Annotated in this window: 57 protein-coding genes (2 of these 57 cut by a window edge); 37 read left to right on the forward strand and 20 right to left on the reverse strand. The window is 46.3% G+C overall.

Annotated elements, in window-relative coordinates; translation table 11 throughout:
- From rimP to Q8K48_05350, 12 genes are all read left to right on the forward strand, one after another.
- Positions 1–19, forward strand: partial view of a ribosome maturation factor RimP gene (gene rimP / locus Q8K48_05295; protein MDP1851813.1) — the end only. 452 nt of this gene lie to the left of the window's left edge; 19 of the gene's 471 nt are visible here — the last part of the coding sequence; the start codon falls outside the window, past its left edge; its stop codon occupies positions 17–19.
- Complete coding sequence (nusA, locus tag Q8K48_05300) at positions 20–991, forward strand: transcription termination factor NusA (GenBank protein MDP1851814.1); 972 nt, start codon at positions 20–22, stop codon at positions 989–991.
- A 148-nt stretch (positions 992–1,139) separates the two neighbouring features.
- A complete protein-coding gene (infB, locus tag Q8K48_05305) occupies positions 1,140–3,812 on the forward strand; it encodes a translation initiation factor IF-2 (protein ID MDP1851815.1) in 2,673 nt (890 codons plus the stop codon).
- A 3-nt stretch (positions 3,813–3,815) separates the two neighbouring features.
- Positions 3,816–4,250, forward strand: coding sequence for a 30S ribosome-binding factor RbfA (gene rbfA / locus Q8K48_05310; GenBank protein ID MDP1851816.1), 435 nt, complete (start codon positions 3,816–3,818; stop codon positions 4,248–4,250).
- 17 nt (positions 4,251–4,267) lie between these two features.
- Positions 4,268–5,128 (forward strand): tRNA pseudouridine(55) synthase TruB, encoded by an 861-nt coding sequence (gene truB / locus Q8K48_05315; protein MDP1851817.1) that lies wholly within the window; start codon positions 4,268–4,270, stop codon positions 5,126–5,128.
- 18 nt (positions 5,129–5,146) lie between these two features.
- The gene (locus tag Q8K48_05320) at positions 5,147–6,019 is read left to right on the forward strand and encodes a bifunctional riboflavin kinase/FAD synthetase (protein ID MDP1851818.1); all 873 of its coding nucleotides are present in this window, start codon (positions 5,147–5,149) and stop codon (positions 6,017–6,019) included.
- A gap of 66 nt (positions 6,020–6,085) precedes the next feature.
- Entirely contained in the window at positions 6,086–7,264 is a 1,179-nt protein-coding gene (locus Q8K48_05325) for an acetyl-CoA C-acetyltransferase (protein ID MDP1851819.1), read from the forward strand.
- A gap of 117 nt (positions 7,265–7,381) precedes the next feature.
- Positions 7,382–7,651, forward strand: coding sequence for a 30S ribosomal protein S15 (rpsO, locus tag Q8K48_05330; protein MDP1851820.1), 270 nt, complete (start codon positions 7,382–7,384; stop codon positions 7,649–7,651).
- Positions 7,652–7,825: 174 nt separating this feature from the next.
- Positions 7,826–10,027, forward strand: coding sequence for a polyribonucleotide nucleotidyltransferase (locus tag Q8K48_05335; protein MDP1851821.1), 2,202 nt, complete (start codon positions 7,826–7,828; stop codon positions 10,025–10,027).
- Complete coding sequence (locus Q8K48_05340) at positions 10,028–11,302, forward strand: pitrilysin family protein (GenBank protein MDP1851822.1); 1,275 nt, start codon at positions 10,028–10,030, stop codon at positions 11,300–11,302.
- Positions 11,299–12,036, forward strand: coding sequence for a 4-hydroxy-tetrahydrodipicolinate reductase (gene dapB / locus Q8K48_05345; GenBank protein MDP1851823.1), 738 nt, complete (start codon positions 11,299–11,301; stop codon positions 12,034–12,036). Before Q8K48_05340 ends, dapB begins: the two co-directional genes overlap by 4 nt.
- Positions 12,037–12,050: 14 nt before the next feature.
- Positions 12,051–12,308, forward strand: a complete 258-nt coding sequence (locus tag Q8K48_05350; GenBank protein ID MDP1851824.1) for a glutaredoxin domain-containing protein — start codon at positions 12,051–12,053, stop codon at positions 12,306–12,308.
- On the opposite strand, the gene Q8K48_05355 is transcribed toward Q8K48_05350, so the two are convergent.
- The gene (locus Q8K48_05355) at positions 12,305–12,613 is read right to left on the reverse strand and encodes an AzlD domain-containing protein (protein MDP1851825.1); all 309 of its coding nucleotides are present in this window, start codon (positions 12,611–12,613) and stop codon (positions 12,305–12,307) included. The genes Q8K48_05350 and Q8K48_05355 overlap by 4 nt on opposite strands.
- On the reverse strand, positions 12,610–13,272 hold the full coding sequence (locus Q8K48_05360; GenBank protein MDP1851826.1) for an AzlC family ABC transporter permease: 663 nt from the start codon (positions 13,270–13,272) through the stop codon (positions 12,610–12,612). Before Q8K48_05360 ends, Q8K48_05355 begins: the two co-directional genes overlap by 4 nt.
- 59 nt (positions 13,273–13,331) lie before the next feature.
- Between Q8K48_05360 and thyX the strand changes: the two genes are divergently transcribed.
- The 13 genes from thyX to Q8K48_05425 all read left to right on the forward strand — a co-directional run bounded on the left by thyX (position 13,332) and on the right by Q8K48_05425 (position 26,534).
- Complete coding sequence (gene thyX, locus Q8K48_05365) at positions 13,332–14,051, forward strand: FAD-dependent thymidylate synthase (GenBank protein ID MDP1851827.1); 720 nt, start codon at positions 13,332–13,334, stop codon at positions 14,049–14,051.
- A 19-nt stretch (positions 14,052–14,070) separates the two neighbouring features.
- A complete protein-coding gene (dapA, locus tag Q8K48_05370) occupies positions 14,071–14,961 on the forward strand; it encodes a 4-hydroxy-tetrahydrodipicolinate synthase (protein MDP1851828.1) in 891 nt (296 codons plus the stop codon).
- The gene (locus Q8K48_05375) at positions 14,961–16,643 is read left to right on the forward strand and encodes a ribonuclease J (GenBank protein MDP1851829.1); all 1,683 of its coding nucleotides are present in this window, start codon (positions 14,961–14,963) and stop codon (positions 16,641–16,643) included. The genes dapA and Q8K48_05375 overlap by 1 nt, the downstream gene beginning before the upstream one ends.
- A 51-nt stretch (positions 16,644–16,694) precedes the next feature.
- On the forward strand, positions 16,695–19,007 hold the full coding sequence (locus tag Q8K48_05380) for a DNA translocase FtsK (protein ID MDP1851830.1): 2,313 nt from the start codon (positions 16,695–16,697) through the stop codon (positions 19,005–19,007).
- A 128-nt stretch (positions 19,008–19,135) separates the two neighbouring features.
- Entirely contained in the window at positions 19,136–19,942 is an 807-nt protein-coding gene (locus Q8K48_05385; GenBank protein MDP1851831.1) for a DUF4115 domain-containing protein, read from the forward strand.
- Positions 19,943–19,960: 18 nt separating this feature from the next.
- Positions 19,961–21,316, forward strand: a complete 1,356-nt coding sequence (gene rimO / locus Q8K48_05390; GenBank protein MDP1851832.1) for a 30S ribosomal protein S12 methylthiotransferase RimO — start codon at positions 19,961–19,963, stop codon at positions 21,314–21,316.
- Complete coding sequence (gene pgsA, locus Q8K48_05395; GenBank protein MDP1851833.1) at positions 21,313–21,858, forward strand: CDP-diacylglycerol--glycerol-3-phosphate 3-phosphatidyltransferase; 546 nt, start codon at positions 21,313–21,315, stop codon at positions 21,856–21,858. The genes rimO and pgsA overlap by 4 nt, the downstream gene beginning before the upstream one ends.
- Positions 21,859–21,864: 6 nt before the next feature.
- A complete protein-coding gene (locus tag Q8K48_05400; GenBank protein ID MDP1851834.1) occupies positions 21,865–22,356 on the forward strand; it encodes a CinA family protein in 492 nt (163 codons plus the stop codon).
- Positions 22,357–22,391: 35 nt separating this feature from the next.
- A complete protein-coding gene (locus Q8K48_05405) occupies positions 22,392–22,658 on the forward strand; it encodes a helix-turn-helix transcriptional regulator (GenBank protein ID MDP1851835.1) in 267 nt (88 codons plus the stop codon).
- Entirely contained in the window at positions 22,648–23,172 is a 525-nt protein-coding gene (locus Q8K48_05410) for a helix-turn-helix domain-containing protein (protein MDP1851836.1), read from the forward strand. The genes Q8K48_05405 and Q8K48_05410 overlap by 11 nt, the downstream gene beginning before the upstream one ends.
- A complete protein-coding gene (locus Q8K48_05415) occupies positions 23,159–23,353 on the forward strand; it encodes a DUF3046 domain-containing protein (protein MDP1851837.1) in 195 nt (64 codons plus the stop codon). Before Q8K48_05410 ends, Q8K48_05415 begins: the two co-directional genes overlap by 14 nt.
- Positions 23,354–23,355: 2 nt before the next feature.
- Complete coding sequence (locus Q8K48_05420; protein ID MDP1851838.1) at positions 23,356–24,150, forward strand: alpha/beta hydrolase; 795 nt, start codon at positions 23,356–23,358, stop codon at positions 24,148–24,150.
- An 8-nt stretch (positions 24,151–24,158) separates the two neighbouring features.
- Entirely contained in the window at positions 24,159–26,534 is a 2,376-nt protein-coding gene (locus Q8K48_05425) for a pyruvate dehydrogenase (protein ID MDP1851839.1), read from the forward strand.
- Here Q8K48_05425 and Q8K48_05430 read toward each other — a convergent pair.
- The 12 genes from Q8K48_05430 to Q8K48_05485 all read right to left on the reverse strand — a co-directional run bounded on the left by Q8K48_05430 (position 26,531) and on the right by Q8K48_05485 (position 41,594).
- Positions 26,531–27,784 (reverse strand): AGE family epimerase/isomerase, encoded by a 1,254-nt coding sequence (locus tag Q8K48_05430; GenBank protein MDP1851840.1) that lies wholly within the window; start codon positions 27,782–27,784, stop codon positions 26,531–26,533. The genes Q8K48_05425 and Q8K48_05430 overlap by 4 nt on opposite strands.
- Positions 27,777–28,979 (reverse strand): glycine C-acetyltransferase, encoded by a 1,203-nt coding sequence (locus tag Q8K48_05435; GenBank protein ID MDP1851841.1) that lies wholly within the window; start codon positions 28,977–28,979, stop codon positions 27,777–27,779. Before Q8K48_05435 ends, Q8K48_05430 begins: the two co-directional genes overlap by 8 nt.
- Before the next feature lie 2 nt (positions 28,980–28,981).
- A complete protein-coding gene (tdh, locus tag Q8K48_05440) occupies positions 28,982–30,007 on the reverse strand; it encodes an L-threonine 3-dehydrogenase (GenBank protein MDP1851842.1) in 1,026 nt (341 codons plus the stop codon).
- Positions 30,008–30,087: 80 nt separating this feature from the next.
- Entirely contained in the window at positions 30,088–31,128 is a 1,041-nt protein-coding gene (locus Q8K48_05445; GenBank protein ID MDP1851843.1) for an ABC transporter ATP-binding protein, read from the reverse strand.
- Positions 31,125–32,684 carry an iron ABC transporter permease gene (locus Q8K48_05450; protein ID MDP1851844.1) on the reverse strand — a complete coding sequence of 520 codons (1,560 nt, stop codon included), beginning with the start codon at positions 32,682–32,684 and terminating at the stop codon, positions 31,125–31,127. Before Q8K48_05450 ends, Q8K48_05445 begins: the two co-directional genes overlap by 4 nt.
- A 29-nt stretch (positions 32,685–32,713) precedes the next feature.
- Complete coding sequence (locus tag Q8K48_05455; protein MDP1851845.1) at positions 32,714–33,715, reverse strand: iron ABC transporter substrate-binding protein; 1,002 nt, start codon at positions 33,713–33,715, stop codon at positions 32,714–32,716.
- Between the two features lie 207 nt (positions 33,716–33,922).
- Positions 33,923–36,148 (reverse strand): glycoside hydrolase family 31 protein, encoded by a 2,226-nt coding sequence (locus Q8K48_05460; GenBank protein MDP1851846.1) that lies wholly within the window; start codon positions 36,146–36,148, stop codon positions 33,923–33,925.
- A gap of 4 nt (positions 36,149–36,152) precedes the next feature.
- The gene (locus Q8K48_05465; GenBank protein MDP1851847.1) at positions 36,153–37,232 is read right to left on the reverse strand and encodes a glycoside hydrolase family 15 protein; all 1,080 of its coding nucleotides are present in this window, start codon (positions 37,230–37,232) and stop codon (positions 36,153–36,155) included.
- Positions 37,233–37,384: 152 nt separating this feature from the next.
- The gene (locus Q8K48_05470) at positions 37,385–38,653 is read right to left on the reverse strand and encodes a sugar ABC transporter substrate-binding protein (GenBank protein ID MDP1851848.1); all 1,269 of its coding nucleotides are present in this window, start codon (positions 38,651–38,653) and stop codon (positions 37,385–37,387) included.
- A gap of 76 nt (positions 38,654–38,729) precedes the next feature.
- Positions 38,730–39,545, reverse strand: coding sequence for a carbohydrate ABC transporter permease (locus Q8K48_05475; protein MDP1851849.1), 816 nt, complete (start codon positions 39,543–39,545; stop codon positions 38,730–38,732).
- Positions 39,538–40,326 carry a sugar ABC transporter permease gene (locus Q8K48_05480; protein ID MDP1851850.1) on the reverse strand — a complete coding sequence of 263 codons (789 nt, stop codon included), beginning with the start codon at positions 40,324–40,326 and terminating at the stop codon, positions 39,538–39,540. Before Q8K48_05480 ends, Q8K48_05475 begins: the two co-directional genes overlap by 8 nt.
- A gap of 80 nt (positions 40,327–40,406) precedes the next feature.
- Positions 40,407–41,594, reverse strand: coding sequence for an ROK family transcriptional regulator (locus Q8K48_05485; protein ID MDP1851851.1), 1,188 nt, complete (start codon positions 41,592–41,594; stop codon positions 40,407–40,409).
- A gap of 349 nt (positions 41,595–41,943) precedes the next feature.
- On the opposite strand from Q8K48_05485, the gene recA reads away from it, so the two are divergent.
- Positions 41,944–43,038 carry a recombinase RecA gene (gene recA, locus Q8K48_05490; GenBank protein ID MDP1851852.1) on the forward strand — a complete coding sequence of 365 codons (1,095 nt, stop codon included), beginning with the start codon at positions 41,944–41,946 and terminating at the stop codon, positions 43,036–43,038.
- A gap of 65 nt (positions 43,039–43,103) precedes the next feature.
- Positions 43,104–43,547, forward strand: coding sequence for a regulatory protein RecX (locus tag Q8K48_05495; protein MDP1851853.1), 444 nt, complete (start codon positions 43,104–43,106; stop codon positions 43,545–43,547).
- Here Q8K48_05495 and Q8K48_05500 read toward each other — a convergent pair.
- Positions 43,507–44,223, reverse strand: a complete 717-nt coding sequence (locus Q8K48_05500; GenBank protein MDP1851854.1) for an IclR family transcriptional regulator C-terminal domain-containing protein — start codon at positions 44,221–44,223, stop codon at positions 43,507–43,509. The genes Q8K48_05495 and Q8K48_05500 overlap by 41 nt on opposite strands.
- 63 nt (positions 44,224–44,286) lie before the next feature.
- Here Q8K48_05500 and leuC point away from each other — a divergent pair, with 63 nt between their 5' ends.
- The 6 genes from leuC to Q8K48_05530 all read left to right on the forward strand — a co-directional run bounded on the left by leuC (position 44,287) and on the right by Q8K48_05530 (position 49,840).
- The gene (leuC, locus tag Q8K48_05505) at positions 44,287–45,678 is read left to right on the forward strand and encodes a 3-isopropylmalate dehydratase large subunit (protein MDP1851855.1); all 1,392 of its coding nucleotides are present in this window, start codon (positions 44,287–44,289) and stop codon (positions 45,676–45,678) included.
- Between the two features lie 15 nt (positions 45,679–45,693).
- The gene (gene leuD, locus Q8K48_05510; protein ID MDP1851856.1) at positions 45,694–46,293 is read left to right on the forward strand and encodes a 3-isopropylmalate dehydratase small subunit; all 600 of its coding nucleotides are present in this window, start codon (positions 45,694–45,696) and stop codon (positions 46,291–46,293) included.
- A 237-nt stretch (positions 46,294–46,530) separates the two neighbouring features.
- A complete protein-coding gene (locus tag Q8K48_05515; protein ID MDP1851857.1) occupies positions 46,531–46,950 on the forward strand; it encodes an HU family DNA-binding protein in 420 nt (139 codons plus the stop codon).
- A gap of 69 nt (positions 46,951–47,019) precedes the next feature.
- On the forward strand, positions 47,020–47,796 hold the full coding sequence (locus Q8K48_05520; protein ID MDP1851858.1) for a lysophospholipid acyltransferase family protein: 777 nt from the start codon (positions 47,020–47,022) through the stop codon (positions 47,794–47,796).
- On the forward strand, positions 47,793–48,794 hold the full coding sequence (locus Q8K48_05525; GenBank protein MDP1851859.1) for an NAD(P)H-dependent glycerol-3-phosphate dehydrogenase: 1,002 nt from the start codon (positions 47,793–47,795) through the stop codon (positions 48,792–48,794). The genes Q8K48_05520 and Q8K48_05525 overlap by 4 nt, the downstream gene beginning before the upstream one ends.
- Positions 48,791–49,840: a D-alanine--D-alanine ligase family protein gene (locus tag Q8K48_05530; GenBank protein ID MDP1851860.1), complete on the forward strand. Its 1,050-nt coding sequence runs from the start codon at positions 48,791–48,793 to the stop codon at positions 49,838–49,840. The genes Q8K48_05525 and Q8K48_05530 overlap by 4 nt, the downstream gene beginning before the upstream one ends.
- A 124-nt stretch (positions 49,841–49,964) precedes the next feature.
- On the opposite strand, the gene Q8K48_05535 is transcribed toward Q8K48_05530, so the two are convergent.
- Complete coding sequence (locus Q8K48_05535; protein MDP1851861.1) at positions 49,965–50,129, reverse strand: hypothetical protein; 165 nt, start codon at positions 50,127–50,129, stop codon at positions 49,965–49,967.
- Between the two features lie 34 nt (positions 50,130–50,163).
- Here Q8K48_05535 and Q8K48_05540 point away from each other — a divergent pair, with 34 nt between their 5' ends.
- On the forward strand, positions 50,164–50,796 hold the full coding sequence (locus Q8K48_05540) for a hypothetical protein (GenBank protein ID MDP1851862.1): 633 nt from the start codon (positions 50,164–50,166) through the stop codon (positions 50,794–50,796).
- A 49-nt stretch (positions 50,797–50,845) separates the two neighbouring features.
- Here the strand turns inward: Q8K48_05540 and Q8K48_05545 are convergent, their stop codons facing one another.
- Positions 50,846–51,712: an SPFH domain-containing protein gene (locus tag Q8K48_05545; GenBank protein MDP1851863.1), complete on the reverse strand. Its 867-nt coding sequence runs from the start codon at positions 51,710–51,712 to the stop codon at positions 50,846–50,848.
- Between the two features lie 6 nt (positions 51,713–51,718).
- On the reverse strand, positions 51,719–52,144 hold the full coding sequence (locus tag Q8K48_05550) for an NfeD family protein (protein ID MDP1851864.1): 426 nt from the start codon (positions 52,142–52,144) through the stop codon (positions 51,719–51,721).
- 152 nt (positions 52,145–52,296) lie between these two features.
- On the opposite strand from Q8K48_05550, the gene Q8K48_05555 reads away from it, so the two are divergent.
- Entirely contained in the window at positions 52,297–54,567 is a 2,271-nt protein-coding gene (locus Q8K48_05555; protein ID MDP1851865.1) for a molybdopterin-dependent oxidoreductase, read from the forward strand.
- Positions 54,568–54,697: 130 nt separating this feature from the next.
- Complete coding sequence (locus tag Q8K48_05560) at positions 54,698–55,636, forward strand: alpha/beta hydrolase (GenBank protein MDP1851866.1); 939 nt, start codon at positions 54,698–54,700, stop codon at positions 55,634–55,636.
- 17 nt (positions 55,637–55,653) lie between these two features.
- Here Q8K48_05560 and Q8K48_05565 read toward each other — a convergent pair whose 3' ends face one another.
- Both Q8K48_05565 and Q8K48_05570 read right to left on the reverse strand, forming a co-directional pair.
- Positions 55,654–57,258, reverse strand: coding sequence for an amidohydrolase (locus Q8K48_05565; protein MDP1851867.1), 1,605 nt, complete (start codon positions 57,256–57,258; stop codon positions 55,654–55,656).
- Between the two features lie 14 nt (positions 57,259–57,272).
- Positions 57,273–57,506: an Lrp/AsnC ligand binding domain-containing protein gene (locus tag Q8K48_05570; GenBank protein ID MDP1851868.1), complete on the reverse strand. Its 234-nt coding sequence runs from the start codon at positions 57,504–57,506 to the stop codon at positions 57,273–57,275.
- Positions 57,507–57,581: 75 nt separating this feature from the next.
- On the opposite strand from Q8K48_05570, the gene thiL reads away from it, so the two are divergent.
- Positions 57,582–57,671, forward strand: the 5' portion of a protein-coding gene (gene thiL / locus Q8K48_05575; GenBank protein ID MDP1851869.1) for a thiamine-phosphate kinase. The gene runs 831 nt beyond the window's last position; only the first 90 of its 921 coding nucleotides appear in the window; it begins with the start codon at positions 57,582–57,584; the stop codon falls past the right edge of the window.

A 57,671-nucleotide genomic window follows, 5' to 3' on the forward strand; every position in this document is an offset into this window, starting at 1 on the left:
CCGCAAGGATGATAATTAAATGCATGTCGAGATGAGTGCATTAGTTGCGCTTACAACAGAAAAAGAGATTCCGCTTGAGCAGTTAATTCAAGCTATTGAAATTGGAGTACTCACTGCTTACAACCAGACCGAAGAGGCTAAGCGACATGCACGCGCCCACTTAGATCGTGAAACTGGAGAGATCTCAATATTAATTGCGCAGTTCAATGAGCTTGGGGAGAGAATTGGCGAGGAACCAGATGTTCCGGATGGTTTTTCACGAGTTGCAACTTCGACGGCCCGTCAAATTATTAAGCTAAAAATGCGCGAAACAAATGATGCATCCATTGTTGTGGAGTTCACGGGAAATGTTGGCGATGTAATCTCGGGTGTGGTTCAGCAAGGTCGCGATCCAAAGATGATTAACGTTAATTTAGGTCGCACTGAGGGTCGCATTCCTCCTCAAGAACAAGTTCCGGGGGAGGTTTATAACCATGGTGATCGCATAAAATGTTTTGTAGTTGAGGTTAAACAGGGATTGAAAGGCCCTGAGATTATGTTGTCTCGATCTCACCCGGCGTTAGTGAAACAGCTTTTTGCATTTGAAGTCCCTGAGATTAACGATCGCATCGTTGAGATTATGGCCGTTGCACGCGAGGCAGGGCATCGCACGAAAGTCGCCGTAAAATCTCACCGCGCGGGAGTAAGCCCTAAAGGATCTTTAATCGGACCCATGGGCTCTCGTGCCCGAGCTGTCATGGATGAGCTTCATGGCGAAAAAATAGATATCGTCGACTGGTCAGAGGATCCAGCGGTATTTGTCGCTCACGCTCTTGCCCCGGCAAAGGTGGTTTCAGTTGAAATTACCGACTTGGCTGGACGATGCGCCAGAGTTGTTGTTCCGGACTACCAATTATCCCTGGCAATTGGAAAAGATGGACAGAATGCACGCTTAGCCGCCCGATTAACAGGCTGGCGAATCGATATTCATCCCGATAATCCCATTATGTAAAGAGGGTAATCATTAGATACGATGGCCCCCTGCACTACAAATGAAATGGATATGAAAGATATGAAACTCACATGAGCTCGCTACAACTATGAGGTCGAACAACTAGGGCTTGCATGTGCAGAATATGCGGGCCAAGACAGGGGAAAATGTGTCAAAGGTCCGTGTACACGAGTTAGCAAAACAACTCGGTATGGAGAGCAAGGAAGTTCTTGCAAAACTCCAAGATATGGGAGAGTTTGTAAAATCAGCATCATCGACGGTAGAAGCACCAGTTGTGCGAAAACTTGTCGAAATGTTTCCCGATGCTAAACCACTTGATGAAAAAAAGCCGGTAAAGAAAGCTGCCGCGAAAAAAACTGCAGCTAAACCAAAGGATGAAGTCAGTGCTGAACAGGCAGCTGAGTTAGCCGCTGAACTCGGCGTCGATTTGGCGGCGATAAAAGCTGAAGCAGCGCGTGCCGAACTACATAAGGCCGAACTTCATGCAAAGGCCGAGGCAGTGCGCGCTCTAGAGGATGTCCCGGCAGTTGATCTACCAAAGCCAGCGCCACGTCCAGGAAATAATCCATTCTCATCTGGCATTTCTGCAGTGCCGCGTCCACCGCGTCCAGGTAACAATCCATTTTCAACTGGAGGCGCAGTTCCACGTCCACCACAACGCCCAATGGGAGCGCCCCGTCCAGGCATGGCAGGTGCGCGTCCAGGTTCAGTACGCCCCGGTTTTGCTGCTCGTCCACCAGGTCAACGTCCACCGGCAGGTGCGGGTTTTCCACCACGTACAGGTAGTGCACCATCTACTGGAACTCCTTATAAGAGCAATGGTCCTGCAGGTGCGCCGACAACTGGCGCTCCAACTCGTCCAGGTGGCGGTCGTCCACCTCAACGAGGCGGTGCAGGTGGAGCATTTGGTAAAAATGCAAGCAAGAAATCAGGTCGCAAAACTAAGTCACGAAAGGCGTTGCGCGATGAGTTCGACAATATGCAGGCGCCACAACTCGGTGGCGCTGTTATTCCTCACGGCGATGGAAAAACTCCGATTCGTATGCGACGTGGATCTTCATTGGCCGACTTCGCCGACAAGATTGGTGCAGATCCAGCAGCGCTAGTTTCAGCACTCTTTCACTTAGGTGAAATGGTTACTGCGACGCAATCCGTCGATGCAGATACATTTGAAATTCTCGGCGTACAACTTGGTTATGTAATCCAGATTGTTAGTCCAGAGGATGAGGATCGTGAGCTTCTACAAGGCTTTGATATTGACTTAGCTGACGAGCTCGCAGAACTTGATCCAGAGATGCTTGTTGCGCGTCCACCCGTTGTCACTGTCATGGGTCACGTTGACCATGGTAAAACCTCGCTTCTGGATGCAATTCGAAAGAGTGAAGTTATGAAATCCGAAGCTGGTGGAATCACACAGCACATCGGCGCATATCAAATTCACCATGACCACAACGGCACTAATCGCGCGATTACATTTATCGATACACCAGGTCACGAGGCATTTACTGCGATGCGTGCACGTGGTGCCAAGGTAACTGACATCGCAGTGCTTGTAGTTGCTGCAGATGATGGAATTATGCCGCAGACAATTGAGGCATTAAACCATGCACAAGCCGCCGATGTTCCAATCGTTGTGGCCGTAAACAAGATGGATAAAGAAGGCGCTAACGCCGACAAAGTTCGCCAACAATTAACGGAATACAATTTAATCGCTGAAGAGTATGGTGGAGAGACAATCTTCGTTAACGTCTCGGCAAAATCTGGTCTAGGAGTCGATGCGTTAATAGAGTCAATTCTCTTGACAGCCGATGCAGCCATTGATCTTCGGGCAATTGCCGAAGATAGTGCGCGTGGTGTGGCCATCGAAGCCCACTTAGATCGTGGCCGAGGCCCCGTTACGACAGTGCTGGTTCAGCGCGGAACATTAAAGATTGGTGATGCAATCGTTGCCGGTGGTGCCTTTGGACGCGTGCGTGCAATGCTTGATGAGAACGGCGACAACGTTTTAACTGCCGGTCCGTCTCGCCCAGTTCAAGTCCTTGGATTTACATCAGTGCCAAGTGCAGGAGATACATTCTTAGTAGCCGATGAAGATCGCACTGCGCGACAAATCGCTGAAAAGCGCCAAGCGGCAGAGCGAAATGCTCAACTTGCAAAGGCGCGCAAGAAGGTATCTCTTGAAGACTTCATGGAGCAGTCCAAGGTTTCTACGCTTAACTTAATCCTCAAGGGTGACGTAAGCGGATCTGTTGAAGCTCTCGAAGAGGCGCTTATGGCCCTGGATGTTGGCGACGAAGTCGATCTTCGCGTTATTCACCGCGGTGTAGGTGCGATTACGAAGAGCGATATTACGTTGGCATCGGCATCGACCGCAGTTGTGATTGGCTTTAATGTTAAACCCGAACCTCAGACTGCAATTTTCGCCGATCAAGAGGGCGTTGAAGTTCGCTTCTACTCCGTTATTTATCAAGCAATCGATGATGTCGAACTCTCACTCAAGGGTCTGCTCAAGCCGATCTACGAGGAGTTCGTTGTGGGTAATGCTGAAGTTCGAGAGATCTTCAAATCCTCTAAGGCCGGAAACATTGCTGGATCGATCGTTAAAGATGGAATCATCAGGCGTAATGCCAAAGCGCGCATTCTGCGAGGTGACAAAGTACTTGTTGATGATCTGACTATCGATTCACTCAAGCGATTTAAAGATGATGCAACTGAAGTTAAAGAGGGCTTCGAGTGCGGAATTGGCCTTGGCAATATGAAGGAAATTGCCGTGGGAGACATGATTCAGGTATTTGAGATGCGCGAGAAAAAGAGGGTATAAAAAATGAACCCATCACACCGTACATTAAAAGTTGCCGACCGCATCAAAGTGGTAGTGGCACAACTGCTCGAAACTAAGATTAAAGATCCACGTCTTGGCTTTGTCACTGTCACTGATGCGCGAGTCACTGGTGATTTACAAATGGCCTCGGTTTTTTATACAGTTCTAGGCGATGATGATGCCCGAGCATCAACTGCGGCAGCGTTAGAGAGTGCAAAGGGCGCGATTCGTTCGGCCTTGGGCCGCGAACTGGGTCTGCGAATTACTCCATCCATTGAGTTCTTTGAAGATGGCCTTCCGGAGAGCGCTAAAGCCCTTGATTCCCTGCTTGCTCGTGTTCATGAACAAGATGCCGAAGTTGCTGCCCTGCGTAAAAACGCAACGTATGCCGGGGGAGAAGATCCTTATAAAGCTCCACGCATAATCGAGTCGGAGTAATCATCGAGCACGGCTTTCTGGTTGTAGATAAAGAGCCAGGAATGACAAGTCATGACGTTGTTGCCGTGGCCCGCCGTGCACTGGGGACAAAAAAAGTTGGCCATGCCGGCACATTGGATCCAATGGCGACAGGCATTTTGGTACTTGGTTTTAACAATGGAACTCGTTTATTGCAGTACATCACCGATGGAGATAAGACGTATCAAGCAACAGTAGTTCTAGGCATCGCAACAGTGAGTGATGATGCAGATGGCCAAATTATTTCTCGCAGTGATGTCTCGCAGATTACTGATTTCCAGATTGAAGTTGAGCTAGCAAAAATGCGCGGGGTCATCATGCAGCGTCCTAGTTCGGTTTCAGCGGTAAAAGTCGATGGTGAACGAGCATACGATCGCGTTCGGGCAGGTGAAATCGTCGAACTTACATCGCGCCAAGTCACGATCTCCCAACTCGATATTCTGGTTATTCGTCATTTAGAAGCGACAATTGAAATCGATATCGAAGTGACATGTTCTGCCGGAACTTACATCCGTGCGATTGCTCGAGATTGCGGGATTGCGTTGAACGTTGGTGGGCATTTATCATCACTTCGCCGAAGCAGAGTTGCTGGATTTACACTTGAAGGTGCGGCTTCATTGGAGCAGTTAAAGCGTGGTGAGTTCAGGACACTTGCTCTGGCTGACGTTGCACGTACAGTTTTTGTAGTTCGAGAGTTAGCGTTAGATGAGCGGCAAGAGCTCTCATTCGGTCGTCCATTATCGGCTAATCCAACGGATGAAATTTATGCCGCCATGAGCGGCAACAATGATTTGATTGCACTGCTGGCCAATAAAGATGGTTTAGCTAAACCAATTGCAGTGTTCGCGGCAGCGAATTAACTAGGTAATAATAATCCAATGAGCGTTGTCGTAATCGGAGTATTTGACGGAGTCCATAAGGGACATCAAGATGTGCTCAATCGCGCTAAGGCAATTGCAGGGGACGAAAAAATAATAGCTCTTACTTTTGATCCCCATCCAGTCAGCGTTTTTGCACCAGAACGGGCACCAACGTTGTTAACAATTCTCACCGACCGGATAGAGCTTTTAAAGATTCACAATGCCGATCAAGTTGCGGTTATGAAGTTCACGCCAGAGTTTGCCTCAATGGTTCCAGAGGATTTTGTTAATAAAATCCTTGTTCAGCAGTTACATGCAACTACCGTTGTTGTCGGAAAAAACTTTACGTACGGTCATAAAGCTGCCGGAAATATTGAGACATTGAAGGCTCACTCGGAGTTTGAGACTATCGTTTTAGATTTAGCACCGGATGATGGAGAAGTTGTCTCTTCTACTCGCATCAGAAAACTCATCGTTGAAGGAAATGTTGAAAAAGCTCGCGAACTTCTAACTCGCCCACACCGCTTAGATGGGATCGTTGTCCACGGTGAAAAGCGCGGCCGTGAAATTGGATATCCGACGGCAAATCTGGGCGATCTTGAGCACCAAACAATTCCAGCCGATGGAGTGTATGCAGGCTGGTTAACCGTTGGGATAGATCGCTGGCCCGCAGCGATTTCAATCGGCACTAATCCAACTTTTGCCGGTATTCGTGGGCGTCAAGTCGAGGCCTATGCTCTGGATCAAGTGGGATTAGATCTCTATACAAAGGCGGCCACGATTGAGTTCGGTTGGCGCCTTCGAGATACGTTGACCTTTGATGGGCTTGAGCCCTTGCTCGTTCAAATGGCCAAAGACTGCGCGAAGGCCCGCGAGTTAACCGAGCTCTAAGAGATACTCGCCAGGGTCAGTATTTAGAACCGGTTCGGCAGTTGATTTTATGACTAATGTATTGGTATGAAAACTTCAGTAATCGTGGCTGGCGCACGGACTCCGATTGGCCGATTTAATGGTGCACTAAAGAACCTAAGCGCAACCGACTTGGGTGGACTGGCAATAAAAGCTGCGATAGAGCGCGCAGGTATTGCACCAGATCAAGTTCAATATCTGATTATGGGACAGGTACTACAGGCAGGAGCGGGACAGGGTCCAGCACGCCAAGCGGCAATAAAAGCCGGCATACCTTTGGATGTTCCTTCAATAGTAATTAATAAGCTCTGCCTCTCTGGGTTAAATGCAATTGCGCTGGCCGATCAACTCATTCGTGCAAACGAATATGACGTAATCGTTGCAGGTGGCATGGAATCAATGAGCAATGCACCGCATTTATTAATGAACTCCCGTACAGGTTTCAAACTTGGTGATGCCATTTTGAATGATTCAATGATCTTTGATGGGCTTTTCTGTAGTATCGATCAAATGGGCGTGGGTGAGGCCACTGAGAAATATAATTCACGATATACATTGACCCGGCAAATGCAAGATGAATTTGCTTATCAATCTCATTTTCGCGCCGCGAAGGCGCAATCCGAGGGCATCTTTAAAGATGAAATAGTTCCAGTAGAGATCATTGATCGAAAGGGAAATATCACTCTTTTCACTTCCGATGAGGGAGTTCGTCCAGAGGTTTCGCTGGAAACACTTGCAGCACTCAAACCAGTTTTTTCGCATGGGGGAACTATCACTGCAGGGTCGTCTTCGCAGATTTCAGATGGTGCAGCAGCAGTTGTTGTAATGTCGAAGGAAAAAGCCATCGAACTTGGAATCGATTGGCTCTGCGAAATTGGTGCGCAGGGAATGGTGGCCGGACCAGATGCCGCACTTCACGAGCAGCCTTCAAATGCAATTAAAGAGGCGGCAAGAAAAGAAGGGATAGGGATAAAGCAATTTGATTTTATTGAAATTAATGAAGCATTTGCGGCCATTGGAATTGCCTCAGCGGATGCGTTAGGCCTCGACCTTTCTGCAGTAAACATTCACGGAGGTGCCATTGCAGTCGGACATCCTCTAGGTATGTCAGGGGCCAGACTGGCTTTACATATCGCTCTGCAACTTAAGAAAAAGGGCAGTGGGTACGGGGTTGCTGCCCTCTGTGGCGGCGGTGGCCAAGGAGATGCGCTAATTTTGAAGCGTTAGCCTCGATTTCACGTATCCACAGCCCCGCTGGTAACCTATGCATCCAACGAGAAAGCGATTTTCCGTGAGGTACACCGGAAAACCCCGTAATCATCAGATACATAGGAGCACAACCACATGGCACTAAAACCAGATGCAACAGCAGCAATCGTCGCACAGTACGGCTCGACTCCTACTGATACGGGAAGTCCTGAGACCCAGGTCGCTTTGCTATCCAAGCGCATTGAAGAGATCACCACACACCTAAAGACCAACCCACATGACCACCACAACCGTCGTGGCCTTTTGTTATTAGTTGGACGTCGACGTCGAATTCTTCAGTATCTCGCAAAGACAGATATCAATCGCTACCGTGCGATTATCGAAAAGCTCGGTATTCGCCGCTAAATAAAAGAAAGATCCACCCACTTGAGGATCAATGGTCCTCGGTAGTGGTTTCCGCAAGAGCCCTATGTAGGCGTGCGTGAACTTCGATCGGAGATTCATTGTTTTCATTCGGTGAGGTGGCCCGAAACCGAGATAGTTGCATGCAGCTGTCTCAAGATAACTAAAGGAGGACCCATGGAGGGTCAAGAGGTTCAATCAGCCGTTGCAGTAATTGATAACGGAAAGTTCGGAAAACGAGAGATTCGTTTTGAAACAGGTCGCCTAGCGCGCCAAGCAGCGGGAGCTGCAGCAGTATTTCTAGATGATCAGACAATGATCTTCTCGGCAACAACTGCATCAAAGACACCAAAGGATCAATTTGATTTCTTTCCTTTAACAGTTGATGTTGAAGAGAAGATGTATGCAGTTGGTCGTATTCCAGGATCGTTCTTTCGTCGTGAAGGCCGTCCATCAGAGGATGCGATTCTTACCTGCCGTTTAATCGATCGTCCATTACGTCCATCATTTGTTAAGGGACTTCGCAATGAAGTTCAGATCGTTGTGACTGTTATGGCACTCGATCCTGATCATATGTATGACGTTATTGCTATTAACGCTGCATCGATGTCAACACAACTTGCAGGTCTGCCTTTCTCAGGTCCAATCGGTGGCGTACGCGTTGCTTTGATTGATGGCCAGTGGGTTGCATTCCCTAACCACTCACAGGTTGCAAACGCAGTCTTTGACATGGTTGTTGCCGGGCGCATCAGCGATGGCGATGTTGCGATCATGATGGTTGAAGCGGAAGCGACAACAAGGACGATCGAGCTCATTGCAGGTGGAGCGCCAACACCTAATGAAGAAGTAGTTGCACAGGGGTTAGATGCTGCAAAGCCATTTATCAAGATTCTCTGTGATGCACAGGCCAAACTTGCAAAGGTGGCTGCAAAGCCAACTGCTGAGTTCCCAGTATTCCTTGATTACCAAGATGATGTCTTTGCCGCCGTTGAAGCTGCAGCTGGATCAGATCTTGCTAAGGCACTTACTATTTCAGGTAAGCAAGAGCGCGAAACAAAGATCGATGAGATTAGCGCATCTACGAAAGAAAGCGTTGGAGCAGCCTTTGTTGGTCGTGAAAAGGAAGTTCCAGCGGCTTTCCGTTCGCTAACAAAGAAGCTTGTTCGTCAACGCGTTCTTCGCGACAAGATTCGCATCGATGGTCGCGGACTTCGCGATATTCGTGCGCTCTCAGCTGAGGTCGAAGTTATTCCTCGCGTTCACGGTTCAGCAATATTTGAACGTGGCGAGACACAGATTCTTGGAATCACAACGCTTAATATGCTCAAAATGGAGCAGCAGTTAGATACATTGAATCCAGAAAACCACAAGCGTTACATGCACAACTACAACTTCCCACCATATTCAACTGGTGAGACTGGTCGTGTTGGCACTCCTAAGCGCCGCGAAATCGGACACGGAGCACTCGCAGAGCGCGCATTGATTCCAGTTCTTCCAACACGTGAAGAGTTCCCTTACGCAATCCGTCAGGTCTCTGAAGCTCTTGGTTCAAATGGTTCAACATCGATGGGCTCGGTCTGTGCATCAACACTTGCTTTGTATAACGCAGGTGTTCCATTGCGCGCACCAGTTGCAGGTATTGCAATGGGTCTAATCTCTGATACCGTCGATGGGAAAGTTGAGTACGTTGCCCTGACCGATATTCTCGGAGCAGAAGATGCATTCGGTGATATGGACTTCAAAGTTGCCGGAACTAAAGACTTTGTTACTGCTTTGCAGTTAGATACTAAGCTCGATGGAATTCCAGCATCAGTTCTTGCCGGTGCACTTCTTCAAGCTAAAGAGGCACGACTTGCAATCCTTGATGTAATGAATGAAGCAATCGATGGCCCAGATGAGATGAGCCCGTTTGCTCCACGTATTATCTCAGTCAAGATTCCAGTTGATCAGATCGGTGCAGTAATCGGACCTAAGGGCAAGATTATTAATCAGATTCAAGATGAAACTGGCGCAGATATCTCTATAGAAGATGATGGAACGATTTACATCGGCGCAGTAGATGGCCCATCGGCCGAAGCTGCACGTGCACAGATTAATGCGATTGCTAACCCACAGATGCCAGAAGTTGGCGAGCGTTACTTAGGTACGGTCGTAAAGATGGCCGCCTTTGGTGCCTTCATCTCATTGATGCCAGGCAAAGATGGTCTCCTGCATGTATCCCAGATTCGCAAGATGCATGGTGGAAAGCGCATTGAAAATTTGGAAGAGGTCATGAAGGTTGGCGACAAGATTCAAGTTGAAATTGGCGAGATTGATCCAAAGGGCAAATTATCTTTGGTCCCAGTCTTTGAAGATGGAACTCCGGGCGCTGCGCAATAAATGAGTGTACGTCGTACAGTTTTGCCTAGCGGTCTGCGTATCGTTACTGAAGAGGTCTCTTCGGTACGCAGCGCCGCGATCGGTATCTGGGTAAATGTTGGTTCAAGGGATGAAACCCCGGCTGTTGCTGGGGCTTCTCACTTTCTCGAACACTTATTGTTTAAAGGTACAACTCGCCGAACCGCGCTAGAGATTTCATCATCTATCGAATCCGTTGGTGGAGAGATGAACGCTTTTACGTCTAAGGAGTACACCTGCTTTTACGCACGCGTCATCGATACAGATTTACCGATGGCTATCGATGTAATCTCGGATTTAATTACATCGTCACTTGTTACTGCTCTAGATGTTGATGCCGAACGCAAGGTTGTTTTAGAAGAGATTGCGATGCGCGATGATGATCCAAGTGATTTAGTTCATGATTTATATGCAGAAACATATTACGGTGATACTCAATTAGGTCGACCTATCCTTGGCACAGTCGAGTCAATTAATACAATGTCGCGCAAAAACGTTTTTAATTATTACAAGAAGCGCTACCTGCCTCAAGATTTAGTGGTGGCAGTTGCTGGAAACATCAAACATAAAAAAGTTGTGGATATGGTTGAAGCTGCGCTTTCAGTAGATGGATTCCTAGATGTAACCGGCGCACCAGTAATTCGCTCTAATTCAGCCATTAAGAAGAGTCCGCAAAAATCAGTTGGTCTCATCTCTCGCACGACCGAGCAAGCGCACATGTTTTATGGCATGGAAGGCGTAGCCCGTCACGATGATCGACGTTTTGCGATGGGAATCTTGGCATCGGCTCTCGGCGGCGGAATGTCATCACGTTTATTTCAAGAGATCCGCGAAAAGCGCGGTCTTGCTTACTCTGTTTATGCCTACGCCCAACAATTTGCAGGTAGTGGTCAAATAGGTTTTTATGCAGGATGCAAACCAGCCAAGGCGATTGAAGTTTTGGAGATCATCCGTGAAGTCCTCGCCGATGTGGCTGACAATGGAATGAACCATGAAGAGATTGAACGTGCGAAGGGTGCGGTACGGGGTTCGCTGGTCTTGAGCCAAGAGGATTCAGGCTCTCGCATGAGCCGCATCGGTAAAAATGAGATCGTTTATGGCCATGTCATGGGCTTTGATGGAATTTTGAAGGCGGTCTCAAAAGTTAATGAGAGTGACATTCGCGAAATTGCATCTGCCTTTCTCACTAAAACGCCTACGCTTGCGCTTGTCGGACCATTCAAAAGTAGCGCTAAATTTGAGAAGGTATTGAGATGATAAACGTTTCTGTTTTAGGTGCAAAAGGACGCATGGGCGCTGAAGTTGTTAATGCCGTGGAAACCGAAGCGGGAATGTCTCTCATTGCCACCCTTGATATCGGTGATTCTTTAGAGCAGTTGATTGGCTCTGGAACTCAAGTCGTGGTGGACTTTACGACTCCTGATGCAGTTATGGGAAACTTAGAGTTCTTGATTAATAATGGAATTAACGTTGTGGTTGGGACTACGGGTTTTGATGATATCAAGCTTGCGATTGTTAATGGTTGGCTAAAAGAGAATCCATCAGTTGGAGTATTAATTGCACCTAACTTTGCAATCGGTGCGGTACTTATGATGGAGTTTGCAACTAAAGCGGCACGGTACTTTGAGTCGGCAGAAATAATCGAACTTCACCACCCAGATAAAGTGGATGCACCCAGTGGGACAGCAACTCGCACGGCGCAGTTAATGAGCCAGGCTCGAAATGACGCTGGATTGCCCGCAATGCCGGATGCGACAAGTTCAGCGCTAGAGGGTGCACGAGGATCAAAGGTCGGTGATGTTCCAATTCATTCGGTTCGCGCACGCGGATTAGTTGCACATCAAGAGGTAATTTTTGGTGGATTAGGTGAGACGTTAACGATTCGCCATGATTCAATCGATCGCGCAGGTTTTATGCCGGGAGTATTGCTAGGAATTCGCAGCGTAATCACACGTCCGGGGTTAACTCATGGCCTCGACAAATTAATGTAAAGGGATTCATACTCATGACACAAAGCCAGATCACCATGTACAGCGCCGATTGGTGCGCCGATTGCCGCCGCTCAAAGCGATTGATGGATGAACTCGATGTCGCCTTCACACTCATTGATGTCGAAAATGATCAGGTAGCTGCCGACAAAGTTCGGGAAATTAACGGTGGCGCACAATCCATCCCAGTCATTGTTTTTGCCGATGGCACGCATTTGACCGAGCCTTCAGATATCGATTTAAAGGCAAAACTTAGCGAGTTGGGTATTATCTAAAACCAGTTATAAATTGCCGCCGATGTAATAGCCGAGGTTAAGACAACGATTGGAAATGGCGCTTTTAGTAGCAATGCAATGACCGCGACACTCACTCCGGCGAATCGGTGATCAATTAAGATCTTATTTTTTTCGGTAAAAGTTTGTACACCCACCAGTGCACTCAGTAATGCGATTGGAATCAGTGCGTTGATGCGCGCAATTGTTGGATGCTCCAGCCAATGCGCAGGAATAGAGTGCCCAGATAGTTTCAAAGCAAAGGCAATAACACTTGTCCCGATAGTTGCTAGCCAGAAAGTATTCATGGGCGCAGACCAACTGCAATAGCGATAAAAGCCGAAGCGATAATGGGAAGACCTGCAGGTAAAATAGGTGTCATCGCCAAAGCAAACACAACCGATCCAACCGCAAGGGCTCTGTCTCTATTATTTTCAAGTCGCGGCCAGACTAAACCTAAAAAAGCCGCTGGCACAGCCGAGTCCAGACCCCACGCTCGAGTATCACCCATTGCTTGAGCGCTGAGAGCACCGAGTAATGTAAAGAGATTCCAAAAAAAGAAGACACCAAAACCCGTTAACCAAAATCCATGTCGCATGGCATCAGGGCCGCGTTTTTCAGCGCCAAGTGCAACGGCCGTTGATTCATCTATAGTTAATTGTGCTGCGATAATTCGTTTGAAGCCCCTAACTTTTAATCGAGGCGCCATAATCACTCCATACAAGCCGTTACGTACTCCGAGTAAAGATGCTGAAACGACTGCACTCAGTGCGCTACCTCCCGCGCCAATTACTCCAATTGCTGCAAATTGAGATGCACCTGAAAATGTTAAGAGCGATAAAAGACAACTCTGCACAACTGAAAAACCATTAGCAACCGAGGCCGCCCCAAAAGCAATGCCGTAGGCACCAACTGTCAGGGATACGCTCAAAGAATCGCGAAGTGTGATGGCTTCAACTCTGGACACGCGGACAGTCTGCCGTAGAAATCCAAAGCCACCAAGGCGGGCGGGGATAGGGTCACGCTATGGCCGAAGAGATTATTTACCGTGACGACGTGACAGTAGAGCTCGTGAAATCGAGCGCTAGCGATGCAGATGTGATTTGGGCTGCACGTGTGTCAACGGCCGGCGAACAGTCGATGGAGGAGATTGGCGAAGATCCATCAAGGTCGGCTGGATTGATCAATTATTTAGCTCGCGAACGTCACGGATCTCCCTTCGAACATACATCAATGACCTTTTTTGTCTCTGCCCCAATTTTTGTCTTTCGAGAATTCATGCGCCATCGCATCGCTTCTTATAATGAAGAAAGCGGTCGCTACCGGGAATTAAAACCGGTTTTCTATATCCCATCTAAATCGCGCAAACTCTTACAAGTTGGCAAAACTGGTGCTTATACATTTGAAGATGGCACACAAGAGCAGTTTGAACTTTCAATTAGTGCAATGAAGGCTGCTTATGTTGTTGCCTATGAAAGTTATCAGAAAATGCTCGATGCGGGTATTGCACGTGAAGTTGCACGTGTAGTTTTACCTGTTGCAACGTACTCTTCTATGTATGTGACTATGAATGCACGCGCATTAATGAATTTTTTATCACTACGTACTTCCCGCGAAGGCTCGCACTTTCCAAGCTATCCACAGCGTGAAATTGAGATGGTAGCTGAGAAAATGGAGGCCGAGTTCGCACGTTTAATGCCATTAACACACGGCGCTTTTGAAAAATCTGGACGTATCGCGCCTTAAAACGGGTAGAGTTAGCGGTATGAGTACGCCTGCACCTTTTGGTCGAATGTTGACTGCAATGGTCACTCCCTTTAAAAAGGATGGAAGCATTGATTGGAATGGCATAGAAACAATTGCCAATCACTTAGTTAATATCGGTCATGACGGAATCGTTGTGAATGGGACAACTGGAGAGGCACCTACTACTAAATCCTCTGAAAAAGAGGAGATAATTAAAACCGTAAAACGAGTAGTTGGCACGAATATCAAAGTCGTCTCTGGTGCAGGTGATAATGAGACCGACTATTCAATTAACCAAGCCAAACGTTCTGAGGCGGCAGGTGCCGATGGCATCTTGGTGGTGACGCCTTATTACAATAGACCCCCACAAGCCGGTATAAAGGCGCATTTCTTAGCGATGGCAAATGCCACTGGTCTGCCAATGATGCTCTATGACATTCCAGGGCGAACTGGAGTTGAAATTGAATCCGACACGATCGTTGAACTTTTCGAGCATCCATCGATTGTTGCCCTCAAAGATGCAAAAGGAAATGTAGCTGCAACGTCGTGGGTTATTAAACGGTGTGGAATTCCGGTCTATTCAGGTGATGATATTTTGAATTTGCCACTTCTTTCAGTTGGCGCTGTAGGTTTTGTTTCAGTGTGTGGACATACTGTTGGAGCGGATTTAAAAGCGATGCTCAACGCTTGGTTTGATGGTAACCCTGGACGTGCATTAGAGATTCATCAAAAACTCTTGCCAGTATTTACCGGAACTTTCCGCACACAAGGTGCCATCATGACTAAAGCAGCGCTTACGCTGATGGGTCTGCCTGGCGGACACACTCGTCTTCCACTCGTCGATGCAACGGATGCGCAGATAGCGCAGTTGCGCGATGATCTAAACGCCGGTGGCGTTCTCCTTAAATAATGAATCACCCACATCCAGATTTAGGTTTGCCTCCCGCGTTAATACATGGCGGATTGCGCATCGTGGCCCTTGGCGGCCTTGCTGAAATTGGTCGCAACATGACTGTCTTTGAAACTAAAGGCAAGCTCTTGATTGTTGATTGTGGTGTTTTATTTCCTGAAGATACTCAGCCCGGCATAGATTTAATTTTGCCTGATTTTTCGTACATACGAGATCGCTTAGATGATGTTGTAGGTTTGTTTTTAACTCATGGTCACGAAGATCACATTGGCGCGGTTCCGTATCTACTTCGCGAGAGGGGCGATATTGCAATTTATGGATCTGCGCTAACTTTGGCGCTCGTTACAGCTAAGTTGAAAGAACATCGCATCACACCACTGACGCGCGAAGTACGCGAAGGCGGACATGAAGATATCGGTCCATTTGAACTCGAGTTTGTGGCCGTTAACCACTCAATTCCAGATGCCCTCGCAGTTGTCATAAATACAGGAGCTGGACGGATTTTACATACGGGCGATTTCAAAATGGATCAGCTCCCATTGGATGGTCGAATTACTGATCTGCGAACTTTCTCTCGACTTGGTGAAGAAGGCGTGGATATTTTCATGGTTGATTCGACCAATGCTGATATTCCCGGCTTTACTCCATCCGAACGTGAAATTATGCCTGCACTCAACCGAGTTATTGCCTCAACTAAGCGCCGAGTTATTGTTGCATCGTTTTCCTCCCATGTTCACCGAGTGCAACAAGTAATCGATATCTCGTCAATGCATGGCCGTAAAGTTGTTTTTATCGGTCGATCCATGGTTCGCAATATGAAAATTGCACAGGAGATGGGCTACTTAACTATTCCTGCTGGAGTTTTAATAGATGTTAAGGAGCTTGATTCATTTGACGACAATGTTGTACTCATCTGCACAGGCTCGCAAGGTGAACCAATGGCCGCTCTGGCTCGAATGGCCAATGGAGATCATCAAATTCGAGTTGGTGAGGGCGATACAGTTATTTTGGCTTCTTCACTAATCCCAGGGAATGAAAACTCTGTATTTAGAATCATTAATGAACTTACTCGGTTCGGTGCAAAAGTTGTCCATAAAGCAAATGCCATGGTTCATGTTTCTGGTCATGCCGCAGCAGGCGAACTTTTGTACTGTTACAACATTGTAAAACCGAGATATGTAATACCTGTACATGGCGAGTGGCGCCACTTAAAGGCAAATGCCGAATTAGCGATTTCAGTAGGAATGCCCGCTTCTAACGCTTTAATAATTGAAAATGGAGTTGTTGTAGATTTAGTCAATCACGAAGCTTCAGTTGTTGGTGCAGTGCCGTGTGGTTTTGTTTATGTAGATGGTCAAAGTATCGGTGATATAACTGAGGCTTCACTTAAAGATCGGCGTATTCTAGGTGAAGAAGGATTTATTTCCGTCATAGTTGTGATTGATTCGCAAAATGGAAAAATCGTTGCGGGACCTGATATTCATGCCCGTGGATTTAATGAAGATATGGCACTCTTTGATGATGTTAAATTGAAGATTGAAAAAGCTTTAGCGGCTGCAGCAAGAGATGGAATAAATGGAACTCATCAATTATCCCAGATTGTACGTAAAACAGTTGGTGGTTGGGTTGGGGGAGAGCATCGTAGAAAACCAATGATTGTCCCAGTCGTTATTGAAGTGTAAGCGCGGCGAGCCTAGCGAAGCGAAAATTGCCAAGCCTTTAAGATTGTTTGTGTGACTAAACGGCGAAAATCGAAATCGAAGAGTGGCGCAGTAGGTAGCGCTCTGGCAAGAGCAGTGAGCTCTGTATGGAGATTTATCGCAAAAACCATCGGAAGAAGCGTTCGATTTCTGGCCCGAGGCGCCCGAGAGTTAGATCCAGCCCATCAACGTGATGGCATAGCTTTTTTCATATTGATTCTCGCACTTGTAGCTACTGCGGGGACATGGTTTCATGCAGACAACTTCGTAGGTCGCGCATTGTATTCATTCATTTTCGGAGGCTTTGGACGTGTCGGTTTTGTTGCACCACTTGTTCTCATTTATTTTGCATTTAAATTATTTAGGAGCCCAGAAGACAAGAAGGCAATCGGTAGAGTTATTGTTGGAACTTCTGCGTTGCTTATTTCCTCAACTGGACTTGCGCACTTACTCAATGGTTCAGTCGGCACGGGAGCAACTGCGATGCGAGAAGGTGGCGGTTGGTTAGGTTTTGGAATAACAACGCCGTTAGTTGCTGCAATGACATCTGTTTTAACTTACCCAGTGCTAATAATAATTTTAATCTTTGGATTGCTTGTCATAACCGCTACGCCAGTTAGTGAACTGATTTCAGCAATCAGATCAACTTCATCGTGGGTATGGTCAAAACGTCCTGAGAGGGCAGTCAGTGAAGAAACATTTGAAATAACTGATACACCTCCTTTTGAAACGCCAATAGTTGCAGCATGGAACCAAACACACGTTGATGAAGAAGAGTTAGACGAAGATAGCTTTGATGAAGAGTTTACAGTTCCAGTTCCGGTCTCTACAGCGCTCGTTCTAGGTAATAAGCGACCAGAGCAACTGCTATTAACCGCTGATTCAACATATGAACTTCCCCCATTAGATTTACTAAGATCAGGGCCAGCGGCCAAAGCGAAAAGCAAAGCAAATGAAGTTGTGGTCGCGGCATTAACTGAAGTTTTTCTACAATTTGAAATTGATGCGCAAGTTACTGGTTTTATGCGTGGACCAACGGTTACTCGTTACGAAATAGAACTTGGTAATGCCGTAAAAGTGGAGCGAATAACCGCTCTAGCTAAGAACATTTCGTATGCTGTTGCAAGTGGTGATGTCCGAATCCTCTCCCCAATTCCGGGAAAATCAGCGGTTGGTATCGAAATTCCTAATGCAGACCGCGAGATTGTCGCGTTAGGAGATGTATTGAGATCGTCGGTTGCCGGTCAAGATCATCACCCTATGCTCGTTGCCCTTGGGAAGGATGTTGAGGGAAATTTCATCTTCGCAAACCTTGCCAAAATGCCTCATCTTTTAGTCGCAGGCGCAACTGGTGCAGGAAAATCATCAATGATAAACGCAATGATCATCTCCATCTTGGCACGTTCGACACCAGATGATGTGCGATTAGTTTTAATTGATCCAAAGCGCGTTGAGTTAACGGCTTACGAGGGAATTCCACACCTAATCACCCCGATTATCACAAGCCCGAAGAAAGCCGCCGATGCGCTGACATGGGTCGTGCGTGAAATGGATTTACGCTATGAAGATCTCTCAACATTTGGTTTTAGGCATATCGATGATTTCAATAAGGCGGTTCGGGCTGGGAAAGTAATTCCACCCGAAGGTAGCGATCGCACAATAGAGCCGTATCCATATCTGCTCATCATTATCGATGAACTTGCCGACTTGATGATGGTTGCGGCTAAGGAAGTGGAAGAGTCGGTTGTTCGTATAACTCAGCTAGCTCGTTCAGCTGGAATTCATTTAGTTCTTGCAACCCAACGCCCGTCAGTTGATGTTGTGACCGGTCTAATTAAAGCTAATGTGCCATCACGTCTATCTTTTGCAACAAGTTCATTGGCCGATAGCCGAGTAATTTTAGATACTCCCGGAGCCGAAAAATTAGTCGGCCAAGGTGATGCACTATTTATTCCGATGGGTGCAAGTCGTGCGGTACGTATTCAAGGCGCTTATGTATCTGAGCGAGAAATTGAAGCCGTAACAGCGCATGTGAAGAAACAACTTAAACCACGATACCGCGATGATGTCACTGTTCCTATGAGCCACCCAAAGATGATGGATAAAGAGATTGGCGATGATTTAGATATACTCTGCCAAGCTATCGAATTAGTTGTTGGAACGCAGTTTGGATCTACATCGATGCTTCAAAGAAAACTTCGAATAGGTTTTGCTAAGGCCGGGCGCATGATGGATCTCATGGAGTCACGTGGAATCGTAGGCCCATCAGAGGGATCAAAAGCTCGCACCGTTATGGTCAGACCTGATGAGTTGGATTCTGTACTTGCGACCCTTCGCGACTACTAAAAATGACCGACCATGCACTTTTGTTCCGAATTAACCCTTTGTTTTGACCCTTACATCTATCGCAATGAGTGAGTTGAGTTCTAGAATTAACCTTTGACCTCCGCACAAATTTTCTTAGGGATTCTTTTATGACGCTCGGCTCAATGATTAGTAGGGCGCGCAAAGAGGCTTCCTTTTCCATTGAGGATCTAGCTTCTCTAACCAACCTTCGAACCGCTCTTTTGCGAGAAATTGAGGAAAACGACTTTTCACATTGTGGTGGGGATACGTATGCTCGAGGACACGTCAGAAATATTGCTCGGAAACTAGGGGCAAGTGAGGAGGAGTTCTTGCGAGTTTTTGACGAGGAGCAGGTTAGCGTACAACGAACTATGCAAGAGCTTTTGATTGAAAATAATATTATGCGCAAAGCCAAAGATAAGCGCAAGGTTTCACTTAAGACATTACTTCTGATTTCAGTTATTTCATTAGCTCTTGCCGCCGTTGCTCAAATCGTCATTTCAAATATCTCCATCGATGAAGCGGCATCTCCAACGGTTTCTACATCTCCAACGGTTTCTGCATCTCCAACGGTTTCTGCATCTCCAACGGTTTCTACATCACCAACGGTTTCTGCATCTCCAACGGTTTCTACATCACCAACGGTTTCTGCATCACCAACGGTGCAAAACTCTTATTCAACAGGCATTGGTGTCGAAGTAGTTTTACGTGCCGCCCGAGCTTCGAGCTGGCTCTTTGTCTCTGATGCATCGGGCCGAACGCTATTTAGTGGAGTGCTTTCTAAGGGCTCTACACTAAAATTCACAACTGATGTGAGATTGGATCTAAAAGTTGGCAATGCAGGGGGAGTAGATCTTCAGGTAAATGGCAACAAGATGGCCTCCATCGGTGCAAATGGTGCTGTAGTTAGCGTGTCGTATGGAGTCGATTCATAACCCGATACGATTTGTCCAATGAAACGCACCGTTGCTGTCGTCACTTTAGGGTGCGCACGAAATGAAGTTGATTCTGAAGAGTTAGCTGGACGATTGGCCGCCGACGGGTGGAACTTAGTCGATGATGTTGAGTTGGCAGAAGTCGCTTTAGTTAATACTTGTGGCTTTATTGAATCGGCTAAAAAAGACTCTATAGATGCTTTATTGGAGGCCAACTCTCTAAAAGGACATGGCACAACTCGCGCCGTAGTTGCAGTGGGATGCATGGCAGAGCGTTATGGAAATGCTTTAGCCGATGCCTTGCCAGAAACCGATGCGATCTTGGGTTTTGATGATTACAAAGATATTTCCGCACGGTTGCAATCAATTGTTAATGGGAATAAACATGTAGCTCATATACCCAGAGACCGGCGTGCACTGTTGCCAATTGCACCCTCAGATCGCGCTGATATTCGTCCCACGGAAGAGTTCACGCGCAAACGCTTGGGAAATGCACCATGGGCACCGCTAAAGATTGCATCAGGATGTGATCGGCGTTGTTCCTTTTGTGCAATTCCATATTTCCGAGGCTCCTTCATTTCACGACGGCCTCACGAGATTCTGGATGAAGCGCGTTGGTTAGTGGCCAACGGAGTAACGGAGTTATTTCTCGTAAGCGAGAACACCACTTCATTTGGAAAAGATCTGGGTGATTTGCAGTTGATGGAAAAGATTTTGCCAGAGATTGCAACCATTGATGGCGTAGAGCGAGTTCGTTTGTCGTATCTGCAACCAGCTGAGATGCGTCCAACATTGATTCAAGCAATGATTGCAACACCAAAGACTGTGCCTTATTTTGATTTGTCTTTTCAGCACACCAGTCCAACTGTGTTGCGTCGAATGCGCAGATTCGGTGACAACGAAAAGTTTTTACATTTGATTCATCAAATTAGAGCCCTTTCACCTGAAGCTGGAATCAGGTCTAACTTCATTGTTGGATTCCCGGGCGAAACCCAAGATGACTTTGATGAACTTGCAACATTTATTACTCAAGCAAAGTTAGATGCGGTAGGAGTTTTCGGCTACTCCGATGAGGACAATACTGAAGCGCTCACCTTGGGCGAAAAAGTTGGATTAGATGTAATAGCCCAGCGCCTAGAAACTCTCTCTTCATTAGCTGATGAAATGGTGAGTAATCGCGCCCAAGCTCGTATTGGTGAAAATGTACGCGTACTTATCGAAGATTCTGATTTACAAGAGGGAAGGGCCGCCCATCAAGGTCCAGAAGTCGATGGTTCGACGGTTTTCGTAGGAACAGATTTCCTTGTTGGGCAGTATGTTGATGCGGTGGTAATTGATTCAATGGGCGCTGATCTGGTGGCAAAACCCTTATGAGGCTTCCAAACTATATAACTCCAAATTTTATTACTGTCGCACGATTACTTTTTGTTCCAATAGGTGCATATACATTGTTTAAAAATGGCGGAAATGATCCTGTATGGCAGTACATCTCGTGGATAGTTTTTTTCATTCTAGGAATGTCGGATGTATTGGATGGTAATTTGGCGCGCAGTCGAAATTCGATTACTGAATTTGGGAAGTTTTTAGACCCCGTAGCCGACAAAGTTATGATCGGGACTGCGATGATTTCATTATCGATCTTAAATAGATTGCCGTGGTGGATCACTATTGTTATCTTAGTTCGAGAAATTGGGATTACTATTTTCCGATTGGCCGTTATCAAAAGAGGCGTAATTGCTGCTAATAAAGGCGGCAAAATTAAATCAACTTTCCAAAACTTCGGGGTTGGCTTTTACGTTTTACCCTTAAGTGAAAACCTATATTGGTTTCGCGATGGCTTTATGCTAATCGCGGTAATCCTCACTATCGCAACCGGCTTTTATTATGTACAGTCGGCATTCAAACTAGGCAAGTAGGTACACGTGGCGCTTTCACCTGAAATAATAGAGCTCGCAACCGAGATTATTGATGCACTACGCGAACGTAATGAAACCCTTAGTACTGCCGAATCTTTAACTGCCGGATCAGTGAGTTCGGCTATTGTGACAATCGCTGGAGCCTCCGATGTTTTTGTGGGCGGCATCACCGCATACCGTGATGAAATAAAGATCTCTCACCTTCACGTGGACCCGGTTCTAATTACAGAACACACATCAGTGAGTGAAGAGGTTGCAGTTGCTATGGCACAAGGAGCTCGCAGATCATTTAAAACGACGTGGTCAATTAGCACGACCGGAGTGGCCGGTCCGAATCCATTGGATGGACATCCAGTCGGCGTGGTCTGGGTGGCGATCGAGGGTCCGGTATCGCAGACGATAGAACTTTCTCTATCAGGTGAGCGTGAAACTATACGAAACGCTGCTACAGCGAGTGCGATTGCCACATTTGCGCGTATCCTTAGGCATCGAAGTTAACAAGCTCGATTCGTAAAGAGAGTGGAGGTATTGCAATGGTTCTTGTCCGTGAAGCCGTCGGTCTAACCCTTCGCGCATCTCGCACCTCTCAATCACGCACGTTGCGTGATGTGGCTCGTGCGGCTCGAGTTTCTCTTGGGTATTTGTCTGAAGTCGAACGTGGGCAAAAAGAGGCATCCTCCGAACTTCTCAACGCAATTTGTGCCGCGCTTGGCCTTTCGCTCTCAGATCTATTTAGTGATGTTTCAATTGAACTGGCGAGCCACGAGAGCGTGGTTCTTACTGTAGTCGATGCCGCTTAATAAATACTCACCACAAGTAAGCACTCACCGCCGCACACACAGTGCAATTCTCATTGCTACTAAAGAGCTTATTGCTACGGTAGGCCTGGCCAATATGACTATGATCGAAATTGCTGATACATCCGAGGTTTCTCGTGCGACTTTATATAACCATTTTCGTGATAAGGAGAGTGTTGTTGCAGCTCTCTGTGAATCTGAATGCGAGCGCTTAATTTCAATTGCGCAGAGTGCAGCTAATGCTTGTGAAGCGTTAGAACTTCTCTCAATTGATATCTCAACCGATGCCGCGTTGGCGCACATGCGAATTCATGATCCATCTCTACTGACCAGGGCTTTAGGATTAAGAGAGCACCGGTTGTGGGGAAGGATTGCTCATGAGTTGGTACTCATTACAGGTAGTCAGCTCCTGGCTCATGTTTCCTTACTGTGGCTGATCGGACAAGTTCTCCAACCTATAGCCGCGCACAATTCGCGATTACAGGCAGAGTTACTGATTTCCCGTGCGCATATCTGATCTTCGAGAGCGATTAAAGCTTTCTTTTGGCGAAGGTTCGCACTTTCCAAGCGATATTGCGATTTCAGAACTTGGGAGCAAGACGGTCAATGAGGCGTTAGCGTTAGGTGTAGAGGCAGATCACATTTGGAGGGCAGTGTGTAAAGCACATCCAAAAGAGACTGAAAAATTTAAGTACTGAAAATGAAACTCTCTACGGTTATTACTGAAATCGACCCCACACGACCGCCACTTGTTTTAATCCATGGGCTTGGTTCCGCTGCCACCGCATTTAAACCTACTCTCGCAGAGCTCTCGAAAAATTTTCGCGTCATTAGCGTTGATTTGCCTGGACATGGACAAAGCCCATATTCAAAGAGTCAAGCAATGGACCCAGCTTCACTAGGGGAGGCGATTTTTGAAACGGTAAAAAGTGAGTACGGTATAGAAAAGTTTCACGTTGTGGGTAATTCACTAGGGGGATGGATTGCACTTGAAATGGCCGCATCCAGGCCCGAGCAGATTTTGAGCGTTACCGGATTGGCACCTGCTGGGTTGTGGCTGGCTCCAGCTTCGGCTCGATTGCCGAGCGAGGCAGGCTTATATTATTTAGCAAAAGCCCTCAAACCTTTTATTAAAACCGGTCTTAAGTCGAAACAGATACGCAAAATTGGTTTTAAACGAGTGAGCCCTAAGTGGCAAGAGCTAAGTTATGAAACCTGTTTTGATGCAAGCATCGCCATGACTAACTGCCGAGGTTATTTTCCGGCATGGGATGGCATGACAGGACGGCGCTTCAATGCAAAAGTTCCAGATTGCGTTCGAACAACAATACTCTTTGGTGATTGTGATAACACATTGCCTGCCGACGTTTCGCAGGAGCGATCTTTAGCGCCTTCTCACTGTAGGTGGCTGACGATAGAAAACTGTGGTCATGCTCCAATGTGGGATCACCCAGAATTAGTTTTAAAGGTAGTTCTTGAGACTACCTATCGGTAGCATCAGCTATGAGTATTTCTGAAAAAGAACTGGAAATTCTACAAGAGGTGCAAGAACGTATTTTGTGGCTTGCTACTCGAATGATTGATTATGCCAATCATGATCGAGAAAATACTGATGGAGTAAAAGTTGGTGGACATCAGGCTTCGAGTGCTTCAATGGTTTCGATTTTAACTTCACTCTACTTTCATCACTTAGATGCAGAGGATCGAGTGAGCGTTAAGCCCCACGCTTCTCCGGTATTTCATGCTATTCAGTTTCTGCTTGGAAATTTAGATAAGAAATATCTCACCGAACTGAGAAGTGCTGGTGGATTACAGAGTTATCCTTCGCGAACCAAGGACCCCGACCCAGTTGATTTTTCAACCGGCTCCGTCGGTCTAGGCGCGGCTGCGCCGCTTTTTGCAGGTGTTACACGCCGGTACGTTGATGCACACTTTGGTAAACGCCCACACTCTAGGTTTATTGCCTTGATTGGTGATGCCGAACTCGATGAGGGAAACATTTGGGAAGCTGTTGCAGATCCAGCAACTGATGGAGTTGGAAATGTCATGTGGGTTGTCGACTTTAACCGCCAATCATTGGATCGAGTAATTCCTGGAATTCGAATTGCACAGTGGAGAGCTCAATTTGAAGCGGCAGGCTGGCACGTTATAGAGGTTAAGTATGGCTCTAAATTAAAGAAGGCATTTTCAATCGCGGGATCCGAAAGTTTTAAAAAATGGTTTGATGATATTCCAAATGAACAGTATCAATCTCTATATGGTCAAAGAATTGAAGATGTTCGTGAACGCTTTCTAGATGGCGCACCTGATGGAGTTAAAGAACATCTAACTTCATATTCTGATGCCGAGCTTTTTGCTATTTTGAGTGATCTTGGTGGTCATAATTTAGAATCCCTTGTCGAAACTTTTCAGTTCTGCGATAGCATGATTGATCGCCCAAGCGTTGTATTTGCATATACCGTTAAAGGTTGGGGACTTCCGCTGGCGGGGGATCCGCGCAATCATTCTGCTCAAATTTCTACATCACAGATTAATGATCTTCGAAGTCGAGTTGAATTAACCGTTGAGGATGAGTGGAACGGATTTTCACCAAACTCGGATGTGGGAGAGTTTCTTCTCAAGCGCAGTGCTTCTTTAAAGCGCCCAATTCACTCTGGTGAAATTAGCGCAGTTATCCCAATATCAACTAATATAAAGAGCAGCGGAATAGTTTCCACTCAGGAGGTTTTTGGGCGCGTTCTCACTGAAATTAGTCGAGATGAATCGATTCGTCCTTACTTAGTAACAACTGCACCCGATGTCGCAACATCTACGAATTTAGGTGGATTCATAAATCGAACTGGCGTTTTCCATCCTAAAGAAGTTCGCAGATGGAATGAGGATCCAGTTTTAAAGTGGGCAGAGGGACCTACGGGCCAACATATTGAATTGGGCATAAGTGAGATGAATTTATTTATGCTTCTTGGCATGTTAGGTCTCTCGTACGATCATTCAAATCAACCTTTGATCCCAATCGGGACGGTTTATGATCCATTTGTACTCAGGGGTTTAGATGCCTTTATTTATAGCGTTTATTCTGGAGCTAAGTTTATAATTACTGGTACTCCTTCTGGTGTGACTCTAGCTCCCGAGGGAGGAGCACATCAATCGACCATTACGCCCTCAGTTGGAATGGAACTTCCTGGAGTTGTTCTCATGGAGCCGGCCTATGCACAGGCACTTGATTGGCTGCTCTGCGATGCTATAGCCCACGTTGGCGGAGGTAAACGCGATACCACACCAGATCTTCGGCCAAATGAGCTGGCCTTCTATTTCAGACTCACAACCAGACCCGTTGATCAAAAACCATTCAATGATGCAAAGGATCGTTTAGGCGAAGCGCTGTTGCGAAGTCAGGTTTTAGCTGGGGCTTACCGATTAATCGATGGTCGTGATGGATTGAGCGAAACCAGTGGATCAATCACTGCTCCAGTAGTGCATTTAGTTGGCACTGGTGCCGTGATGCCGGAAGTTATTGAAGCTGCACGTGAATTAGCTAGCGAAGGCGTAGTTGCACATGTCGTTGATATAACTTCACCCGGCCGTTTGTATGGCAGTTGGCAGAGAACACTTAAACAAGGAATTCGTACGGCGAGCACTCCATCATTTCCTGGATCTTTAAGACCCATTTTTACCGAGCGCGCACCGATTGTTTCAATTCATGATGGTGCATCACATGCTATGGCTTGGCTTGGTTCAGCTCTGGGAATGCCACAAGTTGCAATGGGCGTAGATACATTTGGTCAATCTGGCTCGATCGGCGAGCTCTATAAAATTCATGACCTCGATTCAGGATCAATTGTTAATGGCGCACTAGCTGCATTGAGTCTAAATATTTAGATAGCGCTATCTTTATGCGCAATCAAGGCACCAATAAAACTCGGCTGAAAAGGTAGTAAAGGCAGTAGACAGGCATTAAGGGCATGGTAAATATCGGGCTTTCCCGGCCAAGTAGTTTCAATCACCTGCAACTGAGAATTGAGTTCATGATGCCAAGAACCAAACTCTCGATCGATAACATGGCGATCAATGAATAACCACCAATGGTCATAGTCAATCAAAAAATTTTGATCACCTGTAATTCGCCAGAGCACATACGCTGCCATTACCGCCTCTGCCGCAACCCAATGCATTCGGGAATGAACAACTGGCCGCATCTGCCAATCCATCGTGTAAATAAAGCCGGGTGAATTGTCAGCATTCCATCCATACTCTTTGGCCTGCTCGTAAAGCTTTCTGGCACCTTCCTCAATCCATTCATAACCTGCTTGACCTTTTACGAGTAATCCAACCTGCATCACGAGCCTTGACCATTCAAATAAGTGGCCAATTGTGACCCCAAAAGGTCGAAATTGATCTGCCGGATTATCGTGATTGTATTCCAGCTCCACTTTCCAGCTGGATGAAAAATGTTCTGGAAGTAGCCAGTGATTATTTCGTGCAAACTCATTTATAGTGCGTTTACAAATTGCCAATGCCCGATCAAGGTATTTTCTGTTTTTAGTTAGATCAAAGGCGGCTGTAAGTGCCTCTACGGCGTGCATATTTACATTGATGCCACGATAACCACTCAAAGTGCTAAATTCCAGATCCCACTGATCATTCATCATTTCAAACTCTGGATCCCAAAAAAAAGTATCAATGGCATCCTCTGCCCTCCGCAAGAGCTTCGCTGCACCTTCGACTCCAGCAGCGGTGGCCGTAATAGCGGCTAGAAGGACAAACATATGATCATAACCGAGCTTTGAAACTCCAATCGATTTTCCCGATGTATCAATCGCGTTAAAAAATCCAGAGTTTTTTTGGTCGAAGAACAAATCATTAAGCGCATCCACACCATGTTTAATGAGCCGAGAAGAGTCCTGCAGACCCATTAAATGTGTAAGACCAAAAACTTGAAGCATTCGGCACTGAACGTAGGCTTGGCGAGGCTGGCTCGTATCAACTTGCCCGTGCGAATTCAAGTATCCAAAACCACCGTTGACTATTTCTGAGCCATGTGCAAATTCAATGAGAGATTGTGCCTGCCTTAAAAGGAATTTCTCCCCATAAATCGTCGATCCAGTCTCATCAAGTAAAGAATTACTCATGAATTTTAACTGAAAGCTCTTCCCGTGCATCAACGAAGGCTTTCACGCACTCCCTAATCTCATCGAAAGTATGGCTTGCACTAAGTTGAATTCGAATCCGTGCTTTACCCATCGGAACAACTGGATATGAAAATGCAACTGCATAAATGCCACGATCAAATAGAGCTTTAGCCATGGAAACCGCAAGATGCTCATTACTAAACATCACAGGTACAATGGCATGTTCACCCGGAAGTAGATCAAAACCCTCCTCAACCATTAATGCTCGGAATTCGCGGGCATTTTCTCTCACCTTTACAGCTAACTCCGGATTTGAACGCATTAAATCCAAAGCTGCGATTGTTCCCGCCACGACCGATGGTGGCACAGAGTTTGAAAATAAATATGGACGGGCTTTTTGGCGCAACATCTGCACTATCTCTGGATGTCTTGAGCTAATGAAACCTCCAGATGCTCCACCTAACGCCTTGCCAAGAGTGCCTGAAATAATGTCGACTCGATTTTGAACTCCCCAATATGTTGGAGTTCCAGCTCCGCCAGCTCCGATAAATCCAGTTGCATGTGAATCATCGACCATAACCAAAGCTCCGTATTTATCTGCTAAATCGCAGATTCCAACAAGTGGTGCGAGATAACCATCCATAGAAAAAACACCGTCGGTAACAATGACAATATTTTTTGCCTTAGATGCAGATTGAAGTTGGATCTCCAAATCTGCGAGATCGCGGTTTTGACATCGAAATCTCTGTGCCTTGCACAATCTAATACCGTCGATGATCGAGGCGTGGTTGAGAGCGTCAGAAATAATCGCATCATTTTCGTCGAAAATCGCTTCGAAAAGGCCACCATTTGCATCAAAGCAGGAGGGGAAAAGTATCGTTGCCTGCGTAGAAAGAAAGGAAGTTAATTTATCTTCAAGGGCAACGTGCTGGGTTTGTGTTCCAGCAATAAATCGAACACTTGCCATGCCGAAGCCAAATTGATCCAGAGCCGTTTTAGAGGCAGCAATTATCTGATCATTATTTGCCAATCCGAGATAGTTATTTGAACAGAAATTCAAAAGATTTTTACCACCAGCATGCACAAGAACTTGTTGCGCGCCTGTCAGAGCGCGTTCATGTTTATATAGGCCGGTACTTTCTAGGTTATCCAACTTGGTTTTTAAGCCATCTATAAATTCAGGAATCGATGACACAATTAACTCCAATCCAAAATTATTTTTCCGCAATTACCTGACCGGGCAAGCTCAAAGGCCTCTTGCCAATTATTTGCCGCAAATCTGTGAGTGATAACTGGCGAGACGTCGAGACCCTTTCCGACCATCGCATTCATTGAGTACCACGTCTCATACATTTCGCGTCCGTAAATGCCTTTGATAGTCATCATATGTGTCACAACCTTTGACCAGTCAAATGAAATCGGAGCTTTAGGCAGACCAAGGGCGGCAATTCGCGCCCCGTGCCCAACGTTCTCTAAGATCATGGGCATCGCTGATTGATGTCCACTCATTTCAAATGCAATATCAAAACCCTCTTTCATTCCTAACTTAATCATGGTTGTAGAAACATCGTCAATTGAAATATTTATCGCAGCATCTACTCCCATTGAGCGAGCTAAATTCAATCGATACTCATTGACATCGGTTATAACAATAAAACGTGCACCAACGAAGCGAGCAATGGCTGCAGACATAAGACCGATTGGCCCGGCTCCAGTTATGAGAACATCTTCGCCAACTACTGGAAAACTCAATGCGGTATGTACAGCATTTCCAAGCGGATCAAAAATCGCGGCGAGTTCCAAATCAATATCATGAGGGTGCAGCCACACATTACTTTCGGGAATTACTACAAACTCGGCAAAAGCGCCATCGCGATTAACTCCAACGCCAATTGTGTTCTTGCACAGGTGGCGACGGCCAGCTCTGCAGTTACGGCAAAGCCCGCAGACAATGTGGCCTTCACCAGATACTAAGTCTCCAACATTTACCGTTGTAACGTCTGCGCCAATTTCAACAACTCGTCCGACAAATTCATGGCCTGGGATAAAAGGGGGCGTCAGATTCGCATCGGCCCAAGAATCCCAACTTTCAATGTGCAAATCAGTTCCACAGATTCCGGTTTTAAAAACTTTTATCTTGATATCCCGCTCACCAGTTACAGGCTCCGGCAATTCAATGAACTCTAAACCTGAAGCGCGATTGCTTTTGTATAGAGCCTTCATGTGAACTCCAATTCTAATCTAGGCTCATAACATTACTCGCAGGCTTTACCACGCCATCAATAAAGGGGACACCTAGATGCTTATTTCTTGTGTGGAAGCCCAAACCAACGAGTCGGTCCGGCATGAGTGACCCAGATTTTTTGCCCTACGCTAAATCCGAGCGGTCCGGCAATGCGAGCCGTGATCTCTTCATCCGGCCATGAATCTAACACAAGCTGAAGAACGGCATCATGTCCGTAGTAATCCACCTTAGAAACGATGGCGCTAAAAGCCGCGGCCGATGGCACTTCAGAAACTACTATCTCCTCAGGCCTGATAACTAACTGCCCGATCTCTATCTCGCCTTTAAGATCAATCTGTGCAAGAGCAAAACGAATTGAATTACTCGCATCGCGCTCTGCCTTTAAGAGCAGAACATCTCCTGTACTGATCGCGATTTCAGGAGAGATCGGATTGGAGTAGACGCTACGTGAGCTTCCATATTGGAGGATTTGTCCATGACGCATGAGTGCAACGATATCGGCCGAAACTAACGCCTCTTCGCGATCATGAGTAACCATCAACGCGGTTGTCTTTCTCTCCTTTAGTAAATAGCAGACTTCTTCGCGCAGTTCATTTCGCAAAGCGGCGTCAAGGGCGCTAAAGGGCTCATCAAGAAGTACGATCTGCGGTTTGACAGCAAGGGCTCTTGCCAGAGCAACACGAGTTTGCTGCCCACCACTTAATTGGTATGGCTTCCTAGTTGCTAAATTTTTCATTCCAACGAGATTGAGCATCTCATCGACTACTTCGATTTTCTCACTTTTGCCCACTCCAAAACCAATATTTTCAGCAACGCTAAGGTGTGGGAAAAGTCCTCCCTCTTGTGGAACATAGCCGATGTGTCGTTTGTTTGGTGGGAGTACAAGAGAGGAGATGCTAACAAGTTGTTTACCAAAGCGAATCGTTCCGGAAGAAGGCGTGATTAATCCTGCAATTGAGCGAAGGAAAGTTGTCTTGCCACAGCCAGAAGGTCCTAGCACGGCTGCAAAAGCTCCTGATGGAACTACAATCGATAAACTCTCGACAATGGGTCTGCCATCGAAGCGAACGGTTAACTCATTTACCTCAAGTGAAGTCATTGAATAAGCCCTTCACTCTGTGCTTGGGAATCCGACTTGTCCGGCCGGGTAAGTATAAATGTAGGAATTGCTGCGATGATAATTAAAACGAGAGCATATGGCGCTGCTTCGTTAAATTTACTGATGGAGGTTGCCGCCCAAATCTCGGTGGCAAGCGTCTCGTATCCAGTAGGGCGCAACATTAAAGTCGCAGGTAGTTCTTTCATGGCAGTAAGAAGCACTAGTAAAAATCCGATTAATACCCCAGGCGCAGCTAAGGGAAGGGTCACGCGCCTAAAGGCAGCTAAGCCTGTTATACCTAGCGTTTCTGAGACATCATGCAGGATGGGAGCAATTCGTTGCAGACTGGCTCGAATAGAGCCGACGGCCTTTGCTAAAAAGAGAAGGGCGTAGGCAAATGCCAAGACTGGCAATGTCTGATAGATCCAGGGAAACTTCGAGCTCAGGGCGACAAGTGCTAAGCCAATAACAACTCCGGGTAGAGCATGAGTAAGCAAGATAGACGACTCTGCCAATTTTGGAATGAATCCAGATCTGCGCGCCAGAAGAATGCCCAACGGGAGCGCGAATGCCATGGCAAGAGTTGCACCGGCAAATGATGCAATCACAGTGGAAAAAGTTGCTGAGATTAAAGAAGCCATATCGATGCTCTCAGTGTTTTGAATAAATCGTGTTGTCAGAACCCAGAATGGAACACCGAGGGCTAAGAGCGCATAAGTGAAAATCAGAGTAAGTAATGGCCATCTAAGCCATCCGACTTTAATTTTAACGTGTGTTTTAACAATTCCAGCATTAGATTTAATCACAGTCCGTCGACCGCGCAATCTAAACTCTAAGGCGATGATGAAAATAGCAAGGAGTATGAGAGCTAGCGAAATAACGGCTGCGCCATTTCGATCAAATGTAGCTCGATACATAGTATAAATATTTCTGGTAAAAGTATTGACTCCAAGCAGAGATACGGCGCCAAAATCACTTAACACATAAAGAAAGACAAGGAGTAGGCCGGCAGAAAGACTTACTCTCATCTGTGGCCAGATAACTCTACGGAGCACCGCCACTTGAGATAGACCTAACGATCGACCGGCTTCGACTTGGGTAAAATCAATTCGTCGCAGACTCGCTACTGCCACCAAAGTTACATACGGGCTAGTGCTAAGTGTAAGGACTAGGACCGCAGCCCAAAAACCGTTAAAGCCGGGATAGATTGAGATCCAGGCATATGTTAAAACATAAGATGGAATGGCCAAGGGAAGCACAGACAAAATAATAGGCAAAGAGCCAAAAGGAAGTGTGATGTTGTGAATGAGCCATGCAAATGTTGAACCCACGATGAAGGAGAAGAGCAGAACAATGCTGGCTAAAAGTATTGTCGTTGTATAAATCTCAATAGTTCTATCGCGTAGCAACAAATTAGTCAGAGATTCCCGATCGATTTCGCTACCCCGCTTGGTGAGGTAGAGCAATGGAATTGCGGCGATCGCGATTACTAGGATCGCTGTAAAATTCAGGGAAAAATCTTTTTTGAAACCAGCATTGCCTCCAGATGGAACCACTCTGGAGGCAATCGCGTTGGACTTAATTTTCAGAGTAACCCGACTTTAATAAGCAACTCCTGTGTTTGCTTGAGATCTTTAAGTGAATCCAAGTTAACAATTGGCGCACCAATCTCTCTAAGAGTTGGCTGCCCTGCCGGAGTTATCACATTAGGTAAAACCGAATATTCGTGGGTCTCTGAAACAAATCTTTTCTGAGTTTTCTCTGCAAGTAAGTATTCAATTAACTTATTTGCGAGAGATTGATTTTTGCTGGTATTGAATACCCCTGCACCCGAAACATTTATGAGATTTCCGGCATCTCCTGGCCCGAAGAAACCATTTACTACATTTATTTCGCGCCCAAGCGCCTTAGAGACTTCCCAGGTGTAGTAGTGATTAACAAGACCCAGTTGAATTTGTCCAGCATCGATCGCTTCAACGATTTGGCTATTCTTTTCAAATAATTTGGGATTATTGGCGACAATCTTGGTAAGCCAATTCTTCGTAGCTTCATCCCCGCGAATTAATCGAAGAGCCGTGACGAAAGCCTGAAAAGATGAGTTTGTCGGTGCAATTCCTATCTTTGAACTCCATGATGGATCGGTGAGATCATCAATTGAGGTAGGAAGTGTAGTGACGGCTCGCGGATCATAAGCAAAGACCCGAGCTCGACCCGTCAATCCCACCCATTGTCCCGAAGAGGCTCTAAATGTGGCAGGTACAAGTGAGAGAATTTCGTTGGACAGTTTATTAAGTAATCCAGCCTGAGCTACAGCTCCCAGAGCACCTGCATCTTGGGAGATAAAAATGTCGGCCGGAGAGTTTTCACCCTCCTCTAATATTTGAGCGGCAAGCTCTGCGGAGTCTCCATATCGGATATTGAGTTTAACTCCGCTCTCAGCTTCAAAATCGGCAAAGAAAGGGCCGATGAACTCCTCGCTACGCCCGGAATAGACGGTCAGCGATTGGCTATCTGAACCTCCGATTCCGCAGGCGGTTACGGTTAGAAGAAGCACTAAAAATAAGATGGTTGCTTTTATTGTGCGCATTCGATTCCTTTGGTAGGCAGGCACATACTGAGTGAATGCACCTCTATGCCGAAGAGTATCTAGGGATATCCTATTTAAGCAACATTAGTGTTGCGTAAATACCTGTGGTACCCCTCACTCAATGGCCCTCTGTTGACTATTGCTCCTGCACCAAACGTTGCGTGGACCGAGCACGGCGGCGCAGCGTTTGATAATTTCTTGAGATTGTTAAAGCGCGTGCACCTGGTCGGGTGCATCTGCCCTAATGAACACAGGGATGCGATCGATAGGTGTTGCTACCTCAATCCACTGTTTTCCAGTCCACTTTTTTCGATCCCAGAAATCAATCCAGTCGCCTTCGGGTAGGTATACGGGGATAGTTGTCGCTGTTTCCTCTGTAACCGGAGCGACCATGAGGTATCGACCGAGCATGTACTGGTAGGGCGCTTCCCAGATGGAATTGTCTTCTGCGTAATCAAAGAAGAGTCCAGCCATGAGCGGTCGCCCAGTTTCAATCGCGATCTCGCCCTCCGCCGTCAAATAGGGGATCAGTCGCTTTCTGACTGTCGCAAAGTCACGGAATCCAGTGAGAACTTCTGGATTGTCGGTCTGCTCAGCAATATTCCAGGGAGAGCGATCATTTGATGGTTTTCGATGATGGTTATACTCAGAATGAAATTGCATGATGGGGCAGAAGGTGGCCATGGCTGCGCCACGTAAGTAGAGCTCAGCGCTAGGAAGCTCTCCACTAAATCCGCCAATGTCCCATCCCCAGAAGAATATTCCACTTGCAGAAGCCGATATTCCCGCCCGCACAGAAGCACGGTAGGCATCCCATGTTGAGTCTTCATCACCGGCCCAGAAAATGGGGTACGAACTGCTTCCGGCAAAGCCTGCCCGCGAGAATGTCACACCTTCCCTTTTTGCATCGTCAAAAAGTTCATGAAAAGTCTGTGCGAATGCGACTGGAAGTAGATTGTTTTTCTCAAGGCCCGAGCGTCCATCTAAGTAACGCAAATCGGTTCCCCAGGCATGTTCACCACCATCGGTTTTAAAGCCATCTACTCCCATGTCAGTGATTAAATACTTATGAAGATCTGCCCACCAAGCACGGACACGTTTGTTGGTGAGATCTGGAAGTAAGCCATATCGAAGCCAGAATCCGCGAACGCGGTAGGGGTCACCTTCTCCACTTTTCACAACCAAGTCATTTTCGATCGCGTACTTCCAAATCGCCTCTTCCTGCGCATCTGGTTCGCCGCGCATGTCCTTTATGACGGAGTTTTGCCAGAGAATGACTTTTGCTCCCATTGCATGAATTTCATCAATCATCTTCGTCGGATCTGGCCATGCGCCATCTTCGGGGTACTCGATCTCGGAAGCTCGCAACCCTCGTGAACCATCAGTTGGTTTGTATTCGGCGTCTCGAAAAACCGTAAATGTGGTCTCGTCGGCCCATGCTTCGATAACTACAACGCCCAGATCGATTCCCGATTCCTTGCTTTTTCTGATTTCTTCAGCGACTCGCGCTTGTGTATTCCATTCATTACTACTGCCCCAAAGTTTGTAGATCCATTCAGGGGGATTCTTAGGTAGAGGGAACTCCACCATGTACTGACTCAAGATGGATGAAGGTGTTCCGGTGTATGCCTTGATTTCACAAGTGCTTTGGGAAGGATGTATATCTATCTCAAAGGAAATACGGTTCTTGTCGCTCGCCCCAACATCGAATCGGCTTGGATTACCAGTATTGAGATAGAAGCCATAGTTGCTGCCAATTACCATCCCAAAGGGTGCGGGTAAATATGTCCGATGGCCTTGTCCTTTGTATTCCTCGAAGACAACCGCATCGACAAGTTCCCCCCGTTGATCAACGGAGTGAAACCTTTCTCCGAAGCCGACAACATGATCTTCGGATGCGAGGGGAAGCCAAGCTCTCACTCCATACACTCGCTGCTGAGAGTCCTTGAGAACTTCAGATTCCATAATCGAAACTCCGGTCGGGAATTGTCCGCTCTGTCTTAAGAACCCGTAGTCAGGGCTCCACACAAGTGCGCAGAATGAGAAGACCTCCGTTCTCTCGCCGGACTCACTCTCAAGCCAGTAGGAGATTTCCTGGAACTCTTCGAGAACCGGCAAGACAACTTCCCAAGCAATTTCATCGGGATATTCGCCCGAGCGTGCAGCCGCATCTGCCAGATGCGTATTCGTTCCTGTGAATTTTGCGGTCTTGCCGTAGGGGCCAAAATCATCTGAATGAGCTTGACCTACGCATGTGAGTTCAAAAACCTGCACTTCATTTCCATCTGTAAGGTGCAAGACAACTTTTTTTATCGACTCATCGGTTCGAGCGCGAACCGACCATACATTTCCCGATCTCGGGTGTATCGGAATTCTTTGATCTGGCTCATGACGATAGGGATGTCCAAGGCCTAATGGTAAATGGATTAACACAATTCTATTCCTTTTCCAAGTTCGAATTCAGTGCGTTAGATAAGGACAAATACATGGCGTGACTCCAGAGGAGCGGTACGGCTGGCTCGCCCCAACTCGCGATCCATTCTGCTCTCATCTCTGGAAAGAGAAGTGGAATTTCTAGTTGTTCTGGAAGTTCGAGATCATCATTTATGAGAGTTTCAACCCATTCCAAAATTTCTGCCGCCTTCAACGTGTCGCCAACTTTGATCAATGATAAGCCAAGGAAACAAGAAAGAAGTGGCCAGCGACCTCCACCAAAATATCCATCTTCCTTGTGGCGGTATGTTCCGAAAATTCCCAATTCCTCTGAGACTGCCTCAATAGTTGACTGTGCGATCGAACTATTTCCCTCAATAAGTCCGAAAGGTGCGATGAGTGAGAGGAGGCTCGAATCTAGCCCTTCACCGTTAATCCATTTTGCAAGGCGTCCGTTGATCAATCCTTTTTCAACAATTAGGTCCACTATTTCATTGGCGCAGTCGCCGGCAACATTTCGTGACTCTGTCGACAGTTCCTTCCACGTGCTGCATGCTTTCAGGCCAGCGGCGATACTTCCAATACTAGCCACGTGTTGATGGCCAAAACTTTCTTCCCACCAATCATAGGATTCAATCTCCCAAAACGTGGATAAGTAACCAACAAGGGTCTCAACAGCCCGGTAAGTTGCACCATGGAGAGCATTTCCGCGTGAGAGAAATTTATCGAGCGACCAGATCCAGGTTCCAAATCCATCGAGTTGAAGGTTGGTCCAATACTCATCCGATTCTTGCCCATCGGCCTTGTAACGACAGTGGAGATGTTCCTCTAGTGCAATCTCTTCACCCTGTCGTTTCTTTCTAATGAGTGAAGCGATTTTTTCTTCACGGTCTATGATTACCCGAGTGGCCCACTTGTGGAAGTTAAGGGCGCTCTCGGTTTCTCCAGAGGAACTCATTGCCTCGGCGATGAATGCGCCGTCGCGGAACCAGCTGTAGTTGTAAACCCGAAAATTGGGTGAAGCAATATATGCACCGGTGATGGCTTGATTTGCCTTGATGATGCGAATACTTGCTCTTCTCAATCGGGAATGCGTGTCGATACTAATTCTCTGCACCATCGTTTCTGTAGGTCATTCAATCTTGACGTTGAAAGCGAATAGGGAAATGGCATTAGTAATACATTGGAATGGCGTTGCGGCTGATTGAGAGGCTGCAACGCCATTCCAACCATTGATTATTCTTTCGCGAGAATTGCGTTTACTGCACTTGCAGCCGAGTTCAAAGCTTGAGTAACTGAAACCGTCCCATTGAGAGCTTTTTCAAGCCACGCATTTACCGTGTCTTGCATCTCATTCTGTTGACGGATTACTGGAGGAGTGATCGGATTTTTCAGGGCCTCAAAGACCGCTGTGCGGTTGGCAGGTATGGGCTTCGAGAGGTAGATGGAGAGTGCCTTCTTGTCCGAGATTGCAGGAATTTCCCATGCAGCAGCGAGACGAATCTTTACAGCAGCGGGATCACTAGTCATAAATCGTGCCCATTTCCAAGCGGCTTCAGCATTCTTAGTTTTTGCAGAGGCTACAACGGCGTTGGCAAAGAAGTGGTTACCTGGGGTAACTCCACCTGGCTCGACCACGATATCCCAACCAAAGGGAACATCTTTATACGCATCGAACATCCAGATACCAGTGTGGTACATAGCGAGCTTGCCCGCTTTAAACATTGCACCGTCATCGAGTGTTCCCATTTGGGCTTTAGTTGGCGTATATCCATTTGCAGTTTTGCCGACCAACCAGTTAAGTGCATTGATGCCGGGCTGCTTATTGAAAAGTGCCTTTTTCTTATCTGGACTGAGGAACTTGCCACCAGCTTGTCCGAGGACTTTGTAAAACTCCCAGAACTGCGTTGGCTGAAAATCAGCATAGGTCCCTTCTGGCAGTTTGGCCTTAAGTGCTGCAGCTGCAGCAGCTTCATCGCTCCAGTCCCAACTTGAATTCGGGGTTTCAACGCCTGCGGCTTTGAAGAGATCTTTGTTGTAATACATAACAACTGTGGAGAATGAAGAAGGAACGCCGTATTGTCGTCCATTGTCGGAAAATACATCGTACGCCTTGCCATAATAGGAAGTCTTCTTAAAGGTTTTATCCTTGATCGATACCTTATTGAAATCAAGCAGAGTCCCAGCTGATGCGTATGTTATGAAGTTCTCATAGTTGAGTTCGAAGGTATCAGGTGTCTGATTTCCGGCCACACGAGTCTTCAATTTCGTAAAATAATCCGCGTAAGATGCAGATTGAACATTGATGTGAATTTTTGGATACTTCTTTTCGAATGCTTTTACCATTGCCGCAAGATCCTTCACGTGGTCAGGGACCGAAGTGAAAGTGAAGAAGTTAACGGTGGTCTTTGATGCTGCAACCGTTGGATTGCCAATTAAGCCTATAGTTGCAATCAGGGCGCCAGCGATACAAGCGACCCAGATTTTTTTCTTGATGCCTTTCATTTGTTTCCCCTCTAGTAAGTGATGTACTGGCCCGTGAAGGCCTTTCCCAAATCCGATGAAAACCCAAAAGATAACTTCATCCCTTGAGCCCGGCTGTGAGAAAACTCTGTGCGATCTGCTTTTGCAGAACGAGGTAGATAATTGCAATCGGAAGAACTGCGAGAGTTGTAGCAGCCATAACCATTGGCCAATCGGTGAGATTTTCACCATGGAGATTTGCTAACGCAAGAGGAAGCGTCATCTTCTCTGGGCTGAAAATGATCAATAACGGCCAAAGATAAGCATTCCAGACCGACATGAACGAGAGAATTGTCAGTGCGGCAATAGTGGGAATGCAAAGAGGAAGTGCGATTGAGCGAAATAATCTGAAATGGCTTGCTCCGTCTAAAATCGCAGCTTCCTCAAGTTCACGGGGAATAGCAAGCATCGCCTGGCGCATGAGAAATACGCCAAATGCAGAAGCAATCATGGGCAGACCTAGTCCAAGATAACTGTCGACGAGCCCGAGTTGACGCATCTCGATAAACAATGGAACGATGATGACTTGAAACGGGATCATCATTGTAGTGAGATAGATTAAGAAGATTGCATTCTTTCCGCGGAACTGCAATCGAGCAAAGGCATATCCGGCAAGCGCAGAGTTCGTGATTTGAATGAAGACGATAATCACCGAGACGGCAATACTATTGAGAAATAATCTTGGCATATCAAGTAACTCAAAGACTTTTCTGTAATTTTCTAGCGTTGGAGACTTCGGGAAAAGGGTTGGAGGTGTTGCAAAGGCTTCAACGCTATTCTTAAGTGACGAACTAATCATCCAGAAAAATGGGAAGAGCATGAGGAGACCAAAGAAAGTTGTGAAGAATTTTGGTCGCAAGCTAGTGCTATTCATAATTCACCCATCGTTTCTGTAGGCGAATCTGTATTCCTGTAATAAGTAAAATAATCAAGAAGAGCACCATGCTCATCGCGGAGGCATACCCCATCCGTCCATAATCAAATGAGTTCTTCACAATTTGTTGTACGATGACGGATGTTGAGCCCTCTGGTCCACCTTGCGTCATTACCCAAATCTGATCAAAGACTTGAAAATTATTAATCAGACTAATAACCAATACAAAGAAGGAGGCTGGCGTCAGTAATGGGAGAGTAATTCGGAACAGGATCTGACGCTTACTTGCTCCATCGATTGCGGCAGCTTCTTTATACTCAGGTGGGATGGATTGCAGTCCCGCAAGGAGAATGAGCATTACAAAGCCAAGATCTTTCCAGGCAGAAGGAATAATGACTGAGATCATTGACCAGGATGTGCTGGTCCACCAGCCCGGTCCATTTATTCCAATCGTAGCCAGAGCAGAGTTCACTAATCCGCCCTGGGGATTGAGAATCCATTGCCATAGCAGCGCCACAATTACCCAGCTTGTAATTACGGGGAGAAAATAAGCAGCCCTCAGGGCAGAGGAGCCTTTAAATTTGCGATTGAGGGCTAAAGCTGCGCTCAACCCAAGGATGTAGACGAGAGGCAAATAACCGGCAATGAAAATGAGTGTGTTCTTTAAGGCATTATAGAAATCTTTGTTGTGGATCAATTCTTGAAAGTTTGCCAATCCGATCCAGCGTGGTGGCGAAAGTAGATCCCAACTGGAAAAGCTAAGAATGGCCGCAGCGAACATAGGAAGAATGATGAAAAGCACTAAAGGTATAAGGCTCGGCGCGATAAAAAACGCCGCTGTGCGACCGTGTTTGTTTTTTATCAAGAGACACGTCCGAATTTAGATACAACGGAGAGTCGATGCTTCACTTCGGTAAGGCTTGCGTTTGCTCGATGATTTCTGCTTAAAGATGCTTGAAGAACAATTGCAGTGGCACCGAGTGCCCACTTGGCGTCATCCCACGGATCAATCTCTATCTCAAACTTTTTCATTGTGGGCACGACATTCTCATTTAAAGATTTAAGAACGAATTTCTGCCAAATGTCCCAAGCTTGCGATCCTTCTCCACTAATGAGAACTAATTCAGGGCCAAAAACATTCACTACATTTGCTATGGCCAGACTCAAGGCCTCTCCAGCCGGCTTAAAATACTTAGTAGCAACCTTTACATCTTTGCGTGCCAGATCCCATAACTTTGTAATATCTGCATTTTTTGGAAGAACCCCATCGGAGATTGCCCTACTTAAGATTGCTGGATCAGAAGCAACTGTTTCTAAGCAACCTCTCTTCCCACATTCGCAGAGTAAGCCGTTGGCTACTGATGTCACGTGTCCAATTTCACCTGCGCCGTGGGAACCAGTGTAGAGTTCTCCATTTATAACAATTCCTAGTCCGATACCACGTCCCAAAGTAATTGTTAGGAAGTTGCTGACATCTCTACCACGACCGTACAGGCTTTCTGTGATAGATAAAGTATTTACATCATTCTCGAGGAGTACTGGAGTCTTTAAGATTTCAGATAAAAGCTGCCCTACATTTACTGACGACCATCCTAATATTGCCGAATCGGTGGTACCAGAATCACCGGGGGAGACAACACCAGGTACTCCAATTCCAATTCCGAGAATCTGACCCTTAACTTTCTTGCTATGTTTGAGAAGTATCTTTGACAGCAAATTGATTGCATCACTTCCACGGCTATTAAAGACCTCTTCAAAATTCCACTGCACATTTGACTCTAGATCGACAACAACACCCACAAGATGGTCTTCTGCCAACTTAATGCCAATTACTTGTCCGGCACCGGCTACCAGTCCAAGTAGAGTCGCTGGGCGCCCGCCCGTTGAGGGGGACTGTTCGAGCTCGCAAATAAGACCCCTAGCAATCAGGTATTTAGTGGCCTGAGTCAGGGTTGGCCCGCTCAAACTTAAGTCCCGAGCAATTTGTGCACGTGAGAGCGGACCAGAAGTGGCGATTGCGCGGAGTACTTCGTTGGCACTATCGCGCATCGCTTCCACCCCCTGGTACTTTCTTTACTTACTTAAGTAAGTAAGTGGAGACTAAATCTCTAATGGGTAGAAAGCAATAGCAATCGAATTATTTTTCATATCGATTTGGTAACGAAATGATCAGAGGATGTTGGCGACACGCATCGATTTGTCAGTGGCACCTGCTACTTTTCGAACAGGTGTTCGGTTATCCTAACCCTGTACAACCAGAGCGGTTCCACCTTCCGCGCTCGCTTTGCCCACAGCCTCTGTGGTCAGGAGTGAACTCCGTCGGTGGGTCTCCGTACCTTCTGGGCCAGACCCAAACGAACTGTCGTAATGACAAGTGCGTTCTATCGAAAGGAATGAAGTGGCTACTGAAAAAAATAATAAAGCACACGATGCTGCAGCAGAAAAAGCAACCACCGAACGCCAAAAGGCGCTCGACACAGCCCTAGCCCAGATCGAACGTCAATTTGGAAAAGGCTCAGTTATGAAGATGTCAGATCGCGCTAACCAGATTGTTGAAGTAATTCCAACTGGCTCCATTGCACTCGACATCGCACTTGGAGTCGGTGGATTACCGCGAGGTCGAATTGTAGAGATCTACGGACCCGAGTCTTCGGGTAAGACAACTCTTGCATTGCATGCAATCGCAAATGCACAAAAGGCTGGTGGTATTTGTGCATTCATCGATGCAGAACATGCCTTCGATGCTGAGTATGCAAAGAAGCTAGGAGTTGATATTGACGCGCTATTAGTTTCACAGCCCGACACTGGTGAGCAAGCTTTAGAGATCATGGATATGTTAATTCGCTCCGGCGCACTCGACCTTGTCGTTGTTGACTCAGTTGCCGCTCTCGTTCCACGTGCTGAGATCGAAGGCGAGATGGGTGATTCGCATATGGGACTACAGGCCCGACTCATGTCACAGGCCTTGCGTAAAATTACTGGAGCTCTTCATCAATCTAAGACAACTGCGATTTTTATTAACCAGTTGCGTGAAAAAATCGGTGTCTTCTTCGGATCCCCTGAAACTACTACAGGTGGCAAAGCATTAAAGTTCTATGCATCAGTTCGCTTAGATATTCGCCGAATTGAAACTCTTAAAGATGGACAAGAGGCCGTTGGTAACCGCACACGCGTTAAAGTTGTTAAAAATAAGATGGCACCGCCATTTAAGCAGGCCGAGTTCGACATTATTTACGGAACTGGTATCTCTCGTGAGGGCTCTTTAATTGACATGGGCGTCGACATCGGAATCGTAAAGAAATCCGGTGCCTGGTATACATATGAGGCCGATCAACTCGGTCAGGGCAAGGAGAATGCACGTACCTTCCTTCTCGATAATCCAGATCTTTCAAATGAGATTGAGAGCAAGATTCGCGCTCACTTTGCACCAGTACAGGTCGATGCCGACTTAATTGCAGCCATTGATGAGGCTGCAGCAGAGGTTGATTTCTAATTAGCCTCAACTTCACAAAAGTTGACCATGGCGCTGACCCTTACGAACTCGCACACACGATTGCATTGAATGCACTCGTTACGCGAGCCAAGAGTAAGGGTGAGCTCCTGGCTCATCTTAAAAAGCGCGGCATAACCGATGAGGTTGCCAATGCAATCATCTATCGCCTTCAAGAGGCGGGGTTGATAAATGATGCCGAGTTCGCAAAAGCGTGGACGCAGTCGCGACACAACGCAAAGAAATTATCTAAGCGGATGATCGCCGGTGAGCTGCGAACTAGGGGAGTTGATCAACTCTCTATCGATACTGCTTTAGATGAGATCGATGGAGAAGATGAGTACCGAATGGCATTTTCTCTTGCGATGAAAAAATATTCAACAATGTCACGGTTGGAGGCCGAAGTGCAGATCCGACGAATTCAATCGCTCTTGCAGCGTAAAGGTTTTGGCTTTGATGTTATAGGGCGAGTCATTCGCGAATTAGATATTCACTCAGGCGAGCTGCTGTAGCGACAACTGCCGCTGCATGAATGCGGCCAGGTTGGCGACCTAAGCGTTCAATTGGTCCGCTAATACTTACGGCGGCTATTACTTTTCCATTTGGTGCTCTCACAGGGGCCGATACCGATGTAACTCCAGCTTCGCGCTCTCCAACAGACTGTGCCCATCCGCGCCGACGATCTGCTGCTAACTGGGCGGCGGTAAAGCGAGCGTTAATTAAACCCCGGTGAATTTTTTCACTATCTTCCCACGCCAATAAAATTTGGGCAGCCGAACCTGCAGCCATCGTCAATGCACTTCCTACTGGAACCGAGTCGCGAAGACCTGAGAGGCGCTCGGCAACGGCTACGCAGATGCGCTGATCGCCCTGTCGTTTATACAACTGCGCACTCTCTCCCGTTGCATCCCGTAAGGCGGCAAGAGCAGGGCCGGCGGCGGCGAGTAAGCGATCTTCACCGGCGGCTGAACTCAACTCACCGCTGCGAGCCCCGATAGTGAAGCGTCCTGATAAGTCGCGTGAAACGAGCCGATGAAATTCAAGGGCAACTGCCAATCGATGCGCAGTAGGACGAGCGATGCCTGTTGCGGCAACGAGTTCTGCTAAAGAGTGAGGTCCTGCCTCTAACGTGCTCAAAATCGCTACGGCTTTGTCTAATACGCCAACTCCGCTATTCTTTCTGACCATAGAGTGATATTAGCATCCCACTATTTGATATGGCAATATTAAGGTATAGGAGTAAAAAACAAGATGGCTAACACATTAGCGGAGAAAATTTGGGACGAGCATATCGTGCGTGCCGCCGCAGGAGAGCCTGACCTTTTATATATCGATCTACACCTCATTCATGAAGTTACTAGCCCACAGGCCTTTGACGGTCTTCGCCTTGCAGGTCGCAGAGTACGACGTCCAGATCTAACTATTGCAACTGAAGACCACAATGTTCCTACTCAAAATATCGATCGACCTATAGCTGATCCAGTTTCAAAGTTACAAGTCGATACATTGCGCGCAAATTGCGCAGAGTTCGGTGTGCGTCTTCACTCGCTAGGAGATAAAGATCAGGGAGTAGTTCACGTGGTTGGACCCCAGCTTGGTCTGACGCAGCCAGGAATGACAATCGTTTGTGGAGATTCGCACACATCAACGCACGGCGCTTTTGGGGCTCTTGCCTTTGGTATTGGAACATCTGAAGTTGAACATGTATTAGCAACACAGACTCTTCCTTTGGCCCGTCCTAAGACGATGGCTATTAATGTTAATGGAACCTTAAAACACGGTGTGACGTCTAAGGATATTATTTTGGCGATAATTGCAAAAATCGGTACAGGTGGTGGGCAGGGATATATCATCGAGTACCGTGGTGAAGCAATCCGTGCTTTATCTATGGAATCACGAATGACAGTGTGCAATATGTCTATTGAGGCGGGCGCACGCGCCGGTTTGATAGCACCCGATCAAACTACCTTTGATTATATAAAAGGTAAGCCACATGCACCGCACGATTTTGATGCAGCACTAGCTTATTGGGAAACTCTATTTACCGATGAGGATGCGAAATTTGATGTAGAAGTTTCTATTAATGCCGACGAAATTGAACCATTCGTTACCTGGGGAACAAATCCTGCTCAAGGTGCGCCACTTAATTCACATGTTCCTAATCCTGCCGATTTAGAAGATGATGAGGCGCGAGGAGCTGCAGAACGTGCATTGATTTATATGGGTCTTGAGGCTGGAATGCCCCTTAAAAACATAGTCATTGACACTGTTTTTTTGGGCTCTTGCACCAATGGTCGAATCGAAGATTTGCGAGCCGCAGCTCAGGTTATCAAAGGCAAGAAAATTGCAAGGACGCTTCGCATGTTAGTAGTACCTGGTTCTGCCAGAGTGCGTTTAGAGGCCGAAGCTGAAGGTTTAGATAGAGTATTCATCGACGCCGGCGCCGAATGGCGAAATGCTGGTTGCTCAATGTGTTTAGGCATGAATCCAGATCAACTCGCCGTCGGAGAGCGCGCGGCATCGACATCAAATAGAAACTTTGAAGGCCGACAAGGCAAAGGTGGTCGTACTCACTTAGTAAGTCCACTTGTGGCTGCAGCAACGGCGCTGCGTGGCACACTTTCATCACCGGCAGATTTGTAGAGGGGCGAAAAGAGAATGGAAAAATTTATTAAGCACACGGGTAGCGCAGTTCCACTTCGTCGTAGCAATGTAGATACTGATCAAATTATTCCTGCCGTTTATTTAAAGCGTGTAACTCGCAGTGGATTTGAAGATGGATTATTCTCGGCTTGGAGAAGTGACCCTGAGTTTGTACTCAACAATCCGTCCTATGGCGATGCAACGATATTAGTTGCTGGCGTAGATTTTGGTACGGGTTCATCTCGCGAACATGCAGTGTGGGCGCTGCAAAACTATGGCTTTAAAGTTGTCATCTCTAGCCGCTTTGCCGATATCTTTCGAGGTAACTCCTTAAAAGGTGGACTCTTAACGGTAATTTTGGATCAAAGCGAAGTTGAGGCGATGTGGCTTGCCATTGAGGCCGATCCGACAACCCAGATAAGCGTTGATTTAGAGCGCCGAAGCGTTTCATATAACGACGTTGTTCTTGGATATACAATCGATGATTACACCCGCTGGCGATTAATGGAGGGTCTGGATGACATCGGTTTAACCATTAAAAACAGTGATTCCATCGATATTTTTGAGAAATCACGCCCACATTACAAGCCTCTTACGCTTCCAATTCGCGCTTAATTCGATAAAAACAGGCGTAAATCACTGATTATCTATCAGGGGAGCGTGAATTGAGAGAACCCTCAAGGCTCAATCGAGAGTTTTCTATGCGTAAAACAGGTGATTTTTAAGGAATTTTGTGCAAAATAAATATTGCGACACACCTATATGAATAAGCACTACACACCTAATAGGCGCGTAAGTTTAAGAACACGTTAAGCGATTGCTTAACATTTACACGTAAATAAGGGGATTTCAATGAATAAGGCCCAATTCATTGCGGCGTTGTCACCACACTTCAACGACAGCAAGAAAGAAGCAGCTCACGCTGTAGAAATCGTTTTTGACACAATCGTTCGCACGCTATCAAAGGGCGAAGATGTAATGATCAACGATTTTGGCAAGTTCAAGAAGGTTGATCGCAAAGCACGTATGGGACGTAATCCATTCACTGGCGAGACAATCAAGATCAAGGCTTCAAAGAAGGCCCGTTTCTTGCCTGCTAAGGGCTTGAAAGATGTCATCTCAGGTGAGCGCAAGCTCGGACCTGCACCAAAGCCAGAACCAAAGCCAGTTGTTAAGGCTAAGGCTGTCGTTAAGGCGGCTAAGAAGGTTATTGCCAAGAAGGCTCCAGCTAAGAAGGTTGTTGCCAAAAAGGCTCCAGCTAAGAAAAAGTAAATCTTTAATAAGGGCGGGGTCGGCTGATGCTGGCCCCGTTTTTATTTTATCGGCAGTATTATTGCAACTATGAGGGAGTACAAGGTTTCTTATGCTCCACCAACTGGCAAACCTCTCGGTACGAATTTAACTTTTAAAATCTGTACAAAGATAGCCATCCCTGTGCTGAATTTAGTCGGAAAGAAACAGTGGCGAGGCGCACATTACATTCCCCAAACTGGTCGAATAATCGTTGCCAGCAATCACATTTCATACCTAGATGTTCTATTCCTGACTCACTTTCTCTTCCGAAATGGTCGTGCACCTCGATACATTGGCAAAGAGGCAGTATTTAGGGTTCCAATTATTGGCAAAATTCTCCTTGCAGCTGGACAAGTACCTGTGGTGCGTGAGAGCAAAGATGCATCCAAGGCACTAGTGCACGCCGTAAAATTACTCGAGGCGGGCCACTGTCTAGGCGTCTATCCAGAGGGCACACTCACGAGGGATCCAAAGGGTTGGCCGATGATTGCAAAAACTGGATTGGCCCGCTTGGCAATTATGACGAAGACACCAGTTATTCCAATTGCCCAATGGGGTTCGCAGATTGTCATGCCAACTTATGTGAAAAAGATTAAATTTTTTCCTCGCACACCCATCAAGATTTTAGTGGGCAAGCCCCTCGATTTATCGAATTGGTATGGCAAGGAGAACGACCCCGTGGCATTAACTGAGGCAACAGCCTTTGTGATGCGGGCAATCACCGATCTACTTGAAGAGCTTCGGGGGGAAAAGCGCCCAATAGAAATCTTTGATCCACACAATTCAGATTTACCTCGCACCGGAAATTTTAAGAAAAAGCGATGAGTAAAGTAACCGTCTTTGGGGCCGGGCAGTGGGGCAGCACGATGGCTCAGGTTTTAGTTGATGCCGGCAATCATGTTCTTATTTGTGGCCGGGATCAAAGGGTCGTAGATGAAATTAATCAGAGGCATACAAATTCAAAGTACCTAGAGAGCAATGTTTTACCCACTGGCTTGCGCGCAACAACAGATTTACATGTGGCATTCGAATACTCATCAATCTATGTGTTAGCCGTTCCCGCTCAAACTCTGCGTGAGAATCTCAAAATTTGGAAACCATTTGCGGCTGAAAACGCCCTATTTATAAGCACTTTAAAAGGAGTTGAACTTTCAAGCTTACTGAGAATGTCTCAAATAATTGAAGAAGTCATGGAGACCTACAACGTTGCGATAATTACTGGGCCAAATCTTGCAAATGAATTAATTTTACGACAGCCCGCCGGTGCCGTAGTTGCTGCACATACAATGATTAACGCTGAAAAAATCGCCAAAATATTTTCAACGCCTTACTACCGTGTCTACACATCGATTGATGTATTGGGTTGCGAATTTGCTGGTGCAATCAAATCCGTTATCGCCTTAGCTGTGGGCATGTCCATCGGCATGGGCTTTGGTGAAAATACTCAGGCCATGGTTATAACTCGTGGTCTAAATGAAGTTGCACGTCTCTCTGCCGCTTATGGTGCAGATCCTCTGAGTGCTGCAGGATTAGCTGGAATGGGTGATTTAGTTGCAAGTTGTGGATCACCACTCTCACGCAATAGAACTTTCGGTGAGGTTTTAGGGCGCTCTGGGTCAATGGAGATTGCTAGAGAACAAGTAGTTAAAACCGTTGAAGGCATTGCCTCATCAGGTGCAGTTCTTGAAATCGCCCAGCGAATTGGTATTGAAGTTCCAGTGATTGAAGCCGTTGCAGATGTCTGTGCAGGTACCCTTACTCCAATGCAAGCCTTTGACCGCTTAATGGAGATTACTACTCGATCTGAAAATTTTATCCGATGAAAAAAACCGCCGTTGCCATTATCTGTGGGGGTCGCAGTAGTGAACATGAGATTTCCTGTCTTTCTGCGGGCGGAGTTTTAGCGGGTTTGGATTCAGATAAGTTTGAAGCTGTCCTCATTGGAATCACTAAAGCTGGTAACTGGGTTCAGTTACCGAGTGGTTATCCATTAGCAATCATCAATGGGGTACTCCCAACCGTTGATGCGAGCCTCACACCCATAGTCGCCGATGTTCATGGCTTCTCGGTTGACGGGAAACGATTGAGCATTGATGTTGTATTCCCAGTTCTTCACGGTCCATACGGAGAAGATGGCACCATTCAAGGCTTCTTCGAAACCGCAGGTATTTCCTACGTTGGAAGTGGGGTGATGGCCTCGGCGGCGGCCATGGATAAGTCCTTTTCTAAGACTGTTTTTAGCGCAACGGGAATGCAGGTTGCAGGCGGCATCGTTGTCACTGAATCTGATTGGAAAGTTAAGAGTTCGGATACTTCCTATCCGGTATTTGTTAAGCCTGCACGAGGTGGTTCAAGTCGTGGAACTTATAAAGTTAAATCAGAAGCAGACCTTGAAGCGGCACTAGCTGATGCTTTTACCTTTGATCGTAAAGTTATGATTGAGCAGGCAATAAGTGGACGAGAGATAGAGTGCGCAGTCCTTGAAAAAGATGGTGAGGTTCTGGCATCGGTTGTCGGGGAGATAGTGATAGATAGTAAGTTTGAGTTTTACGATTTTGAGGCGAAATATTTAGATGATGCAACAACAGTGCATGTTCCTGCCAATATTCCAGAAGCGGCAAGTGATGAGATTCGAGCAAATGCGGTGCAGGCCTTCAAAGCACTTGGATGCAGTGGTCTTGCGAGAGTTGATTTTTTCTATACAAATAAGGGCGAAGTCGTAATTAATGAGATCAACACAATGCCCGGATTTACCGGCACGTCGATGTACCCAAAGCTCATGCAGGCCACGGGTATTACTTACATGTCACTGATCACGGCCTTAATTTCAACTGCATGTGCACGAACCAATGGCGTGCTAGGTAATTAAAAGGTAGAGGTAGGTTCTTGATAAATTATAAACTTCTGCGCCGTAGAACCTTAATTCTTGCGCTCACAGTTTTCGTTGTTGGCTTCCCAGATGCACATGCGGCGGTTAAGACTGGAAGTTCCTGTCAAAAAATTGGCAGCACCTCTAATTCAAATGGTGTCAAATACACTTGTATAAAATATGGAGGCAAATTAATCTGGAACAAGGGAGTTGTGCTCCAAAAACCTCGCTCTAAGCCTTCGCCTAGTAACGCAACAGTTACTTGGAAATATGATGATTCAAGTTCCATATGGCAATCCCAGGGCAAAGTCCCCAAATGTCCAATGCCATTGATTGCAACCGGGGATTTATTAGATTTTTCCAAGGTGGTATCGATAGTTCAACCTGGTCAAATCCGAGGTGGAAGTTACAAGCCTCATGCCGGACTTCGTTGGTCAGAATTCGGAGGTTATGTGAAGGGAGTAACAATCACTGCACCCTTCGATGGTCAAATTTCAGCGGCTGCACAATACATATCTGATGGTAATTATCAATTTTTACTAAATATCATTCATCCCTGCGGAATTATGTTGCGACTTGGGCACATGCTTCAGCCTTCAGATTTTGTGAAGAGCGTTTTAAACTCTATTCCTCCTGCTGTAGAAAATGATTCGCGTGAAAGTTTCCTTCAAGGAGTTTTTATTAAGAAAGGTCAAGTTATTGCAACGGAAGTCGGAATGCCACCACCAGCACCACCCGATTCCTTGGGCACTTTTATCGATTTAGGAATTGTAAATTTGCGTGCTAAGAATCCATTACTTCCAGCGAATTTCTCCTCAAACGCTGATAAGAAATACTCTGTCTATTCAGTATGTTGGTATGAAGGTGATTATTTCTCAATTGAAGATCGCACAAAAGTTCAGAAATTGCCATTTTCAAACGGAGATCCAACGAGCGATTATTGTAAAACTCGTTAAAAATGAGCACACCGTGCAGAATCTTCGCTACTCGCGAACTTTGCATCCATTAACTTCCTTTGAAAGCCTTCATAATCTGTGCCATTCCACCACTTAAGTCGGCAGGAATGACCCAAATCTTGCTGGCAGTTCCATTTGCAATCACTGGAAGCTGCTGCAGATACTGATATGCCAGTACATTCTCATCAGGATTTGCAGCATGCACCGCACCAAAGACCTTCTTTATCGCCTCGGCTTCACCTTCAGCGCGCAAAACTGCGGCCTGGGCATCGCCCTCAGCACGCAAAATCTCTGCTTGACGCGCACCTTCTGCGGTAAGAATCTGGCTTTGTTTTTCACCTTCTGCAGTCAAAATTGCAGCACGCTTATCACGCTCGGCGCGCATCTGCTTCTCCATCGACTCCTGCACGCTTGGCGGTGGATCAATTGCTTTAATCTCAACGCGGTTAACTCGCACTCCCCATTTACCAGTTGCATCATCTAGAACAACTCGAAGTGCGGTGTTAATGGAATCTCGTGAAGTAAGTGCCGCCTCCAGATCCAAACTACCGACAACGTTACGAAGTGTTGTTACGGTCAGCTGCTCAATACCTTGAATGTAGTTTTCAATCTCATAGATAGCAGACTTTGGATCAGTGACTTGAAAGTAAATAACGGTATCGATTGATACTACCAAGTTGTCTTCAGTAATTACTGGTTGTGGCGGAAAGGAAACTACGCGCTCGCGCATATCAATGAGTGGCTTTAGGCGATCAACGAATGGAATAATAATTACTAGACCCGCACCAATTGTACGATGGTAGCGACCCAATCGTTCTACTAAACCTGTGCTCGCTTGTGGAATTATTCGAATCGCTCGCGAAAGAACGACTCCAAAGATAAGAACGAGTAGCGCCAAAACTCCATATTGAACCATCTCTATTTACCCTTTCTGCTTAACTACTGCAGTTGCGCCTTCAATGGCAACAACTTCGACCTGAGCACCATTGTGAATCTGACCAGTATTACTGCGAGCACTCCATGTTTCTCCGTTGAGTTTTACTAAACCTTGGTCTTGCGTAACAACAGATAAAGCAATCGCACTCGCACCGATAAGCGCCTCTACATTAGTTGCCTGATTTGCTGGCTTCTTTTTCAAATGGCGCAGTGCGATTGGACGCAAGAACATCAGTGAACCTGCAGCACCGACACCAAATACAACACCCTGAACAACAACTCCAGAGCCCAGCCCATGAGCACCAGCTGCAAGTAGGGCTGAAAAGGCAAGAGAGGCGAATAGCAAATCAACGGTCAGCATTTCCACAACGAGCAAGATTCCTGCTGCAAGAAGCCATATCCAGATCTGCATGTAATAAACCTCCGACTAGAGAGTGCATTTTCTCTTCTAGCTAGCCTACTCTTGTAGGTGGATGCAGCCAATCAAAAAACTAGGAAACCACGGACTTTCAACACCACCTCAGGGAATTAGGTCTGTAGTTGTATATGTGTCAATCTATGGGTGTGTCAGATACTGGTGCCGAAAGAATTGCCTACCGGACGTGCCCATTATGTGAGGCAACATGTGGACTGGCAATAACAGTAAAAGATGAAAAAGTTCTACAGATTCGCGGTGATAAAGATGATGTATTCAGTAAAGGTTTCATCTGTCCCAAGGGGACAACTCTAAAAGCATTGCACGAAGATCCAGATAGATTGCGAAAACCACTCGTAAAGCGCAATGGTCAGCATGTTGAAGTCTCTTGGCAAGAAGCTTGGCATGAAATTGAACGTGGTTTAATGCACGTTATAAATACTTACGGTCGTGACTCGATTGGTACATATGTCGGAAATCCCAATTCACACAACCTTGCACCGCTCTTATACAACAGATCATGGATGCAAGCCTTAGGCACAACCAAACACTTCAGCGCTTCATCGGTAGATCAACTTCCAAAACAGATTGCATCTGGATACATGTTTGGTACTGCCACCTCATTAGCGATTCCTGATCTTGATCGAACCGATTACGTATTGATGTTAGGTGCTAATCCATATGTTTCAAATGGCAGTTTGTGTACTGCTCCAGATTTTCCAGGAAGGCTCGAAGCAATGCGTGCCCGAGGTGGAAAACTTATTGTCGTTGACCCACAACGCACACGTAGTGTGGAAAAAGCCGACGAATGGTTAGCAATTAGACCAAATGGAGATGCATTTTTATTAGCAGCAATAGCGCACACAATTATTAACTGCGGCCGTGCCGATGTCGGTGATCATCTGCGCCCGTACATCACCGGTTTTGATGAATTACCTGCTGCACTCAAAGCTTTCTCTCCAGAAGCAGTTGCAGGTGTGACAGGTATTGATGCCCAAACAATTAGAAGAGTTGCAATGGAACTCTGTGATGCACCTACCGCCCTTGTTTACGGTCGTATCGGCACAACGACCGTGAGTTTTGGTACCACCGCATCGTGGTTAGTTGATGTAATTAACATCATTACAGGTAATTTAGATAAGGCTGGTGGTGTCATGTTTACCTTGCCAGCAGCGGGTGGACAGACAACTCGAGGTAAACCCGGGCGGGGTAAAGGATTTCGGATTGGACATAGATTCTCGCGAGTTCGAGGATTTCCTGAGGCTATAGGCGAATTTCCAGCAGCTCTCATGGCTGAAGAGATTCTCACCGAAGGCCCAGGTCAGATAAAGGCGATGGTCACTATGGCCGGTAATCCCGTTCTTTCAACTCCAAATGGGCAACAAATTGAACGAGCTTTTGAATCACTAGATTTTATGATCAGCGTTGATATTTACCTTAATGAAACAACTCGACATGCCAATGTGATTCTTCCACCCCCATCACATCTAGAGCGCAGCCACTACGACATGATTTATACGTCATTTTCGGTGCGCAACGTTGCTAATTATTCGGGTCCTGTATTTGAAAGAAAAAGTGGAGAGCCAGATGAGTGGCAGATTCTTGCTAAGTTAGCAGGAATAGCACAAGGGTTTGGCGCAGACATCGATACTGCTGTGGTGGATGATTATATATTTAATTCGCTTCTGGAAAAAGTTTTAAAAGATGAATTATCCCAAATTCATGGGCGCGATGAAGGAGAAATCCGAGAGCACATTTCATCTTCCGGAGAGCATGGGCCGGAGAGAATTTTAGATTTACTACTTCGTACTGGACCATACGGTGATGCATACGGGACTAATCCAAAGGGAATTAATTTGCAAACTCTTAAAAATCACCCACATGGAATTGATTTTGGACCACTCATGCCAAGAATTCCAGAAGTTTTACGCACCCAAAGTGGAAAGATTGAACTAGCCCCCGCTGAGATTGTGGCTGATTTAATGCGTCTGGAAAACGCTCTCGATGATTTTGATGAAGAAGAATTCTTACTAGTTGGTCGCCGACATCTGCGCTCGAATAATTCATGGATGCATAACATTGAAACCCTAGTTAAAGGCGCTATTCGTTGCACATTACAGATACATCCAGATGATGCCCACCAGGTTGGCATAAGTGATGGAGAAATGGTTCGCATCTCAAGTCGAGTGGGCACACTTGATGTCATTGTAGAAATAACTAATAATATTCGCCCCCGAGTGGTCAGCCTTCCTCATGGCTGGGGCCACAATCTAGTTGGCACAAAGATGAAGATCGCCTCCACCGTATCTGGAGTCAACACAAATGTGCTCACAGATGAAGAAGAAATGGACCCATTATCTGGAAATGCTGTACTCAACGGAATTCCAGTAAAGATCCATTCGGTTGCCTCAACACTATAAAAAATGGGAAGAGGCGGTTTTGTTAGTGGCCCAATGAATGAGAGTTATCTGAAAACCAATGAAGACTATGATGTGTACGTTAATCGCCACGGCCTAGTGTCGTACTAACGGAAGTTTAGGTAATTAATTCATGGTACTAAAAAAAGAGTTTGCTGACTATCTTGCGCTGCGCGAAAAAATGAACCTACCTGCTCCATGGGAAATATCAATGGAGGAATATAGATTCCGCACACTTCCTGTAACTGATTTCATTGGACAACCTGAGCCAATCTTTAGCATCGAAAATCGAATTATCTCAGGACCAAATGGCTATTTACCAATCAGAATCTATCGCCCAAGCGCAGAGCCTAACCTTCCCGTGATGCTTTATTTCCATGGTGGGGGTTGGGTTATCGGGAATATGGATGGTAATGAGCCCACCGTATGTTCTCTCGCCAATAAAGGTAATTTCGTGGTTGTTCAAGTTCAATATCAAAAAGCCCCTGAGCATCCGTTTCCAACTCCATTCAATGATTGCTATGCGGCCTTGGATTGGGTCGTAAGAAATGCTGAACTTTTAAAAATTGATGCAACGAAAATTGGAGTTGGTGGCGATAGCGCTGGGGGAAATTTGGCTGCGGCAGTTGCAATAAAGTGTAGAGATACAAATTTAATTGATTTAGCCTTTCAGATGCTTGTGTACCCTTGCACTGGCAATGATGGTTCACTGCCAAGTGCAATACAAAATGCTGAGGGTTATGGCTTAACTTCAAAGATTATGCGTTGGTTTGAATTTCAATATATTGGCTCCGATGCCGATCTTCTCAATCCATATGCATTTCCAGCTTACTGTACGAATTTAACTGGCTTGGCACCAACAGTTTTGGTGACCGCTGAATTTGATCCTTTAGCCGATGATGGCAAACTTTATGCGCAAGCACTTAAAGCCGCCGAAGTTCCCGTTATTTTTAAAGAGTTTGAGGGTGCGATTCACGGCTTTAATGCATTGGCAGGTGTTGCACCAGAAGTTGCAAAAGAAGCTCAACTCTATTTAGCTCGAAGCATTAATTCTTTCTTGGCTCGAGATTAGAATTATAGAGGCCAGGCTCACGATGAAATTTCAACTGGCAAACCATTTTTATATAGCGCTTTAATACCCACTGTGGATACTTGCCAAGGATCAGTGTCCAGTAAGTTTTTATCTAAAACTATGAAGTCAGCCTTCATGCCTATCTCTAGCGCACCGCGCTCTAGTTCGCGAAACAATTGGTAGGCGACGTTGTGCGTATAAAATTGTAGGGACTCTTCCATCGTAATTGCTTCAGATATATTCCAGCTTTCACCGCTCTTTTGACCAGGCTTCAGTCGATTCACAGGAACTCCTAGGGCGCGTAGTGGAATTTCACTTGTAACGGGCCAATCACTCCCAAAGGCAATAGTTGCGCCGCTATCTATCAAAGTGCGCAGGCGATACTGAGAATCATTTCGTTCTCGACCAATCCGCGGCAAAATCAACTCTTTGTTCATTGGATCTAAGTAGCACCAGAGTGGCTGAATATTGGCGATTACCCCTAAAGCTTTAAAACGAGGTAGATCCTCATCGCAGATCAACTGTGCATGCACAATGACAGGACGCCGATCCCACGTTGGATTTACCCGCATCATAGCTTCAATTGAGTCCAGGGCCAGCTTCACTGCGGCATCGCCAATGGCATGTATATGAACTTGGAACTTCAGCGCATCGAAGGCAACCAGAGCATCTACTAACTCATCTTCGCCCCAAATTTTAATTCCATTCGAATCTGGATCATCTAAATAGGGATCCACTAACGCGGCAGTACCGGCCGAAAGCGCGCCATCGGCTAAAAACTTAATGCTGTTGACTCGTACTAATTCTGGATTGGGTAATGCTGCGAACTCATCTCGCAAAGAATTAAACTCTTCTAACTTTCCTTCCCATGTTGTTGGAGTTACTAGGAGAGATAGGTTCATCGCAATCGTTAAATCTCCAGATTGTGCTGCAGCCAAGTAAGCCTTGGCCATATCTTTTTCAACCCACGAGTCGATGGCGCATGTGACTCCAGAATCTAAATATGCAGTACATGCACTTTTTATTGCTTGCACATCACTTGCAATCGAGTCTGAGGGTGCTTTATCTAGGATTAAAGCCATTGCAGTGGGTTCGCGGAATGTGCCTTTAGGTGTGCCGTCTTGGCGACGGGCAATCGTGCCACCAATCGGATCCACAGTTTCAAGAGTGATTGCGGCAAGTTTCAACGCTTTGCTGTTAACCCAAATCGTATGATGATCTACTGCATGTAATACGACGGGGCGATCACTAACGACTGAATCTAACCAGTGGGCATCAAAGTCCCCGCCATCAATAATCGCCGCCTCATATGCACCGCCGATAATCCAGGCTTGATCTGGGTTATCGATCGCAAAACTTTCTACTTCTCTGAGAATTTCATCGACTGAGTCGAGCCCATTGATCCTTGGGCCAGCTGCTTCTCGACCGCCAAAAATGGGGTGAGCATGCCCATCAATAAATGCAGGAATTACAAATGCGCCTTTTAAATTAATGCTTTGATCGAACTTGGAATCTAGGGCCTGTACACCAGTTGCGATAATGCTTTCACCATCAATAAGAATTCCATCAAAGATTTCTTTTCCATGTGACCAGCATGCCGCATTATGAAATAGCGTACGCACCGTCTGTTAAAAAATTAATAAGTTACTGGGCAAGTTAATGTGCGAGTGATTCCAGGGACTGCCTGAACTTTTGACAAGATAACGCGGCCAAACTCTTCCATGCTTGGCGCTTCAGCACGCATAATGACATCGTATGGTCCAGTTACACCCTCAGAGAGAGTCACGCCTGCGATTGACGAGACGGCTTTCGCAACCGAACTAGCTTTGCCGACCTCGGTTTGAATTAAAATGTAGGCCTGAATTGACATCGCTTTTTCCTTTCGTTGGTGGCCAAAGGCTACTTCAGAGGAGGCGTTACTGACCAGTGGATTAAGGTTAGGGCTATGAACTTTAAAGAGGCCCACGTCATCACCACTCTGGCTGAAATCTTCCGAGGCGATCACACTGCAGTTCTTGTTGGTATTGGAGATGAC

The organism is Candidatus Planktophila sp., from assembly GCA_030681675.1.
Classification (GTDB): Bacteria; Actinomycetota; Actinomycetes; order Nanopelagicales; family Nanopelagicaceae; genus Planktophila.

What these genes read in the sequence shown, in the direction of transcription:
- Q8K48_05445 (MDP1851843.1), bottom strand. Translation starts at nt 31,128, where the DNA reads ATGACTTCACTTGAGGTAAATGAGTTAACCGTTCGCTTCGATGGCAGA.
- Q8K48_05530 (MDP1851860.1), top strand. Translation starts at nt 48,791, where the DNA reads ATGAAAAAAACCGCCGTTGCCATTATCTGTGGGGGTCGCAGTAGTGAA.
- Q8K48_05545 (MDP1851863.1), bottom strand. Translation starts at nt 51,712, where the DNA reads ATGGTTCAATATGGAGTTTTGGCGCTACTCGTTCTTATCTTTGGAGTC.
- Q8K48_05455 (MDP1851845.1), bottom strand. Translation starts at nt 33,715, where the DNA reads ATGCGCACAATAAAAGCAACCATCTTATTTTTAGTGCTTCTTCTAACC.
- Q8K48_05335 (MDP1851821.1), top strand. Translation starts at nt 7,826, where the DNA reads ATGGAGGGTCAAGAGGTTCAATCAGCCGTTGCAGTAATTGATAACGGA.
- Q8K48_05430 (MDP1851840.1), bottom strand. Translation starts at nt 27,784, where the DNA reads ATGAGTAATTCTTTACTTGATGAGACTGGATCGACGATTTATGGGGAG.
- dapB (MDP1851823.1), top strand. Translation starts at nt 11,299, where the DNA reads ATGATAAACGTTTCTGTTTTAGGTGCAAAAGGACGCATGGGCGCTGAA.
- Q8K48_05340 (MDP1851822.1), top strand. Translation starts at nt 10,028, where the DNA reads ATGAGTGTACGTCGTACAGTTTTGCCTAGCGGTCTGCGTATCGTTACT.
- Q8K48_05420 (MDP1851838.1), top strand. Translation starts at nt 23,356, where the DNA reads ATGAAACTCTCTACGGTTATTACTGAAATCGACCCCACACGACCGCCA.
- Q8K48_05350 (MDP1851824.1), top strand. Translation starts at nt 12,051, where the DNA reads ATGACACAAAGCCAGATCACCATGTACAGCGCCGATTGGTGCGCCGAT.
- Q8K48_05535 (MDP1851861.1), bottom strand. Translation starts at nt 50,129, where the DNA reads ATGGAACTTGAATCATCATATTTCCAAGTAACTGTTGCGTTACTAGGC.
- leuC (MDP1851855.1), top strand. Translation starts at nt 44,287, where the DNA reads ATGGCTAACACATTAGCGGAGAAAATTTGGGACGAGCATATCGTGCGT.
- Q8K48_05475 (MDP1851849.1), bottom strand. Translation starts at nt 39,545, where the DNA reads ATGAATAGCACTAGCTTGCGACCAAAATTCTTCACAACTTTCTTTGGT.
- Q8K48_05325 (MDP1851819.1), top strand. Translation starts at nt 6,086, where the DNA reads ATGAAAACTTCAGTAATCGTGGCTGGCGCACGGACTCCGATTGGCCGA.
- Q8K48_05385 (MDP1851831.1), top strand. Translation starts at nt 19,136, where the DNA reads ATGACGCTCGGCTCAATGATTAGTAGGGCGCGCAAAGAGGCTTCCTTT.
- pgsA (MDP1851833.1), top strand. Translation starts at nt 21,313, where the DNA reads ATGAGGCTTCCAAACTATATAACTCCAAATTTTATTACTGTCGCACGA.
- Q8K48_05485 (MDP1851851.1), bottom strand. Translation starts at nt 41,594, where the DNA reads ATGCGCGATAGTGCCAACGAAGTACTCCGCGCAATCGCCACTTCTGGT.
- Q8K48_05375 (MDP1851829.1), top strand. Translation starts at nt 14,961, where the DNA reads ATGAATCACCCACATCCAGATTTAGGTTTGCCTCCCGCGTTAATACAT.
- Q8K48_05470 (MDP1851848.1), bottom strand. Translation starts at nt 38,653, where the DNA reads ATGAAAGGCATCAAGAAAAAAATCTGGGTCGCTTGTATCGCTGGCGCC.
- Q8K48_05570 (MDP1851868.1), bottom strand. Translation starts at nt 57,506, where the DNA reads ATGTCAATTCAGGCCTACATTTTAATTCAAACCGAGGTCGGCAAAGCT.
- Q8K48_05320 (MDP1851818.1), top strand. Translation starts at nt 5,147, where the DNA reads ATGAGCGTTGTCGTAATCGGAGTATTTGACGGAGTCCATAAGGGACAT.
- tdh (MDP1851842.1), bottom strand. Translation starts at nt 30,007, where the DNA reads ATGAAGGCTCTATACAAAAGCAATCGCGCTTCAGGTTTAGAGTTCATT.
- Q8K48_05405 (MDP1851835.1), top strand. Translation starts at nt 22,392, where the DNA reads ATGGTTCTTGTCCGTGAAGCCGTCGGTCTAACCCTTCGCGCATCTCGC.
- Q8K48_05410 (MDP1851836.1), top strand. Translation starts at nt 22,648, where the DNA reads ATGCCGCTTAATAAATACTCACCACAAGTAAGCACTCACCGCCGCACA.
- Q8K48_05480 (MDP1851850.1), bottom strand. Translation starts at nt 40,326, where the DNA reads ATGTTCGCTGCGGCCATTCTTAGCTTTTCCAGTTGGGATCTACTTTCG.
- Q8K48_05540 (MDP1851862.1), top strand. Translation starts at nt 50,164, where the DNA reads ATGCCATTGATTGCAACCGGGGATTTATTAGATTTTTCCAAGGTGGTA.
- Q8K48_05355 (MDP1851825.1), bottom strand. Translation starts at nt 12,613, where the DNA reads ATGAATACTTTCTGGCTAGCAACTATCGGGACAAGTGTTATTGCCTTT.
- rbfA (MDP1851816.1), top strand. Translation starts at nt 3,816, where the DNA reads ATGAACCCATCACACCGTACATTAAAAGTTGCCGACCGCATCAAAGTG.
- leuD (MDP1851856.1), top strand. Translation starts at nt 45,694, where the DNA reads ATGGAAAAATTTATTAAGCACACGGGTAGCGCAGTTCCACTTCGTCGT.
- dapA (MDP1851828.1), top strand. Translation starts at nt 14,071, where the DNA reads ATGAGTACGCCTGCACCTTTTGGTCGAATGTTGACTGCAATGGTCACT.
- thyX (MDP1851827.1), top strand. Translation starts at nt 13,332, where the DNA reads ATGGCCGAAGAGATTATTTACCGTGACGACGTGACAGTAGAGCTCGTG.
- nusA (MDP1851814.1), top strand. Translation starts at nt 20, where the DNA reads ATGCATGTCGAGATGAGTGCATTAGTTGCGCTTACAACAGAAAAAGAG.
- Q8K48_05425 (MDP1851839.1), top strand. Translation starts at nt 24,159, where the DNA reads ATGAGTATTTCTGAAAAAGAACTGGAAATTCTACAAGAGGTGCAAGAA.
- rimO (MDP1851832.1), top strand. Translation starts at nt 19,961, where the DNA reads ATGAAACGCACCGTTGCTGTCGTCACTTTAGGGTGCGCACGAAATGAA.
- Q8K48_05525 (MDP1851859.1), top strand. Translation starts at nt 47,793, where the DNA reads ATGAGTAAAGTAACCGTCTTTGGGGCCGGGCAGTGGGGCAGCACGATG.
- Q8K48_05520 (MDP1851858.1), top strand. Translation starts at nt 47,020, where the DNA reads ATGAGGGAGTACAAGGTTTCTTATGCTCCACCAACTGGCAAACCTCTC.
- rpsO (MDP1851820.1), top strand. Translation starts at nt 7,382, where the DNA reads ATGGCACTAAAACCAGATGCAACAGCAGCAATCGTCGCACAGTACGGC.
- Q8K48_05500 (MDP1851854.1), bottom strand. Translation starts at nt 44,223, where the DNA reads ATGGTCAGAAAGAATAGCGGAGTTGGCGTATTAGACAAAGCCGTAGCG.
- Q8K48_05560 (MDP1851866.1), top strand. Translation starts at nt 54,698, where the DNA reads ATGGTACTAAAAAAAGAGTTTGCTGACTATCTTGCGCTGCGCGAAAAA.
- Q8K48_05515 (MDP1851857.1), top strand. Translation starts at nt 46,531, where the DNA reads ATGAATAAGGCCCAATTCATTGCGGCGTTGTCACCACACTTCAACGAC.
- Q8K48_05550 (MDP1851864.1), bottom strand. Translation starts at nt 52,144, where the DNA reads ATGCAGATCTGGATATGGCTTCTTGCAGCAGGAATCTTGCTCGTTGTG.